This window comes from Pseudomonas sp. NPDC086251 (genome assembly GCF_044746405.1).
Lineage (GTDB): Bacteria > Pseudomonadota > Gammaproteobacteria > Pseudomonadales > Pseudomonadaceae > Aquipseudomonas.
Genome location: NZ_JBIVBY010000034.1, coordinates 1 through 57,671, shown reverse-complemented (window position 1 = coordinate 57,671; position 57,671 = coordinate 1). Strand labels below are relative to the sequence as shown.

Sequence of the window (57,671 nt, the reverse complement as noted above, 5' to 3'; positions counted from 1 at the left end):
GCGATGGCGATCTTCTGTTCTGGTGTGGCAGTAGAGAGCAGCCACAGCACCAGGAAGAACGCCATCATCGCCGTCGCGAAGTCGGCGAAGGCGATTTTCCAGGCGCCCCCGTGATGTCCGGCGGCGATGCGCTTGACGCGCTTGATGATTATCGGCTGGTTATTTTCCATGGCTTAGCGACCACGAACCGCTTGTTCCAGCTCAGCGAAGCTAGGACGGTGCGCCGGGTACAGGACCTTGCGGCCGAACTCCACCGCCAGCGATGGCGGCATGCCCGAAGCTGAAGCGACCAGCGAGGCCTTGATGGCTTCGTAGACGTTCAGTTCTTCCTTGGCATCGTGGGCCAGGGAATGGGCCAGCGGACCGAAGAAACCGTAGGCCGCGAGAATACCGAAGAAGGTACCCACGAGTGCCGCACCGACGTGCAGGCCGATGGATTTCTGGTCGCCTTCGCCCAGGGAAGCCATGGTCACCACGATCCCCAGTACCGCCGCGACAATACCGAAACCGGGCATGGCGTCAGCGATGCCGTTGACAGCGTGGGACGGGTGCTCCAGGTCTTCCTTGAGGCTGTAGAGCTCCATGTCGAACAGGCCTTCCAGCTCATGGGGAGCCATGTTGCCGGAGGACATGATGCGCAGGTAATCGCAGATGAATGCGGTCATGCGGTCATCTTTCAGAACCGTCGGGTACTTGGCGAAGATCGGGCTCGCCGCGGCATCTTCGATGTCGCCTTCAATCGCCATCATGCCTTCGCGGCGGCTCTTGTTGAGAATCTCGTAGATCAGGCCCAGCACTTCCAGATAGAACGTGTGGTTGAAGCGCGAACTGAACATGCCCAAGGACTTCTTGAGCACGTGCATCGTCATGTAACCGGGGTTGGCCTGCAGGAATGCGCCGAGCGCCGCGCCACCGATAATCAGCACCTCGAAGGGCTGGATCAGGGCGGCAATTTTGCCGTGGGAGAGCACGTATCCGCCGAGCACGCTCGCGAATACGACGATGATGCCGATTATTTTAGCCATAGGTAGGAGAGCACTTACTGAGTCGGGTTCAAGGTCATATTCGGAAGTTAAAAAATCTCTTCTTCTACTTATCGGCAAAACTGCGCCAGACTAAAGCCAGTTCAGGCGAAAAGCCAATTAAGCCCGCTCCGGGCACAGGTAATGCAGACGGTGATCGCGTCCAACCATGGCTAATGAAACGAACGTTCCAACTCCAAAACCGACCACGCTCGAAGGCTGGGTCAAGCTTCTCGATGGCGTGCGCCTGCCGGTTCCGCAAGTCAGTCATGACCGCGTCTGCAAGGCCCTCGCCAACAGTCGCAGTTCGTTGCGTGATATCGCCGAACTGATGCAGGACAGCCCGGCCCTGGCCTTGAGCGTGATTCGCGAAGCCAACCGGCACACCCATGGCAGCATGACCGAGCCGGCGGAAAACCTTGAGGTGGCGATCAATCGCCTCGGTTTGAAACGCACCGAAGAACTGCTTGCCCGCCTGCCCGCCCAGCCTCAGTCCGAGATCCCGCTGGCCCTGCGCCAACTGCAGCTGATCAGCCAGCACGCGACCCAACAGGCCAACGGTTTTTTTGCCAGTCGCCTGGCGCGGCTGTGGCAGGACATTCATTGGGGCAGCCTGCTGTTTCTTTCGCCGCTCTGGCCGTTGGCACTGACGCATCCGCAATTGCTCGAAGAATGGGAGCTGCGGGTCATCCATAAAGGCGAGTCGGCGCGCACAGTCGAAAAGCAATTGTTTGGCGTGCGCCTGCTGGAAATCGGCTTGGCGCTGGTGGACATCTGGCGCCTGCCGATCTGGGTCCAGCAAGGCTATCGACTGTTGCTCAACGAACAACGGGAGCTGGTCAAAGTCCTGCGCATCGCGCGTGACAGCGAACATCCGTTGCGTCAGCAAAACCGCCTCGATGACGATCCGTCCCTGCGCCGCTGGCTCAATCAACCGGCCAACACCGTGCTGCTGGCCAATGGTCTGGCGCTGTCGGCGCAACAGGCCTGGGACAGTCCGCACAGTGAGCGCTGGCAATACCTGACCAGCCTTTACCTGCAAATGCCGATGGACGAGGTGCAGCAGCAGTTGCACCAACAGGCCGCGAACAGTGCCCGTTATCACGCCATGCCCGACCTGTGGCACCCGGCGGTGTCGCTGATCTGGCCGTGGGGCGTGAACCGCATCCATGCCGGCTTGCTGCCGGCCCCGGCACCGACCGCCGAAGACCTGGCGAAGTGGCGCAAGCAATGTGCCGAGTTGCTGGTCGAGCCGAGTCGCTTCACCAATGCCATGCACTTGACCACTTCTGCGCGGGACGCATTAGTCGCGTGCGGCATGCGTCGGGTGATGATCCTGATGGCCGACCGCACGCACGCCAATCTGCGCGTGCACCAGATCGCCGGGCTGCCGAAAGACGCGGCGGGCCTGAATTTCCTGGTCAGCCAGAGCACCGTGCTGCAACGCTTGCTCTCGCAGCAAGCGCAGGTGCGACTGACACCGGCCAACAACGCGCAATTCTCGGCGCTGCTGCCGGCGAGCCTGCGTTCACAGTTCGGCGGCGAACACCTGCTGCTGCGCTCACTGGTCAATAATGGTCGGGTGATCATGATTGTGGTGGCGGATCAGGGCGGCGGGCCGTTCTCGGAAATCACCGTGCAAGCCTTCGGTAAAACCGCGCAATGCATAGAGAAAGCGCTGCATAGCTTTAGCACCCGCGGCCAATGAGGCTGCGCTACAATCCTCCCCTTTGTGCTCTGGAGACCTCACATGTCTGACTTCTCTGGCTTGCCGCTGGTCATCGAGCCGAGCGACTTGCTCCCGCGTCTCGACGCCCGCGAACTGATTCTGGTGGACCTGACCAGCAGCGCCCGCTATGCCGAAGGGCATCTTCCCGGTGCGCGCTTTGTTGATCCAAAGCGCACTCAGCTGGGTCAGGCGCCGGCGCCAGGCCTGCTGCCGACCCACGCCGCGCTTGAAGCATTGTTCGGCGAACTGGGGCACAACCCCGATGCGGTCTACGTCGTTTATGACGACGAAGGCGGCGGTTGGGCCGGGCGCTTTATCTGGCTGCTGGATGTCATCGGCCACAACAAGTACCACTATGTCGACGGTGGCCTGAAGGCCTGGCTGGCGGAAGGCTTGCCGATGTCGATCCAGATTCCGCCAGCGGTCGGTGGCCCGGTCGCCCTGACGTTGCACGATGAGCCCACCGCGACCCGCGAGTACCTGCAATGCCGTCTCGGCGCCGCCGACCTGGCGATCTGGGATGCACGCGGGCCGCTGGAGTACTCCGGCGAGAAAGTCCTGGCGGCCAAGGCCGGGCACATTCCGGGCGCGGTCAATTTCGAATGGACCGCCGGCATGGATCAAACGCGCAATCTGCGCATCCGCACCGACATGCCGCAAATCCTCGAACAACTCGGCATCACCAAAGACAAAGAAGTGATTACCCACTGCCAGACTCACCATCGATCTGGCTTCACCTATCTGGTGGCCAAATCCCTCGGTTATCCGCGGGTCAAAGGCTACGCCGGTTCCTGGGGCGAATGGGGCAACCATCCCGATACGCCCGTAGAGATTTAAGGTTTTTAAGGACAGTTAATGAATAAGCGTTTGTTTATCTTCAGCCAATACTTGCTGCCCCATCACCTGCTGTCGCGACTGGCCGGCTGCATTGCCGAATGCCGCGTGCGCTGGTTCAAGAATGCCTTTACCGCCTGGTTCGCCAAGCGCTATCAGGTGGACATGTCCCAGGCACTGGTCGAAGACCTGACGGCTTATGAGCACTTCAATGCGTTCTTCACTCGCGCATTGAAAGACGGCGCTCGCCCGCTGGACGAAACCCCGGGTGCGATCCTCAGCCCGGCCGACGGCGCCGTCAGCCAGCTCGGCCCGATCGAGCACGGCCGTGTGTTCCAGGCCAAGGGCCACAGCTTCAGTGTGTTGGAATTGCTGGGCGGTGATGCCGCGAATGCCGCGCCGTTCATGGGTGGCGACTTCGCGACTATTTACCTGTCGCCGAAGGACTATCACCGCGTGCACATGCCATTGGCCGGCACCTTGCGTGAAATGGTCTACATTCCGGGCCGGATCTTCTCGGTCAACCAGACCACCGCTGAAAACGTCCCGGAACTGTTCGCCCGCAACGAGCGCGTGGCGTGCATTTTCGACACCGAGCGCGGGCCGATGGCCGTGGTGCTGGTGGGCGCGATGATCGTTGCATCGATCGAAACGGTCTGGGCCGGCTTGGTGACACCGCCAAAGCGCGAGCTGAAAACCTTCCGTTACGACGAAGCAGCGCGCGCACCGATCCATCTGGAGAAAGGTGCAGAACTGGGTCGCTTCAAACTGGGCTCGACCGCTGTCGTGCTGTTCGGCCCGGATCAGGTCAAGTGGGCGGAAGAATTGGCGGCCGGTTCGCCAGTGCAGATGGGCCAGGGCATGGGCCTGCCAAACGCCTGATTCCCTGATTAACTCCGCGAAAAATTTTCGTGGGGTTGACCCCGCCCCTGTAGGAGCGAGGCTTGCCCGCGAAGGCGTCCTTAAGATCGCCTTCGCGAGCAAGCTTCGCTCCTACAGGGCCATTGCTGCTACAGTCAGGTCATTCACTGCCCATTTCCCGGTTGGAGTTTGTCCACGGCATGAATGAAACCAGTCCTCACCTGCTGCTACGCGCCCCGCTCCCGACGCAGTTACGCCTGTCGTTCTGTGAGCCCACCCCGCGCGACCTCAAGCGCTGGATCGCCGACCTGCCCAAAGCCAATATTGGCGAAACCGCTCGCCAGTTGTATCAAGGCTTGAGCGAACTCAATCAATTGCTCACACCCAGTGATAACCGCCTGCAACTGCTCGAACTGTTGCGGCCCGAGGTGTATTACGTCTGCAAACACCTGGAGCGGCATTTTTTGCATCAGGCGATTGTCCTCGACGAGCGCTCCCGCAAGATCGCCAACCTCTGCCAGGCGCTGCAAAGTCACTTGGCGATCGGCTATAAGCAGATTGTCGTGCGCATCACCCCGCGCTTCACCAAGGACCGTGCGCCGCTGCTGGCCCAAGCGCTGCAACGGGCGATCCATTGCCTTAACGGCCCGCTGATTCGCTCGACCCAACTCTATTGCCCGGTGCCGGAAGGCCTGTGGCTGGAGCTGCATCAGCTGTATCGGATCGCCTGCGCGTACCGGCTCCAGCACCTGAGCCTGCGCGATGAACTGGCCAGCCAGACGCCCAACCTGAGCGCCGAACAGACTTACGTGGTCGCTTTGCTGCTGGGCGCCTCGCGCTGTAATCAGCTGCGCCAGAACCAGATCGCCCGGCTGGCCGAGGTGCTGGAGCCCTGGAGCAAATGGATCAAGCTACAACCGGGCCAACCGGCTGATGGACTGTTTGCGATCGCACCCGACCTCGACAGCGGGCCGCGTTACCGCTCCAGGTTTGAGGCCGAGCAGCAGGCGAGTTTGCTCGGGATCGATCCGCAGCCGTTGGTCGCCGCCATCGAGGCGCACCTGCAAAAAACCGAAACCTCATCACCACTGCCGGTACCGACGGGATTGAGCCTGGACACCCTGCAACATCTGCAGGCCGCTTGGGGTCAGGCCGCCGAGCGCGGCTTCCAGCGCACCGCCAGCCAAGGCACCTTGACCCTGTGCGTGGGCATGAGCGCGCTGCATTATTATCTCGGCGGCCAACGCTCGTTCAGCGACATTTTGAAAACCCCCGGTGTGCGCCCCGCGCAGTTTTCGGTGACCGCGCCTGCGGGCCGGGAAAAAGATCAATGGCACCACGCTTTTGATGCGGCACCCCATGGCAACGCGAGCGCACTGCTGCCCTACGAAGAAATCGAGTACCCGCAGCTTCAGAACGATGACAGCCATGAGGCGGCCGATCGCAATCGACAATTTGTGACGTATGCCCTGCCGGTGATCAATCACAGTCCTGGCGGTTATTGCCTGGCCTGGCCTGGCGCGGTGCCTGCCGAGTTGCAGGCTGGCGAAATGATCGGCATCGAAGATTCCGCCGGTCAGGGCTGGAGCATTGCCGTGGTGCGGTGGATTCGCCAGGTGCGTGGCGGCGGTACGCAAATGGGCATCGAACAGGTCGCGCCTTACGCCGAGCCTTGCGGCCTGCAACTGATGCGCACCCGTGATGAGCACAGCCATTACCTGCGCGGCCTGTTGTTGCCCGCGATCAGCGCGATCGACCTGCCGGCCACCCTGCTCGCCCCTCGACTGCCCTTCGAGGAAGGCAACAAGGTGATCATCAATACCAATGGCGAGGAACGCCGGGCGGGGCTGGATCGGCGGCTGGCGAGCACCAACAGCTTCAATCAGTTTGCCTATCGGCCGCTGGAAAACGCCGCAGGGAGCGGCGCGGTCGGTGCTGAAGAGGATTTTGATTCGTTGTGGAAGTCGTTGTGAGTCTGTGAAACCGCAGCGCGGCCTTCGCGGGCAAGCCTCGCTCCTACACAATCACCGCGTACCTGTAGGAGCGAGGCTTGCCCGCAAAGGGTCCCTACCAATCAACACAAATCTCAGAGCTGCCCGTCACGATCCCGAAAGCCCAGCAGGTACAGCACGCCATCCAGACCAAGGGTGGAAATCGCCTGCTTCGCCGACTGTTTGACCAGCGGCTTGGCGCGGAACGCCACGCCCAGCCCGGCAATCGCCAGCATCGGCAAGTCGTTGGCGCCGTCGCCGACCGCGATGGTCTGCTCCAGACGCAAACCTTCCTTGTGCGCCAGCTCCTTCAGCAGATCGGCCTTGCGCTGCGCATCGACAATCGGCTCGACCGCTACGCCCGTCACCTTGCCGTCGACCACTTCCAGTTCGTTGGCGAACACGTAATCGATGCCCAACTTGGCCTGCAATTGCTTGGCGAAGTAGGTGAAGCCGCCCGACAGAATGGCGGTCTTGTAACCCAGGCGTTTGAGTTCGGCGAACAGGGTTTCGGCGCCTTCGGTCAGGCGCAGCGACGCGCCGATCGAATCCAGCACACTGACGTCCAGCCCTTTGAGCAAGGCCAGGCGCTCCTTGAAGCTGGCGCGGAAGTCCAGTTCACCGGCCATTGCCCGTTCGGTGATTGCAGACACCTGATCACCGACGCCGGCCGCTTTGGCCAGCTCGTCGATGACTTCGGCTTCGATCAGCGTCGAGTCCATGTCGAACACCGCCAGCCGGCGGTTACGGCGGAACAGCGAATCTTCCTGGAACGCGATGTCGACGTTCAGTTCCTGCGCGACGCTGAGGAATTCGGCGCGCAGCGCCTGCGGATCAGCCGCTTCGCCACGCACGGAAAACTCGATGCAGCCCTTGCCCTGATCGGCCGGGGTGTCCAGCGGCATGCGCCCGGACAGACGATCGATATGGTCGATGTTCAGGCCATATTTGGCGGTGATCGAGCTCACCGCCTGCAATTGCCCGGCAGTCACTTTGCGGGTCAGCAGGGTCACGATGTGGCGTTTTTTACCCTGATTGCCGACCCACTGCTGATAATCCTCTTCGGACACCGGCGTGAAACGCACCTGTTGATCGAGCTTGTACGCCGTGAACAGGATGTCCTTGAGCACCGACTTGCCTTGCTCGGTGTCAGGAATTTCAACCAGGATGCCGAACGACAGCGTGTCGTGGATGACCGCCTGACCGATGTCGAGAATGTTCACACCACCCTGGGCCAGAACGCCGGTAATGGCCGCAGTCAGACCCGGACGGTCGACTCCCGTGATGTTTATCAGGACGATTTCGCGCAAGGCGCACCCCCGCAGGTGGAAAAAAACCGCATTCTACCCACATTCAGTGACCATCGGGCACCGTGAGCGCTTTGCCGGCCTAGGGCCTGTCGCTATACTGCGCGTCAACTTCACGGACAAAAGAGCCGAGCTCAAGTGAACCGGCCCACGCCAGTAAAAACCGATAACTTCTTTCTGCTGATCTTCCGTGCACTGCGCCACCGCCGTGTACCGATTGCATTGCGCATTGCCAGCCATAACGTGATCCTGGTCGCTCTGGCCCTGGTGATTTATGCCTGTGTGATGGGTTTGCAGTTCAAGCAGGCCATGCACGAGCAGGCGGATGCCCTGGGCGAGAGCCTGACCACGCAGACCGCCACGTCGGCCACGGAGCTGTTGGTGTCCAACGACATCCTCAGCCTCAACGTACTGCTCAACAACCTGACCAAAAACAAGTTGGTGGCCCACGCCGCCATCTATAGCGTGGATAATCGCATCCTCGCCGAAGCCGGTCAGCGCCCCAAGCATAGCCTGCTGGGCGAAGCCGAAGGCATGTACCAGAGCAAGATCACCTTCCAGGACGTGACCGCCGGGCAACTGCGCATCAGCCTGGACATGGATCAGTTCCAGCAGCCGATGACCATCAGCCTGCAAAGCATGGGCATTCTCAGCGCGATTCTGTTGGCGCTGTCCCTGGCCTTGAGCTTGCGCCTGGGTCGGCACATCTCCACGCCGCTCCTGCAATTGCGCGTGTGGCTGCGCAATATCGACGAATACACCCCGGGCACCGAGCGTCAGGATGAAATCGGCGACCTGGCCCGCCAGCTTCACGCCAACTTCGCGCCTGAGCCGGCCGAGCCGGAGCCTGAACCCGAATTCGAAGACGTCGACGATACCGATCCGGCCTTCGAAGTGCGTAACCTGCGGGATCCGAGCTTCGATGAAAGCAAGCCTGTGGCCGGCCTCAAGCCTGCGCCCCGGCACATTGTCAGCACCGTTGAAGACGATGACGACGATGAAGATCCGTTTGCCGATCTTCGCGATGACTCGGCCGTTACCGTGCCGAAACCGGTCGCCAAACCCGTCGTCTCGAACGTGCCACAGCACAGCGCGGTCCTGGCCGTGCAACTGGGCGCTCAGGATCAGCTGCGTCGTCTGCCCCGCACGCGCCTGGAAGAACTGCTCAAACGCTATCGCGATTGCCTCGATCAGGCCGCCTCGCTCTACCAGAGTGAGCTGCACACCCTGAACGATGGCAGCACGCTGATGCTGTTCCACACCGAAGACAGCGGCGACGACTACCTGACCAACGCCATTTGCTGCGGCGAGTTGCTGCGGGCGCTGGGCCATCAGTTGCAGATCGAAGTCGCCGACAGCGGCATCACCCTGCAATTGCAGCTGGGCCTGACCCTGGGCGACGAGTTGTTCGGCCTGAGCCAGATCGATCTGCTGCTGACCGAGGCCGCTCAAGACGCCCTGGCCCTGTCGCAACACAGCCGCAACCTGCTGCTGGTGGAGCGCAAGATCGGTGACGACGCGCTGATCCGCCAACGTGCGCGGATCCGCCCGATCGCCAGCCCTGAAGGTGCTTGCTGCGTGGAGCGGCTGATGGAGCCTTACCCGTCGATGCTCGAGCGGCAACTGGCGCGGATGCACGAACGCCGGGCGTAATCGCCTCGATATGAAGAAGCCCGCAGATGAGTGATTGTCTGCGGGCTTTTTTGTGGCCTGTCCCGACGCCTTCGCGGGCAAGCCTCGCTCCTACAGGTATTCGCGAACGACTCTACCCCTGTAGGAGCGAGGCTTGCCCGCGAAGAGGCCATCAGCAGCGATAAAAGTCTAACCCGCAGAAACGACAAAGCCCGCATCACTGCGGGCTTTGCTTCGAATCAATCCAGGCTTAGAACCTGAAGACTTCCATATCGGTGCGGATCGGCGAGGCCATCGGGATCTTTGGCTGCTTTTCCTGTTCTGCCGCAGGCGCCACAGGCTTGGCAGCCGGCTTGCGTGGGGCTTCGGCGATCGGCGGCTGATTGGCCAGCGGCTTCAACGCCACCGACAGCTGCTGGGCCAGACGCTGCAGCAATACACCTTGCGCCTGAACCTGAGCCGCCGTGCCACCAGCGTGCTGTTCCTGCAAATGAATGATGCGGTTATCACGCACCTGGCCACGACGGTCGATCAAACGCCATTGCGCATCCAGGATCGCCGGTTGCGATTCACCCGAATCCAGACGCGTGATGGTCAGCAAGACCTGAACATCCGGTGTGAAACCCAATGTCGCTGGCGCCAGCACCACTCGCTGACTGTCCAGGTGACCCGCGACCTGACGCAGCAACAGCTGATCGATGTCCGAAGACAGGCTACCCGCCCAACGACCGTCCGTCGACGCTTGCAGGCTGCCATCCGGTTGCCGCTGCAACAGCGTTTCGCGTTGCAGGTAATCGGCCACCGTTACAGGGCCCAACAATACGGCCATGCCCGCGCTTTGCGCAGGCTGAACCGGACTTCCGCTGTCCAGTTGATACAGCGACACCGGCTGGTGAACGCTGCAACCCGCCAGGCCAAGTACGCCGGCGAGCATCAAAATAAAAGGAAGGCGCAGAGCAGTCATCGTCCCGTCCAGGTGGTTGCCACAAGGCTAACCACAGTGAAAATACTCAATAAATATGAAGAACGCTCGGCCACGCCGGCGCTTGAAAGGCCATATCATCCGTGAATATGCGTTCCGACTCCAGCGCCAAAGTGTCGATCTACGCGTTAAATCGTAGATCGAGCGCTCTGGGACGCCTAATTGAGGTTTTCGACGAGCAGCGCATCTACCCGCTGAAAGCCACGTGGCAGTTTGTTACCACGACGCCCGCGCTCACCTTTGTAGTGTTCGAGGTCGTCCGCTTTCAGTGACAAGGTACGTTTCCCGGCCTGTAGCACTAACGTGGCACCCTCCGGCAATACAGCGATGTCCGTGACATATTCTTCGCGACTGGCCACACGCTCACCGTTAATCCCGATGATTTTGTTGCCTTTGCCCTTACCTAATTGTGGCAGATCGCTGATCTTGAAGATCAGCAGGCGACCTTCGGTGGTCACCGAAGCCAGCCAATTGTTCTCGCGATCGCTCACCGGGCGCGGAAGAATCACTTTCGAGTTGTTCGGCAAGCTCAACAACGCCTTGCCCGCCTTGTTCTTGGCTTGCAGGTCTTCACCCTTGACCACAAAACCGTATCCGGCGTCGGAGGCGATCACGTACAGCGAATCGTCTTCCGGCATCAGCACGCATTCGAAGCTCGCCCCCGGTGGCGGCGTCAGACGACCGGTCAGCGGTTCGCCCTGGCCACGGGCCGATGGCAACGTGTGCGCGGCCACCGAATAACTGCGACCGGTGGAGTCGATAAACACCGCGAACTGGTTGGAGCGTCCCGCCGACAAGGCCTTGAAGCCATCCCCGGCCTTGTAGGACAGCCCGGTGGCGTCGATTTCGTGGCCCTTGGCCGAACGGACCCAGCCTTTTTCCGACAGTACGACAGTCACTTTCTCGTTCGGCAGCAGATCGTGTTCGGTCAAGGCCTTAGCCTCGGCGCGCTCGACGATTGGCGAACGACGGTCGTCGCCGTAGGTTTCGGCGTCCTTGATCAGCTCGGTGCGCACCAGTTTTTTCAGCTTGGCTTCGCTGCTCAGCAGCGCTTGCAGCTTGGCTTGTTCCTTGAGCAGTTCATCCTGCTCGGCCCGCAGCTTCATTTCTTCCAGTCGCGCCAACTGACGCAGACGGGTGTCGAGAATGTAGTCGGCCTGGATTTCGCTGAGGGCGAAACGCTCGATCAGCGCGGCTTTCGGGTGCTCCTCGGTACGGATGATGTGGATCACTTCATCCAGGTTGAGGTAGGCAATCAGCAAACCGTCCAACAGGTGCAGGCGACGCTCGACCTTGTCGAGGCGGAATTGCAGGCGACGACGCACGGTCTGGACCCGGAACTCCAGCCATTCCACCAGCAATGCCCGCAGGTTCTTCAGTTGCGGCTTGCCGTCGAGGCCGATGATGTTGATGTTGACCCGGTAGCTCGACTCCAGCTCAGTGCTGGCGAACAGGTGAGTCATCAACGCGTCGTGGTCGAAATTCTTCCGGACGCCCGGAATGATCACGATCCGGCACGGGTTTTCGTGGTCGGATTCGTCGCGCAGGTCAGCGATCTGCGGGGCTTTGGACGGCTTGGCCTGCATCATCGCGGCGATCTGCTCCAGCACCTTGGCGCCGGAGACTTGATGCGGCAGCGCGGTGACGATGATGTCGCCGTCTTCGATGTGGTACACGGCGCGCATGCGCACCGAGCCCTTGCCGGTCTCGTACATTTTCAGCAGGTCGGCGCGCGGCGTGATGATTTCCGCTTCGGTCGGGTAATCCGGGCCCTGGATGTGTTCACAGAGCTGTTCGACCGTGGCTTTCGGCTCGTCGAGCAAGCGCACGCACGCCGTCGCGACTTCGCGCAGGTTGTGCGGCGGCACGTCGGTGGCCATGCCCACGGCGATACCGGTGGTGCCGTTGAGCAAAATGTTCGGCAAACGCGCGGGCAACACCAGCGGCTCTTCGAGCGTACCGTCGAAGTTCGGGCCCCAGTCCGCGGTGCCCTGGCCCAGCTCGCTGAGCAGCACTTCGGAATAACGTGACAGCCGCGCTTCGGTGTAACGCATGGCGGCGAAGGACTTGGGATCGTCCGGCGCACCCCAGTTACCCTGGCCGTCGACCAGCGTGTAGCGATAGCTGAATGGCTGGGCCATCAGGACCATGGCTTCGTAGCAGGCCGAATCGCCGTGCGGGTGGAACTTGCCGAGCACGTCACCGACGGTACGCGCCGACTTCTTGTGCTTGGAATCAGCGTCCAGCCCCAACTCGCTCATCGCATAGATGATGCGCCGCTGTACCGGCTTCAGGCCGTCGCCGATATGCGGCAAGGCACGGTCCATGATCACGTACATGGAGTAGTTGAGGTAGGCATTTTCGGTGAAGTCAGCCAGTGACCGGCGCTCTACACCGTCCAGGCTGAGATCAAGGGAGTCGCTCATGCGGGCCTCATTGGTTCGTTGTCTGGCGCAGCAGCATGGTGCCACCGCGCTGGGTAAATTCAAGTTTGTTCAGCGCGCTCATCCCGAGCAGCACCTGATTGCCGTTCAAGCCTGGCGCGACGAGGGCGCGGACATCACGCAACACAATGTCGCCCAGTTGCAGCCGATCGATGCGGGTGCGATAGCCCTGGCTCAGGCCATTGGCCGTGCTCAGAGTCACCCCGAAACCTTTTTCCAGCTTCAGCCGTTCGGCCATTTCCGCCGGGACCGACACATCGGTCGCCCCGGTATCGAGCATGAAATCCACCGGCTGGCCGTTGATCTGGCCGCTGGCGACGAAGTGACCCTGCGAGTTGCTGGCCAGTTTCACTTCGATAAAACCTTCGCCCTGCTCCGAGCTGACGACGGTGTTGGGGTTCTGCTGACGCGCTTCCCACTGGCCGAAAAACCGCGTCGCCAGAAACAGTGCGGCGCACCAGGCCAGCACCAGGAATACGCGGCCGGCGCGCTTGCCCGGCGTTTGCTGACTCACGGCGTGGCACTCCAGCCACCTTCAGGCGCGGCGAAACGCCAGACGATTGGGCGGACCTCGCCATCGGCGCGGGCACCGGTGTTGTTGTCGATGCCGATCCAGGCGCCATCGGCGTCCACGATCAATGCTTCCGCCAGCCCAAAGGCCTGTGGATAACGACGATTTTCCTGCAATGCCTCGGCGGCAAACGACCAGCAGCGCTCAACCTTGGCCGTCACCGCATCACGGCGGCAAATCTCGAAGGCGTTGCGCTCCAGGGTAAACAACTTGCCGTTGAACAAGGCCAGATCGGCAAAATCCTTGGGCATCGCCCTGGCGCGGGGAAATTGTGCAGGCTGCATTTCCCTTCCGGCCTCGCTCAGCAGCACACAGCCGCCATCGCAGTCCCAGACGGTCTGCTTGCGCTTGATCAGCAACAATCCGCGGCTCTCGCGCTCGGCGGCCAGCCACAGTTGATCGCCTTCAGGGTTGACCGCCAGGCCTTCGAACAACGCATTGAAGTGCAGCAACAAGCCACTGGCCCGGGCTTCGCGAACCATGATCGGCGAGATTTTCAGCCAGGAGGCCGGCCCCGTGGTCGGCACTTGCAGCACCGCCGCATGGGCCTCGCTGACAATGTAGCGATTGCCGGCGCTGTCGCAGCTAATGCCTTCGAAATCCAGATCGCCACCGCGCACGAACGCCGCCGCCCAGGCCCGCGCACGCAAACCCCAGGGCAACCCGTTGTCCGGCACCGGCGGTACACCGATGCCCACGGTTTCGGCCTGCCAGACTGTGTCGCGGGTATCGAGGCGGTAGATCTGATCGTCATCGCGATCGGAAACCGTCCACAAATCCTTGCCACACTGGGCCAACCCCGACAGGTTGCCGCCGCGCATGCCATCGATGGGATGCTCGGACAACAGGCGCAATTCCGGCGCCGGTTCGGCAAACGCCGCAACCGAGGTCAGAAGAAACGCACACGCCAGGGCAAAGCCAACCCGCATCAGCCAAGAACCTCGGCCAGGTTGCCTTTGGATTCGAGCCAGGATTTACGATCGCCGGCGCGTTTCTTCGCCAGCAGCATGTCCATCATTTCCGAAGTCGCTTCGAAATCTTCCAGCGTCAACTGCACCAGGCGCCGAGTGTTCGGGTCCATGGTGGTTTCGCGCAGCTGCGGCGGGTTCATTTCACCCAGACCTTTAAATCGGGTGACTTGTGGCTTGCCGCGTTTCTTCTCGGCCACCAGACGATCGAGGATGCCATCGCGTTCGGCTTCGTCGAGGGCGTAGTAAATCTCTTTACCCAGGTCGATGCGGTACAGCGGCGGCATCGCGACGTAAACGTGACCGGCGTCCACCAATGGGCGGAAATGCTGGACGAACAATGCGCAGAGCAAGGTGGCGATGTGCAGGCCGTCGGAGTCGGCGTCGGCGAGGATGCAGATTTTGCCGTAGCGCAGCTGGGCGATGTCCGCCGAGCCCGGATCGACACCGATGGCCACGGCGATGTTGTGCACTTCCTGGCTGGCCAGCACTTCGCTGCCGTCGACTTCCCAGGTGTTCAGAATCTTGCCGCGCAACGGCAGGATCGCCTGGAATTCTTTGTCCCGCGCCTGCTTGGCCGAACCGCCGGCGGAATCACCTTCGACCAGGAACAGCTCGGAACGCATCGGATCCTGCCCGGCACAGTCGGCGAGCTTGCCCGGCAGCGCAGGACCTGCGGTGATGCGTTTGCGCTCGACCTTCTTGCTGGCTTTCAGACGACGGCCGGCGTTGTTGATCGCCAGTTCCGCCAGCAGCATGCCGGTTTCCGGGTTGGCGTTGAGCCACAGGCTGAACGCGTCCTTGACCACACCGGACACGAAGGCCGCCGCCTCGCGGGACGACAAGCGTTCCTTGGTCTGGCCGGAGAATTGCGGCTCCTGCATCTTCATCGACAGTACGAACGCAATGCGCTCCCAGACGTCTTCCGGGGCCAGCTTCACGCCGCGTGGCAGCAGGCTGCGGAATTCGCAGAACTCGCGCATCGCATCGAGCAAGCCCTGACGCAGACCGTTGACGTGGGTACCGCCCTGCGCGGTCGGGATCAGGTTGACGTAGCTTTCCTGAACACTGTCGCCGCCCTCGGGCAACCACAGCAGCGCCCAGTCGACGGCTTCTTTATTACCGGCCAGGCTGCCGCAGAACGGCTCGTCCGGCAGGCGCTCGAATTCGCTGACCGCGTCGACCAGGTAGGAGCGCAAACCGTCTTCGTAATGCCATTCGACTTTCTCGCCGGTGGCCTTGTCTTCAAAACTGACCAGCAACCCCGGGCACAGAACGGCCTTGGCCTTGAGCACGTGCTTGAGGCGGCTGATGGAGAATTTCGGTGAATCGAAGTACTTCGGGTCCGGCGCAAAGAACACGCTGGTGCCGGTGTTGCGCTTGCCGACGGTGCCGATCACTTCCAGCTCGGTTTTCTTGTAACCGTCACCGAAGGTCATCTGGTATTCGTTGCCGTCACGCTTGACGCGCACCCGGACTTCGGTCGACAAGGCGTTGACCACGGAAATACCCACCCCGTGCAAACCGCCGGAGAACTGGTAGTTCTTGTTGGAAAACTTGCCGCCCGCGTGGAGCTTGGTGAGGATCAGCTCGACGCCTGACACGCCCTCCTCCGGGTGAATGTCCACCGGCATGCCACGGCCGTCATCGCTGACTTCCAGGGAGTGATCGGCGTGCAGGATGACCTGCACCGACGTTGCATGCCCGGCCAAGGCTTCGTCGACGCTGTTGTCGATGACTTCCTGGGCGAGGTGGTTCGGCCGACTGGTGTCGGTGTACATGCCGGGGCGTTTGCGCACCGGGTCGAGGCCCGAGAGGACTTCGATGGCGTCTGCGTTATAAGAGCTAGCGCTGGGAGTGGCCATGGGGTCTCGTCGTCCGCCTGTAAAAAGAGTGTTCTATGAAAAAGGGGCGATGATTCACAGTGCCGTGAAATCAATCACCTGATACACATCTGCGCCGATGCCGGCAAAACTCAACATCGCCGGCAATTGCTCGGCAAAACCCTGGAAACTATGGTCGCCGCCGGCCTGGATGCGCAAGGCACAGGCACGGTAATACTGCTGGGCGAGGCGGTAGTCCAGTGTTTCATCGCCGGTCTGCAACCACACCTGATACCGCTGTGGATCCTGAGGCGCCGGCACTTCCAGCTCGGCCAGGGCCGTCACGTGGTCGTGGGTCAATTCCCAGGCCTCATCGGTGTACAGGTTTTTCTGCGTCCCCAAATACCCGTCGAACATCCGGTGCGGACTGACGGCAGGGTTGATCAACAGGGCCTTGAGGCCATGGCGCTCGGCCAAGTGAGTCGCATAGTAGCCGCCGAGTGAGCTGCCGACCAGCAGTGGCCGCCCCAGCTCCTCAATCGCCTGCTCCAGCTGACCGATGGCCTGCCGCGGATGGTGATGCAAGGCCGGAACGCGCAATTGATCGCCCAAACCCAGCTGCTCCATCACCTTCACCAACTGCGTGGCCTTCTTCGAGGCGGGCGCGCTGTTGAAGCCGTGGATATAAAGGATCGAACCGGACATTTGAACTCCCTGCACGTCGGGTAAAGAGACGGAGTTTACAGGGTGACGGGGAAATCGGGGATATCCGCGAAATTCATGTCGTCTGAGCGGACGCTATCGCCAGCAGGCTGGCTCCCACAGGGATTTGTGCGCGACGCAGATTCAATGTGGGAGCCAGCCTGCTGGCGATGGCAGCACCGCAGATACTCAGTAGCCGTTGGAGCCGTAATCGACCTGGAAATCGAAGCCTGTGACGCGTTCCACGCCGGTTTCAATCCGGCCATCAGGCAACAGCCGCAACCACCGATACCCCGGCGCCTGATCCCCAACCTTGAAGTCATCACTCCCCGGCTCGAATTGAATGCAAGTCGAAGGCGAAGCCATCAAGCGCACCCCGTTACGATCCTGATCAATCTCCTGATGCACATGCCCCCAAAGCACGGCACGCACCTGCGGAAACCGGTCCAGCACCGCAAACAACGCCTCCGGATTACGCAACCCGATCGGCTCCATCCACGCACACCCGATCGACACCGGATGATGATGGAAGCACACCAGATGATGCCGCTCCGGCGCCTCACTCAACGAGCGAACCAACACCTGCAATTGCTCATCCTGCAAATACCCCGGCACCGACCCCGGCACGGCCGAATCCAGCAACGTCACCCGCCAGTTACCGACATCCACCACCGACTCCAGCAACGCGCTCTGCACGGCAGCCTCCGCCATGATCTGCGGCTCATCATGATTGCCGGGAATCCAGCGCGCCGGCGCATCGAGCTGTCGCGTCAGGTCGCGAAAAAGTTGATAAGACTCTAACGACCCATCCTGAGAAATATCACCACTGGCAATGACCAAGTCGATCTGCGGCTGCTGCAGGCGCACCAGTTCGATGACCTTTTGCAGGCTGTCGCGCGTATTCATGCCCAACAACGTCCCGTCCGTTTCGGCAAACAGATGACTGTCGGACAGTTGCACCAGCAACGCCGAATCGGCGGTGGTCAATGTGGATACGCTCGGCAAGGCGTTCTCCCAGGGCTGAATCACGGGATGGATGAGTGCCGCAATTATGCTGGGGGACGATCAAAAGGGGAAACCTGTGAACCTGACGCAGTTCACAACTACTTCGTACTCGCCACAACTACCGTACGACTTCGTACTCGTGCCCCAACGCCAGACAATGGCTCAGCCATTCCCCCAGGAACATATTCAGCTGGGCTTTTTCATCCGGCTGATGCATCGAGGCGTTCGGGTAAGGATAGATGCCGCGAAAGCGTCGTGCATGTTCGGCACTGACCACTTCGGCCATGCAGGCGTCGTGATAGACCTGAACTTCCAGTTGCGGCACCGGCAGCCAGGGCAGACTGTGTTCCTGGCGCACTTGCAGGGTCGTGGTGTACGGACAGACCTGCAGCACTTCCAGGGCCAGGACGCCGAGCATCTGGTCGCCATGGGTCACGGCAATACGCCGCGCGGCCGGCTCATTGCGCATGTCCGGCAGCAGTCGCATCAGGCGCGCGTAGTTCGCCTCGCAGGACGCTTGCAGCCCCACCAGGTCCACCCGATAGCGATCGCGCAGCTTGTTTACGACCATAACCCCCTCACTTCAACGCGGTTCAACGCTAACCATTGCAAGGCAATGATGCTTGCCGCGTTGGCAATACGACCGTCGCGTACGGCTTGCAAGGCATCTTCAAACGCCCAGACCGTGACGCGGATATCTTCAGCCTCTTCCTCCAGCCCATGCAGGCCGCCCACCCCGGCGCTGTCACAGCGCCCAAGGTACAAATGCACGAACTCATTGCTGCCGCCCGGCGATGGAAAGTATTTGGTCATCGGCCAGAGTGCCCCGAACACAAGCCCAGCTTCCTCCTGCGCTTCGCGGTGAGCAACTTCTTCCGGTTGTTCGTCTTTGTCGATCAGACCAGCGACCAGTTCGATCAGCCACGGATTGTCGGTCTTGCCCATGGCGCCAACGCGAAACTGCTCGATCAGCACCACTTCGTCGCGCTGCGGATCGTAGGGCAGCACGCACACCGCGTCATGGCGAACGAACACTTCACGATGGATTTCGCGGCTCATGCCTCCGGCGAACAATTCGTGACGCAAGTGCACGCGATCGAGCTTGTAGAAGCCCTCGAAGCACTTTTCGCGCCGAACGATATCTACGGCGGTCGGAATGGCGTTGGCAAAATCAGTCATGACAATCCTCGTTCTACAAATCCTGTCCGAGGCTCCAGCCTCGACTTCGCGCCATCCTAACGCGCCCGTGACCTTTGATGCAGCCCCTTTACCGTCAGCGGGATGGACGGTGAGGGGGAAACCAACTCTAATTAGCTTAGTGGCGAACTGACTGCTTCGTTGAGAGTCGAAGCGGATAACTTTTCGCCTTTCCCTGTTTTATGAAGGACGCCCATGTCGCTTTTTAAAATCGCCTCCGTGGCCGCAATCGCCCTGACCCTGGGCGCGTGCCAGAGTCTGTTCCAGCCCAACTACCGGGCGCCGCTGGAAACTACCCGCGACGCGTCCGAACAGCTGAAGCCAGGTTGCACGACGCCTGATTGCCCGTTGGTGAACATCGATACGCTGCGCTTCCCGGCCGAACCCCAGCTGGACGGCATCATCGAAAAACGCCTGCTGCAAATGACCCGCACCTCGCCGGACGCCCCGGCGGCGCCGACGCTGGCGGCCTATCGCGATGAGTTTTTGCGCACCGCCGGCCCGCGCTACAGCAGCTACTTGCAAGCCAAGGTACGTGAGCAGCATGACGGCTTGGTGATCGTCGAATTTTCCAGCTACCTGGACACCGGCGGCGCACACGGCACGCCGGGCCGCAGCTTCATCAACTATTCGCGCCAGCAACATAAAGTGCTGACGTTGTCGGACATGTTGTTGCCGGGGCAGGAAGAAGCGTTCTGGAAAGCGGCGCAAGTGGCGCATAACAGCTGGTTAATCAGCACCAAGCTCGATCAGGAACCGGAGTTCGTCAAGAGCTGGCCGTTCCAGAAAACCCAGAACGTGGCGCTGACCTACGGCGGGGTGATCCTCAAGTACGAAGTGAGCACCATCGCGCCTTATGCGCTGGGCCACGTCGAACTGAAGATCCCCTACCCACGCCTGAACGGCATTCTCAAGCCCGAGCTGTTTCCGGGCCGTAACTGAAAGCCCGACCCAGCACCAGCTGCAGCAGCCCTGCCAGAATCAACGACGGCAGGGTTGCGCCGATGTCCGGGTACAGGTTGGCCAGCAAGTGATACGTGCTCACCCCGCCCAACCAGGCGAGTAACGCCGGCCAGCGCAATGCGGCTGACGCCACCTGAGCACTGCGTTTGCGCAGGATGAAGTGATCCACCAGCACCACGCCGAACAGCGGCGCAAACACCGAACCGATCAACAACAGGAAGTTCTGGTACTGGGCCAATGGCGCCAGGCAAGCGATCAGTGTGCAGATCACGCCGATGGCCAATGCCAGGTGCTCGACTTTCAAGCGCAACAGAATCCCGCTGGACACCGCTGCCGAGTGAATATCGGCGAACGCGTTTTCCGACTCATCCAGCAAAATCAGCAGCAGCGGAATCCCCAGGCCAGCACCGGCCAACGCCAAGAGCAAGGCATTCACTTCACCGCTCGGCGCGAACGCCAGGGTGTAGGCCACGCCCAGGCTCATCAGCCAGAAGTTACCGATAAAGAAGCCGATCGCGGTACCGCCGAAGACATTTTTCGTACGCTTGCCGAAACGCGAGTAGTCGGCAATCAGCGGCAGCCACGACAGCGGCATGGCGATGGCGATGTCGAAGCCCACGGCAAACGGCATCGAACCATCACCGGCCTGTGCCCACAACGCCGCCAGATCGGCTTTGGCGAACAGGTTCCAGGTCAGCCAGATGCACGCCGCCAGCAGCAGCCAGATGCCCCACTTGCGCAGGATCTGCCGCACGAACGTCAACGGGCCACTGACGGCCAGCAAGGTTGCCAGGCCGCCGAAGAAAAGGGTCCAGAGCAGCGGATTCGACAGCAGGCTGCCTTCGCTGAACGCACGCGCGCCCAACAGGCTGGCGGCGTCGCGCATGACGATGATTTCGAACGAGCCCCAACCGATCAGTTGCAGCAGGTTCAGCACGGCCGGCAGGCTCGCGCCGCGTTTGCCGAGGCTGAGCTTGAGCGCGGCCATCGACGACAGGCCGGTGTCGCTACCGATCACGCCGACGGCGGCCAGCAACAGCACGCCGACCAGAGTGCCAAGGAAAATCGCCAGCAACGAGCCGGACAGGCCCAGGCCAGGCGCGAGCAGAGCGCCGGTCTGCAGGACCATCAGGCCGATGCCGAGGGAGAACCACAGGGAAAACAGATCGCGGCCACCGAAGACACGTTTGTCGGTCGGCACCGCGACATCAGGGGAATATGTGCTGGGTTGAATGCTCAAGGGTGTTATCTCAGAGGGACATTTGTTGTTGTGTCGATCGCTATCGCCAGCAGGCTGGCTCCCACAGGGGACTTGTGAACACCACAAATCCAGTGTGGGAGCCAGCCTGCTGGCGATGGGGCCCTTTCAGGCCCCACCCTTTCGGATCAGATCAAACCTTCTTGTACAGCTGACTGCCTTCCTGCTTGAACCGCTCGGCCTGTTCCGCCAATCCCTGGGCGACTTCGGCATCGATCGTTTCGATCCGCTGGTTGGCCGCGTACTCGCGGACTTCCTGGGTGATTTTCATCGAGCAGAATTTCGGCCCGCACATGGAGCAGAAGTGCGCGACCTTGGCCGAATCCTTCGGCAGGGTTTCATCGTGATACGAACGCGCGGTGTCCGGATCGAGGCCCAGGTTGAACTGGTCTTCCCAACGGAATTCGAACCGCGCCTTGCTCAAGGCATTGTCGCGGATCTGCGCGCCCGGGTGCCCTTTCGCCAGATCGGCGGCATGCGCGGCGATCTTGTAAGTGATGATCCCGGTCTTCACGTCGTCCTTGTTCGGCAGGCCCAAGTGTTCCTTCGGCGTGACGTAGCAGAGCATCGCGCAACCGAACCAGCCGATCATCGCCGCACCGATACCCGAGGTGATGTGGTCGTAGCCCGGTGCGATGTCCGTGGTCAGCGGGCCGAGGGTGTAGAACGGCGCCTCGTCGCAGCATTCCAGCTGCTTGTCCATGTTCTCTTTGATCAACTGCATCGGCACGTGGCCCGGGCCTTCGATCATGCACTGCACATCGTGCTTCCAGGCGATCTTGGTCAGCTCGCCGAGGGTTTCCAGCTCGCCGAATTGTGCGGCGTCGTTGGCGTCGGCAATCGAGCCCGGACGCAGGCCATCGCCCAGCGAGAAGCTGACGTCGTAGGCCTTCATGATTTCGCAGATGTCTTCGAAATGGGTGTAGAGGAAGTTCTCTTTGTGGTGCGCCAGGCACCACTTGGCCATGATCGAACCGCCACGGGACACGATGCCGGTCACGCGCTTGGCGGTCAGCGGCACGTAGCGCAGCAGCACGCCGGCGTGGATGGTGAAGTAGTCGACGCCTTGCTCGGCCTGCTCGATCAGCGTGTCGCGGAACAGTTCCCAGGTCAGGTCTTCGGCAGCGCCGCCGACTTTTTCCAACGCTTGATAGATCGGCACGGTGCCGATCGGCACCGGCGAGTTACGGATGATCCACTCGCGGGTTTCGTGAATGTGCTTGCCGGTGGACAGGTCCATGACCGTGTCCGAACCCCAGCGAATGCCCCAGGTCAGTTTCGCCACTTCTTCTTCGATGGACGAACCCAGTGCGCTGTTGCCGATGTTGCCGTTGATCTTCACCAGGAAGTTACGGCCGATGATCATCGGTTCCAGTTCGGTGTGGTTGATGTTGGCCGGAATGATCGCGCGACCGCGAGCGATCTCGTCACGGACGAATTCTGGAGTGATGATTTTCGGTACGCTGGCGCCGAAGCTGTGACCGGCGTGTTGCTGGTCCAGCAGGCCCGCGGCACGCGCCACTTCCAGCTTCATGTTTTCGCGGATGGCGACGTATTCCATCTCCGCGGTGATGATGCCTTTGCGGGCATAGTGCATCTGGCTGACGTTGGCACCGGCCTTGGCGCGGCGCGGGTTGTTGACGTGGGCGAAACGCAACTTGGTCAGCTCGGCATCGGCGAGGCGTTCCTGGCCGAAGTTCGAGCTCAGGCCCGGCAGGCGTTCGGTGTCGCCACGGGATTCGATCCACGGCGAACGCACATCGCCAAGGCCTTTGCGCACGTCGATGATGACGTTGGGGTCGGTGTACGGACCCGAGGTGTCGTACACAACCACTGGCGCGTTGATCTCGCCGCCGAAGTCGGTCGGGGTCACGTCGAGGCTGATTTCGCGCATCGGCACGAGGATGTCCGGGCGGGAGCCCTGGACATAGATTTTTTGCGAGCGGGTAAACGGCTGAACCGACTGTTGATCGACTTGGGCCGAGTCACTCAGGTTCGTAGTGTTTTTTAGTTTTATCGTCATCACGGGCTCTCCAGACAGCATCCAGGCAGTGGAATTTTGTCGGAGCGAACCTGTAACGAATGGACGCACGTGAGCTGGGAAATCCAGCCGTGCTGTGCTCAGTGCTCGAGGGGTGTTCGATTGTCGAACAACATCCCGGACGAAGCACAAGAGGACTCGCCGGGTGACGAGAAATCTTGTTCCCTACGCAGGCGCTAACCTGATCAGGTTCAACGGGATCCGAAATTATTCGATCTCAGCCTCATAGCAAGGCACCCCGACAAGAACCCGGCCAGTCTAGACACAACTGACAAAGAACGCCAACACCGCGGTAAACACCATGATGAATGGCGCAATTACAGGATTGTTGCCACGCGTGGGCGCAACTACACTCGCCAAGCCATGCTGCGCCTTGACGCTATGCGGGTCGCGCCGTACCTTTGGCGCTCAAATTATCAGCGTAATTTTTTAGGGATCGCCTCATGCTGCGCAAACTCTCACTGGCCGTCGCCGTGTCTTGTGCGTCCAATGGAATGGCCTGGGCAGCAGAAGCGCCCTTATCGACCAAAACCGATCTGGTCAGCGTCTATCAGGAAGCGGTGGACAACAACGCCGACCTGGCTGCCGCCATCGCTCAATATGGCGCCCAGAAAGAAGTCGTGCCCCAGGCCCGCGCCGGGCTGCTGCCGAATCTTTCGGGCGGTGCTGAACTGGCCGCCGTGCGCACCGCGATCGATCAGCCTTCGGCGACCGCGAACCGTAACGCTCATTCCTATCAGGCGACCCTGGCGCAACCGCTGTTCCGCGCTGATCGCTGGTTCCAGTTCCAGGCCGCCAAAGACGTCAACGAACAGGCCGCCTTGCAGCTCTCGGCGACCCAGCAAAATCTGATCCTGCAGAGTGCCGAAAGCTACTTCAACGTGCTCCGCACCCAGGACAACCTGGCCTCGACCAAGGCTGAAGAAGCCGCGTTCAAACGCCAGCTCGATCAGTCCAACGAGCGCTTCGACGTCGGCCTGTCGGACAAGACTGACGTGCTGCAATCACAAGCCAGTTACGACACAGCGCGGGCCAACCGGATCGTCGCCCAGCGTCAGGTGGATGATGCGTTCGAAGCGTTGATCACCCTGACCAACCGTCAGTACAACTCGATCTGGGGGGTCGTCCACACGCTGCCGATCTTGCCGCCGGTGCCGAACGACGCCAAAGCCTGGGTCGATACGGCCGCCAGACAGAACCTGAATTTACTGGCCAGCAACTACGCCGTCAGCGCCGCCGAAGAAACCCTCAAGCAGCGCAAGGCCGGGCATGCGCCAACCGTGGATGCCGTGGCGAAATACGAAAAAGGTGACAACGACGCCCTCGGTTTCAGCAACCCGAACGCCTTCGGCCAGCCTTACGGTGGCAACGTCGAGCAAACCACGGTTGGCCTGCAACTGAACATCCCGATCTACAGCGGCGGCCTGATCAACTCCCAGGTGCGCCAATCGTATGCGCAACTGGACCAGTCCGAGCAGCAACGCGAATCCCTGCGTCGGCAAATCGTCGAAAGCACCCGCAACCTGCACCGCGCGGTCAACACCGACGTCGAGCAGGTGCAGGCGCGCAAGCAGTCGATCATCTCCAACCAGAGCGCGGTGGAAGCGACCGAAATCGGTTATCAGGTGGGCACGCGAAACATCGTCGACGTGCTGGATGCGCAGCGCCAGCTGTACACCTCGGTGCGCGACTACAACAACACGCGCTACGACTACATCCTCGACAACCTGCGCTTGAAGCAGGCGGCCGGCACGTTGAACCCGGGGGATCTGCAGGATCTGGGGCGTTATCTGAAGGCCGATTACAACCCGGACAAAGACTTTTTGCCGCCGGACCTGGCGAAGGCTGCGGCTGAGCAGTTGAAAGCCAGGCCTTAAACGCAAAAGCCCAAAAGCATTCGCGAGCAAGCCCGCTCCCACATTTGATCTGCGGCGTGCACACATTTTGTGTTCACCGGAGATCCAGTGTGGGAGCGGGCTTGCTCGCGAATGAAGGCGACGCGGTCTAACGGTCGATCAACCGCCCCAACCCATCCAGCAACCGCTGCAACGCGCCCTGATTGCTGCGCATCACCTTCAACCCGGCCTCCGCCATTCGCTGCGCATCGCGCGGCAATTCGAACAGCCGCTGCACCGCCAGCGCCAGACTTTCGGCATCCTCGACTTCCTGCAACGCCCCGGCGCTGCGCAATTGCGCGGCGATTTCGAGGAAGTTGAACAGGTGCGGTCCGCTCAACACCGGCTTGGCCAGCGCCGCCGGTTCCAGCAGGTTATGCCCACCGTTTGCCACCAGGCTGCCGCCGACGAAGGCGCTGTCGGCCAGCGCATACAGAAACAGCAACTCGCCCATCGTGTCGCCCAGCAACACTGCGGTCTGCGCAGTCACCGGCTCACCCGTGGAACGCCGCACCGTGGCAAAACCCTGCTGCCGGCACAACTCGAACACCGAGTTGAAACGCTCCGGATGACGCGGCACCAGAATCAGCAAGGCATCGGGATGGCTGGCGAGCAACTGACGATGCGCCGCCAGCACCACTTCGTCCTCACCTTCATGCGTGCTCGCGGCGATCCACACCGGGCGTTCCTGCGCCTGCCATTGGCCACGCAACTCGGCGGCGCGCTGGAGCAGTTGCGGGTCGATGGTCAGGTCGAACTTGATCGAACCGGTCACGTCGACGGTGTGCGCGCGCGCGCCGAGATCGCGGAAGCGCTGGGCCTCGGCTTCCGTCTGCACCGCAAACAGGCTCATCTCGGCGAGCATCGGCCCGGTCAGTTTGGCAAAGCGGCCATACCCCTTGGCCGAGCGCTCGGACAGTCGCGCATTGGCCAGCGCCACGGGAATCCCGCGTTGGGCGCATTGGTGAATGTGGTTCGGCCAGAGCTCGGTCTCCATGATCACCGCCAGTTTCGGCTGGACCCGATCAAGGAAACGCTTCGCCGCGCAAGGCAGGTCGTACGGCAAATAGCAGTGCTGGATGCGCGGCTCGTTGGCGAACAGGGCATGGATGCGCTCCGAACCGGTCGGCGTCATGCAGGTCACGGTGATGGGCAATGTTGGATAGCGTTGCAGCAAGGCGCGAATCATCGGCGCCGCCGCAATGCTCTCACCCACGGACACCGCGTGCACCCAGATGCCGCCTGGTTTCATCGCCGGCAGCCCGAGGGAAAAACGTTCGCCAACGCGTTTGGCATACGCCGGCGCCTTGCGCGAGCGCAGCCATAGCCGAATCGCTACCAATGGCAGCCCCAGGTAAAACAGCGCGGTGTAGAGAGTTCTATTCATGGCGGCGGAGTTTATCGGCTTTTCTCGCCGATCGCCTGCAAGTGCACGGCAAAACGTTCTGCCAACCAACGCGCGGCCGGGCCGAGTGGCTCGTCGCGGCGCCAGACCAGTTCCACCACCAGTGCCGGCGGGGTCCATTCGCTGTTCAGTTCGACCATCTGATCCTGATACGCCGGGTACTGCACCACGTGGCGCGGCAGCCAGGCCCAGCCGAGGCCGCGAATCAGCCATTCGGCCATCACGTAGAAACTGTCGGCCCGCCAGACTTGCGGGCTGGCCGGCTCACTGCCCGGATAGACACTGGACTGGGTGGACATCAGCAGCTGCCGATGTTGCGCCAGCTGCTGACAATCGACCTGAGTCTGCGTCGCCAATGGATGCCCGACGCCGCACACCGTGACCATTTCAACACTGCCCAGCACCCGACGCTCAAGCGCTTCGGGAATTTGGTCGTGATAAAACAGCAAACCCAAGTCGGCCCTACGTTCAACCAGTTTGCGCGCAACATCGCCTTGGGCGGCGCTGGTCAGTTGCACTTCCAGGCTGGGAAATTGCTCGGAAAGCGCTTCGAAGCTTTCGATGATCGGCTGATACGGCATTGCCTCGTCTTGCGCCACGCACAGGCGCGCTTCCTGACCGCGCATCATCGCCAGCGCCCGGCCATTGAGGCGCTCACACTGGCGCAGCACTTCCCGCGCCTCTTCCAGCAAGGCGTTGCCGGCCTCGGTGAGTTTCGGCTGACGGCCGCTGCTGCGATCGAACAGGCTGACGCCCAGGTCTTCTTCCAGCAGCGCAATCGAACTGCTCACCGCCGACTGCGCCTTGCGCTGATCCCGCGCCACGGCCGAGAACGATCGCTGCTCCGCGACGCTGACAAACAAGCGCAGCTGCTCCAGATTCCATTGCATGCTCATGGCTCAACCCATCTTCAAAACAGATAGGTAATGACTTTACCGCATCTGAGGAATCTCTAAAATGCCGACCTTAGAAAGCAACACTTCACACGAGGATTGACCCATGACCGCTTACTACTACCTGGCCATCGCCATCTGCGCCGAAGTGATTGCCACTGTTTCGATGAAAGCGGTCAAAGGCTTCAGCACGCCACTGCCACTGATTCTGGTGATCGTCGGCTACGGCATTGCCTTCTGGATGTTGACGTTGGTGGTGCGCAGCGTGCCGGTTGGCGTGGCTTACGCGGTGTGGGCCGGCATGGGGATTGTGATGGTCAGCGTCGCGGCGCTGTTCATTTACGGGCAGAAACTGGACGTGCCAGCAATGCTGGGGATGGCGCTGATTGTGCTGGGTGTCGTCGTCATCCAGCTCTTCTCGAAAACCGCCGGGCATTAAAACCCGAAGCGCGATCCATTGTGGGAGCGGGCTTGCTCGCAAAGAGGGCGTGTCAGTCGACATCTGTGTTGCCTGACACGCCGCTTTCGCGAGCAAGCCCGCTCCCACAGGTTTCGCATGCGCCCTGATGATCGCCAACAAAACCTCCGATCTTTGAGTCTGTATACTGCGCCCTCGTCTTGAACACTGAGGTCGCTGCATGCCATCCGTTATTTCCACCGACGTTCTGATTGTCGGCGCTGGTGTCGCCGGCCTCTGGCTGAATGCGCGCCTGCGCCGCCAAGGGTTTTCGACCGTGCTGGTGGAAAGCGCCAGCCTCGGTGGCGGGCAAAGTGTGAAGTCCCAAGGCATCATCCACGGCGGCGCCAAATACGCGCTGCACGGCGCCCTGACCGGCGCCTCGGAAGCCATTGCCGACATGCCGCGTCGCTGGCGTGAAGCCCTGGCCGGCGACGGCGAGCTGGACCTGTCCGGTGTACGCCTGCTGTCCGAAGCTCATTACCTCTGGTCCCCCGGCACAATCGCCGGCAACCTCACCAGTTTCTTCGCCAGCAAAGCGGTGCGCGGTCGCGTCGACCAGGTCAAGGGCGATCAGCTGCCGCCCGCCCTGCAAGACAAACGCTTCAAGGGCAAGGTTTACCGATTGGCGGAACTGGTGATCGACGTGCCGAGCCTGGTCCAGCGCCTGGCCGAACTGGCCGGTGATGGTTTGCTCGCCGGGCAGCAGATCGAACCGTTGCTGGAGGGTGGAAAACTCGTCGGCCTGAAAGTTGACGAGCGCGAGATCCGCGCCCAGCGCATCGTCCTCAGCGCCGGTGCCGGTACGGCGGCGTTGCTTGAAACGCTGGGGCTGAGCAAACCGGCCATGCAACGCCGGCCGTTGCACATGATCATCGCCAAAGGTCCGGGCCTCAAACCGCTGTATGCGCATTGCCTGGGCGGCGGCACCAAACCGCGCATTACCGTGACCACCCACCCAGCGGCCGACGGCCAATGGGTCTGGTACCTGGGCGGTGATATTGCCGAAGCCGAAGGGGTTGCCCGAGACCCGGCCGAACAAATCGCCACGGCGCAAAAAGAACTCGGCCAGTTACTGCCATGGATCGACCTGAGCACCGCGCAATGGGCGACCCTTCGCGTGGATCGCGCCGAGCCGCTGCAATCGGGCCTGACGCGCCCCGACAACGCGTTCCTGGCCGAAGAAGGTCGCTTGCTGGTCGGCTGGCCAACCAAACTGGCGCTGGCGCCGGACTTCGCCGATCGTGTCATCGCCTCCCTGCAACGCGACGGCATCCAGCCGAGTCATCCTGCCCCGTTGCCTGAATTGCCAAAACCACCGATGGGCGTTCCTGCCTGGGAGCAACTGTTGCCATGAGCCAACCGACCCTGCACGACCTGCATCGCCCCTTGGGCAGCACCGGCCTGCTGGTTTCGCCCCTGGGCCTGGGCACGGTGAAACTGGGCCGCGATCAAGGGGTGAAGTACCCCAGTGGCTTCCAGATCCCCGACGATGACGAAGCGCGCAGGCTGCTCAAACTCGCGCGCGACATGGGCATCAACCTGATCGACACCGCCCCGGCCTATGGCCGCAGCGAAGAGCGCCTCGGCCCGTTGTTGCGGGGTCAGCGTCAGGACTGGGTGATCGTCAGCAAGGTCGGCGAAGAGTTTGTCGACGGTCACTCAAGCCACGATTTCAGCGCCGCGCACACCCGGCTTTCGGTAGAACGCAGCCTGCAACGCCTGGAAACGGATGTCATCGACCTGGTGCTGGTGCACTCCGATGGCAACGACCTGGCGATCCTGAACGACAGCGAAGTCTATGCGACCCTCGCCGAGCTGAAGCGCGAAGGCAAGATTCGTGGCTTCGGCTTTTCCGGTAAAACCGTCGAAGGCGGTTTGAAGGCTCTGGAACAAGGCGATTGCGCGATGGTCACCTACAATCTGAACGAACAGAACGAGAAGCCCGTCATTGACTATGCTGCTGCTCACGGCAAAGCCATTCTGGTCAAAAAAGCCCTCGCCAGCGGTCACGTGTGCCTGAGCCCAGGTGTGGACCCTGTGCGCGCCAGCTTCGAGTTGTTGTTTGAACATCCGGGCGTAGCCAGTGCTATTGTCGGGACCATTAATCCGCTGCACCTCGCCCACAACGTCGCGACCGTTGCCCAGGTCCTACGTAGAAACTGATGCCGCCCACGCGGCCTTAAGCAGGAGCCGACATGCCGCGTACGCTCATAAGAAAGAACCCGAGCAACTTCAAGACCCTGCCGTTGTACGTCGAAGCGACTCCCGAAGGCTTGAGCTATCAGAGCGTCGGGATGCCGCTGAATTTCTCCCAGACTTTGCAACGTCGCCGCCCGGTGACGGTGGACGACACTGAGCGCTTTGCCCTGGAGCTGGCCAACCTCGGGGTCTCGGTGCGCCTGACCCTGCACTGGCAGAATCGCGACTACTGGGTGTTGGTGCGTCAGCGGCGCCAGGACCGTGGCGATGTGGTGCTCAAGCTGATCTCCGGTTACGTGCCGGCCCATGAGCTGAACCTGCCGCTGCACACGGCGATCCAGGAGATTGCCGAAGAGTGCCTGCTGGAAACCCCGGAAGGCTGGCTCGGCGGACGCTTCAACGACACCTGGCTGCCGGCGCCCTACTCGTCCGCCCTGCATTACCGTGAAGCGCTGCCCTTTCGCCTGACGCCGTTGTCCGGTTCGGCGCGGCCAGTGCGTTGCGCCAAGATGCAGTTGATCGAACGTCCTCGGGCCTACGTGCACTTACCCACAGCGTCGTTGCAGTTAATTTATGACTTGCGCCTGGACGTGCCCAAGGAAGCCAAATCCCTGAGTCTGTTTCATGTCGACGAGCGACTGGAAGGCGATCAACTGGTGGCCCGGCTCGATCGCAAACGCCCCGATTTGTATTTGATGCCGTTGCAGGACGGCCAGCCGTTGGCCGAGCTGTATACCTTGAAGAAGGATCAGCTGTACCCGGCGAGCACTCGCGGGCTGTACCTGGCCGAGAGTTTTGCCCGGCAGGAAGGCTGGCTGGTGCGCGATGAACGGATTCGCTGGAAGGATTGGGTGCGGCAGCAGGGCTTGAGCCCACCAGGAAAGGATTCGGGACTGGCGCGGCTACGCGGGAAAGCCAAGCAACTGCTCAAGAAAATCGTGCCGCGCAAGAAAGTCAGTTCTTAAAAGCAAAAGATCGCAGCCTCGTTTCACTCGACAGCTCCTACATTGAAATACGATTCCCTGTAGGAGCTGTCGAGTGAAACGAGGCTGCGATCTTTTTATGACGTCACTCGGACTGTCGGATCTTCTCGACAATCGCAGTCGTCGAGCTGTTTGCCACCAGCCCCAGCACTTTCACGGTTCCGCCATAAGCGGTCACGATGTCCGCGCCGACGACTTGCTCGATCCCGTAGTCCCCACCTTTGACCAACACGTCCGGCTTGACCTCGCGCAGCAGGTTTTCCGGGGTGCCTTCGGGGAAGCTGATCACCCAGTCGACAGCGCCTAAACCTGCCAGTACCGCCATGCGCCGGTCGACGCTGTTGATCGGACGACCCGGCCCTTTCAGGCGGCTCACCGAAGCATCGTCGTTGACCGCAACGATCAGGCGATCGCCCTGGGCCCGCGCCTGTTCGAGGTAGGTCACATGACCGGCATGCAGGATGTCGAAGCAGCCGTTGGTGAAGACGATTTTCTCTTTATGCGCACGCGCATCGTCAACCGCCAGCAACAGCTGTTCAAGGCCCAGCACACCACGCTCGGAACCTTCTTCACGCTGGATGGCACGACGCAGTTCCGGCGCGCTGATGGCCGCCGTACCGAGTTTGCCAACCACGATGCCCGCCGCCAGGTTGGCCAGGGCCACAGCGTGGGGCAGTTCTTCACCCGCGGCAATCGCTGCCGCCAGGGTGGAAATCACCGTGTCGCCGGCACCGGTCACGTCGAACACTTCGCGGGCACGGGCCGGCAAGTGCAGCGCCGGGTGATCCGGACGCAGCAAGGTCATGCCGTGTTCGCCACGGGTCACCAGCAACGCGCCGAGGTCGAGGTCGTGCATCAGCTTCGCGCCTTTGCTCACCAGCTCGTGCTCATCGGCGCAGCCGCCGACGATGGTTTCGAATTCGCTGAGGTTCGGCGTGATCACGCTCGCACCGCGGTAGATCGAGAAATCCTTGCCCTTGGGATCAGCCAGCACCGGAATGCCACGGGCGCGAGCGGCCTGGATCAGCACCTGATGGTTTTTCAGCGCGCCTTTGCCGTAGTCGGACAAAACCAGCACCTTGATGCCTTCGAGCAACTCGTCGACCTGTACGCCCAGCGCCAGGGCGTCGGTGGCGAACGGCTCTTCGAAGTCGATACGCAGCAGTTGCTGGTGACGGCTCATGACCCGCAGCTTGACGATGGTCGGCTGGTGCGCGATGCGCTGGAACATCGCCCGTACGCCAGCGCCCTTGAGGCTATTGGCCAGGCTGTCGGCGGCTTCATCGTCGCCGGTCACGCCAACCAGCGAGGCCGGGGCACCGAGGGCGGCAATGTTCAACGCAACGTTGGCGGCACCGCCCGGGCGGTCCTCGATTTGCTCGACCTTGACTACCGGTACCGGCGCCTCAGGGGAAATCCGTGAGGTACCACCATGCCAGTAACGGTCGAGCATGACATCGCCGACCACCAAGACAGGGGCTTGATCGAATCGCGGCATGGACAACTTCATGGAGCAACCCACATACAAAATGAACAGGGGCGCGATATTAACACAGGGTTGGCGTGGGCTTGTGTGACAGCTGCAATGGGATGATTCAACCGGGGTTTCTGCTCATTTATTGATCAGGAAAGCGGCTAACCGCTGGCAGGCCTCGCGCATTTCCAGCGCTTGCGTGTCAATTTCACACTCCGCACACAACGGCGCCTCATACGGACTGTCGATGCCGGTGAAATCCTTGAGGCGTCCTTCCCGGGCCGCCTGGTACAAGCCCTTGGGGTCGCGTTGCGCACACACCGCGAACGGCGTGCTCACATACACCTCGATGAAATCACCCTCGGCGAACAACCGACGCGCCACTTCACGTTCTGCGCGGAACGGCGAGATCGCCGCGACAATCACAATCAGCCCTGCATCGACCATCAGGCGCGCCACCTCGGCCATGCGCCGGATGTTCTCCTTGCGACTCTCATCGCCCATTCCCAGATCCCGGCAAAGGCCCGCACGCAAGTTGTCGCCATCGAGCACGAACGTGTGCAGCCCCAGCTGATTGAGTTGCAGCTCCAGGGCATTGGCCAGTGTCGACTTGCCCGCCCCGGATAACCCGGTCAGCCAGAGGCAACGCGGACGCTGCAACTTGAGCGCGGCCCGCTCGCGGCTCGACAGCGATAACTGATAAGGCCTGATTCCGGAGATCGGCATCGTCACTGCTTCATTCATAACCGAGCATCTCGTAATCGCGCTGATACACCCGCCGCACCAGCCGCCGGGTACGCGTCGAACAGAAATCACGCACGGGCATCGAGCTCCTGTGCTGGGTGCTGTTGATGCGCGGCAACAACACGGCGTGCCCCAATTGCTCGCACACCCAGCGGAAATCCCGCTCCAGGTGTTCCTGATAACCAATGAAGTCGAGTGCCAGGTGCCCAAAGGAGTCCGTGAGAAAATCCGTTTGCGCGGCGAAATGCAGTTGCCGGTGGATCGTTTCCGGGTGGAGCCAGCGACTCACGAAATCGTCGAAGTCGCGGTAGTGGCTGACCAGTTTCTGCGCAGCTTGATCACGCTGGCTCAAGTCATTGCCCCGCAGGAAGGCGTAGGCCGAGTACGCCCTTTCCAGAGGATCGCGGACAAAGGCGAACTTGAAACTGTCGGCAAACTGCTTGGGAAATTGCTGCTCGTACCAATACAACGGCACGTGCCCCGGGCTCCAGCCATCGAACAGCGCGGCACACACGCTGCTGCCGGCGCATTTGGGAACGTGAATGAACAGGCAGGAACGTTGCGCGAAGGGCGGCGGGAAATGCAGGTTGGCCGACATCGACTTGTTCACCACCTGACGGTCCACGACCGACAGCCGCCCCAGCAAGAATTGCCGTTGCGACTTGGGCAACAGCTTCCAGAGATAACGTTGCAACATTGCAGTACCCGCGCGAAGGGGATGGCCCCCTCGATTGAAGTCAAGGATTCGTTCAGGAACCTTAACAAGCGCGGTGCGGAGTTTTATTCAGGTTTGGTCAAGACGGGTAACGATATGGATACAAATCACCCAGCGCATTGCACGCCGGGTGTACGGAGGGCGAGCCAGGCTCGCCCACTCTCATCAGTGTCAGGCAATACCGGCGGTGACCGGTTCGTCCAGGCCCATCGCGTGCAGTCGCGAGTAGTAGCCGTTTTGCGCCAACAACTCAGCGTGGGTGCCACGCTCAACGATTTCGCCATGGTCCATGACCAGGATCAGGTCAGCCTTTTCGATGGTGGACAGGCGGTGAGCAATCACCAGGGTGGTGCGCCCTTTCATGACCTGATCCAGCGCCGCCTGGATATGCCGCTCGGATTCGGTATCGAGCGCCGAGGTGGCTTCGTCGAGAATCAGCAACGGTGCGTTCTTCAACAAGGCCCGGGCAATCGCCAGGCGCTGACGTTGACCACCGGAAAGCAGCACGCCGTTTTCGCCGACCTGGGTGTCCAGGCCTTCCGGCATTTCGGCGATGAAGTCCATCGCGTAGGCATCCTTGGCGGCTTTTTCAATGTCGGCACGCGGGGCGCCGGCAAGGTCACCGTAGGCGATGTTATTGGCAATGGTGTCGTTGAACAGCGTCACATGCTGTGTCACCTGCGCCACATGCCGGCGCAGATTGCGCAGGCGATAGTCTTCGATTTCCACGTCATCGAGCATGATTTCGCCAATGTCGTGGTGATAGAAACGTGGGATCAGGCTGGCCAGCGTCGACTTGCCGCTGCCGGAACGACCGACCAGGGCGATCATCTGCCCCGGCGCCGCCGTAAAGCTGATGTTCTTCAGCACTTCACGCTCGGTGCCCGGGTACGAGAAGCTCAGGTTACGCACCTCAAGGTGGCCGCTGACGCGATCGCGCTCGACGGTGCCGTTATCGACTTCAGGCTCGACGTCCAATTGTTCGAAAATGCTTTCGGCACCGGCGACGCCTTTCTGGATGGTCGAGCTGACTTCCGACAACTGTCGAATTGGCTTGGGCAGCAGGCCTGCCGCAGTGATGTACGCCACCAAGTCACCGGCGGTGGCGTCGCCACGCAGGAACAACACCAGGAACATCAGCACGGCCATGGCGGTGTAGATCACCAGTTGCAGCATCGGCGTGTAGACCGCGCCGGTCTTGGTCATGCGCAATTGCTTGTCGGTGTTGCCCTGGCTGGCGGCGGCAAAGCGCTGCTCTTCGTAGCTTTCGCCACCGAAGCTGCGCACCACGCGATAGCCCTGGATGGTTTCCGAAGCCACGTGAGTCACGTCGCCCATCGCCACCTGGATTTTCTTGCTCTGCTTGCGGAATTTCTTGCTGGTGCTGCTGACCATGATTGCGATGAGCGGCAGGATCGCCAGCATCACCAGGGTGAGTTTCCAGTTCATCCACAGCAGGTAGGCAAACAGGAACACCACCGTCAGGCCTTCACGAATCACCACTTTGATGGCGTCCGTGGCGGCACCGGTGACCATGGTCACGTTGAAGGTGATGCGCGAAATCAGGTGCCCGGAGTTGTGGGTGTCGAAATAACGGTTGGGCAATACCAGCAGCTTGTTGAACAGCTCGACGCGCAGGTCATGCACCAGCCCCAGCGACACCTTCGCCAGGTAGTAGTTACCGAGGAAAGAACCCAGGCCTTGCCATGCGGCGATCAGGATGATCAGCAACGGCACGGCCATCAGCAACTGCAAGTCTTTGAGATAAGGAACTGTGGGGAAGAGCACCGCTTCGGGATTGCTCAAACCGTCGACGAAATACTTGAGGATCCCGGCCAGCATGGGCTGCGTCGAGGCAAAAATCACAAAGCCGACAATACTGAGGGCAAACATGCCCCAGTACGGACGCACATACGTCAGCAGGCGCAGGTAAATCTTCAAGCTCGACGGCGCAGGCGATTCAGGGCTGGTCATGAGAACCCGTTGTATGAGAAAAGAGCCCGCGAGTGTAACACAGGCCATTTTAGTCGCTGAGCTGCGGTAACATGGCCGGCTATCCATGCCTCACGGCGTCCCAACCCGGAGTATTGATGCAAGCGCTTGATCACACCCGATATCTCGCCCTGCGCGAGGGAGCACAAGTCCTTGAAGCGGATGGTTCGGGGGACAAGGTTCTGCGGTTGACGGACGGTTCGATACTCAAACTGTTTCGCCGCAAGCGCCTGCTGACGTCGGCCGCCTGGTACCCGTACGCCAAACGCTTTGCCGACAACTGCGATGCGTTGCGTGAACGGCACATTCCCTGCCCGTCGATTCGCCAGGTCTACCGCATCCCGAGCATCGAGCGCGATGCCGTGCATTACGACCCGCTCCCGGGCCAGACCTTGCGTCAGTTGCTGGATGTGCAGGGCGATGCCGATCAGCTGCGCGGTCAGCTGGGGGCCTTCATGGCCACATTGCATGAGCGGGGGATTTATTTTCGTTCAGCGCACCTGGGCAACATCGTGCTCACGCCCGAGCACCAGCTGGGCTTGATCGACATTGCCGATATGCGGGTGTATCGCCGTCCGTTGCGCAAGACGCTGCGCCTTCGCAACTTCAAGCATATGGTGCGCTACCCGCAGGATCGGCAATGGCTGCTCGACAGCAGCGGCAAAGTCTTCATGCAGAATTATGGCCAGACCCAGAACATCTGCTCCCCGGAAGAACTGAGCACAGCCCTGCAAAAGTAATCGGACCGCCTTCGCCTCCGGGGAGGAGGCGAAGGCCAGGCATTACGCCAGTGCAGTGCGCTGCGCCTTCCGCACCCGCCCCAGGATCATCGCCGCGGGCAGCAACACCAGCGGCCATAGCTCGTCAGGGTTGCCGATCAGCAAACTGCCATCGAAGTTCAGCATCACCAGCGCACACGCCAGGTACAGGCCCCAGACATCGCGCAAACGCCAGGCCTGCCAAAGTGTGGCCGCCATCAGCGCGATAAACAGCACCAGCGCCACCCCGCCGCTGTACAACCCCAGCGCCACGTAAATATTGTGCGGATGCTGGATCGGCATCCAGCCGTCGAGCAGCTGTGCGGTATGGAAATTGATGCCGCAGCCCAGCAGCCAGCCGCAGTGACGCCACTCACCGACCATGATCTCGAAGATTTCGATGCGGTAAGAATCGCCTCGCGTCCAGAGCGACTGGTACCAGGCTTCGTTGTGCACGAGCAAGAACAGCACGCCCAGGACCACCAGGCTAATCGCCACGGCGCCGCCCACCAGCCGTGGCTTATGGTAGATCCCGTAAAGCACCCAGAGGCCCAGCAGGAATACGACGCCGACCAATGCCGTGCGCGTCTGCAGCACGAAGACCACCGCAAACACCGACAGGACGATGGCCAGGCCACCTTCGATTAACCGCCGCTCCCTGAACCAGATTGGCAACGCCATTGCCATCGCGCAGAGCAGCCAGATGCTCGCATAAATGACGTTCTGCAAGCGCCCCGGAAGAAGGTCGACCCGGCTGCCAACGGCGTATTGGCCGGTTATCCAGCTGTAGAGTGCGCAGCAGAAGATGTACAGCGCCAACACCCAGAACTGCGCCCGGACAAACGCCGGGCTGCGGAAAAACCGAGGATTGGTGAAGGCGCCGATCACCATGACGAACATCAGCACATAGAAGACGTGTTTGAAGAACTGCAGATGCCCGGCAATCGATGCCGGCACCAGAAACCACACAATGAACGCCAGCCAGCCCCACGCCAGGGGTTGCTTGAGCAGGCCCGCGCCACGTTCCTTGATCAGGAAAAACAGGCCCGGCAATACCATCAGGCCGTAGAACAGGTTGTTGGTCCATTTCGACGACCAACCCACCACAAAGCTCAACAGAAACAGGCAGAGTACCGTTCCGAAATACGACGCGACGGTGACCTTCCCGGGCTTCATGCCGCTAGATTCCATGGAGTACCCAACCTAATGCCAGACCGAGAATAAGAGCCGCTACCAGTTTTATCCGATCGAGACGTTTACGCCGCAACTTGTTTTCACGCTCCTTGGGCACCACCACGTGCTCACCGAAACCGGTGTGCAGCACCGCATCGTTTTCCAGAATCAACGCGTAGCGGTTTTCACCGGCATACACGCGCGACAGCTCTTTCTCTCCGGAAAACGCGGAATACGGTGCATGCAACAGGTAATCCGCACGGCGGCGCAGCCCCGGGTTAAAGGAAAACCCCTGCCACTCGGCCTTGTGCGAGCCCAGCATATAGAAAGGAATGCCATGGCTGACCTTGCGTTCGTTCAGGAACACATAAGGGCTGTGAACCATCAGGTCGTGATTGAAGCTGCGCAGCCACACCTGAAGTGCCTGCGGATCTTCTTCCAGCAGGCACTGGGACTCTTCGATAAAGCCTTCGCGGTAAAAATCCCAGTCGTCTTCACAGTGGAAAATCCACGACGTCTGCACCTCAGCATAGGCGGCATCGATGGAGCGCAACTGACCCAAACGCGGTTTATTGATGAAAAACCGGGTATGCGCTCGCCAGTGTTCTGGAATACAGGCCTCGACGGCACTGTCGCCGGAGTCCTCGGTAATGAACACATGACGGATGGGAGCCGTATTGAACCGGTCAAATGTCTTCAGGGTTCGCGTCAACAGATCGAAGCGACCGCAACTGGTGATGACAACCGAAATGTCGCTAGTCTCGCTGAACAGCATCTAATTACACCGCACCATTAGTGATTTGATCGCCTGGCCTCACAGCCCAAGCGACAAGCGTAGTTTTTCTTTCCAGCCCAGCGGGACATGCTCGCGCAGCGGCGCACGCATCGCGTCGACAATCGCATGCCCTACGGCCCGGAAGGTGTAACGCTGCTCGACCAGAGCCTGCCCGGCCAACGAAATGGCCTCGGTCAGCTGCTGGGATCCGCGTAACACGGCCAGTTTTTCGCTGAGTTCCTCGCGCGTTCGATAGAGCACGATGTTGTGCATATCGACGAAGCCTAGCGCGCGATTTTCTTCTACCCCTTGATCGTAAGCAAACAACACACAACCACAGGCCATGGCCTCGAAATTCTTGATCATGTATTCGCCCATGCCGACGTCGGCACTCACGAAATAGCGGATCCGGCTCAACGTCTCGCAGTATTCCTCACCCGACTTGGTGCGTGTGATCAGCAGGTTCTCGACTTCGGCCACCGACTCAAGCATGGCCTTGCGCCCGGCATACGCCACGCTGTTGAGACTGCCGACAAAACCCAACTCGATATCCCGCTCGCGCTGGCGGTTTTGCAACAGCGCCTGATCGTAGCCCTTGGGCACGAAATGCGCGTCAAAACCTTCATCGCTCAAACGCTGACTGACCATGTAACCCGAGCTGATCACCCGCGCCCACGGCAGCTTGCGGTAATGGGCGCTGAATTTTCCCGTGTATTTGCACGGGATGTAATTCTGGTACGCATCGTGTTCGAGAATAACCAGATTGGGCAGGGTCTGTATGAACCGCACCTGTCTGATTTCTTTTTTGAAGCGCAGGAAGAAAACGATCCGGTCGTAGCGGCTCACATCGACATGCTTGCGAAAGTACCCACGCAAGTTGTCCTGCTCCTCACTGGTCAATTCGCGCTTGTCGCAGTCGCACTGCTCGGCGATACCGTCATAGAGTCGGTCGAGGATCGCTCGCTGCTCTTTCTGCACCAGAAACAGAACTTTCAATTGGTCTCTCTCTTTCCAGACAGCTCTTGAACCCAGAACAGCTCGTGGCGTCGCACCGTTTTACGGAAGAACTCGTTTTCGCCGTACGCCGGCCAGCGTCGGGACGCCAGGCAACGCTGAATCATCCGGCGCAGCAGGCGCTTGAGGGGAAGTCGGGGCTGAAGGTCGTGCATCATGCCCAACGACATAGCCTTGTGCCACTGCTTTTCCGGCGACACACCCAGTGCCCAGGGCCGCAACGGTTCATGGGCGCCGAGCTGTGGCGGCAGGGCCACGCCCGTGCCGGCATCACCCATTGGCCAGCGATCGTTGTCGTGCAGATGGTTGGCGTAATGCAATAAGGTGTCCGGCTGCCAAGTGGTAAAACTCAGCGCCTGCATCACCGCCTGCTGAGAGCATAGATGGTCTGGGTGCGGGTCGAAGCGTGGATGTGGCAAAACAATGATCTGGGGCTGAATGCGCTCGATCAGCTCGACCAGGTCGGCGAGCAGATTATTCCACGACGGCACGCCATCAACGTCACTGCCCAAGGCAAACGGGTTGAAGCGTCGGAAATAGCGGGTATCGGCCAGCTGTGCTTCGCGGGATGCAACCGCCTCGGCGGGCGCGCTCTGCATGGCGGGCAATTGCAGGCAGAAGTAGCCCAACTGAACACAGCGCTCCTGAGGCACACCGCCCCACAACGGCACGCTGACGCTGTCCCAGGCGCGGAGTGAACCTTTCAACCGAGACGCTTCGACACCCTTGAGCCCCATCTGCTGATAGTGCTCGGCCTCGATTTCACCGGCGGTCAGTGTCACGATCCAGCTTTGCTCGGCGCTGCTGTACAAGCCGAATGCGGCCAGTTCGGCATCGTCGGCGTGGGGCGCGATCACCATCACCCGCTGACGGCTGTAGTCCGGATGCTCGAAGGCCCACAGCACCGGCTCGCCGAGCAATCGGCAGAAATGCCCGCGCAGGCGCAATTCACCTTTGGACAGTACCTGCGCCTGTCCACTGAGGTTGAGATAACGCAGGCCGTCGGTACCCCGTTCGAAGGTTTGTCGGTCAGGATTATCGCCGCCTGACAACTCGACAACCGGGTCGAAAAAGCGTCCCAGCCACGTGCTTTTAATGCGCAACGCCAGGATCAGTGTGGCGTCATCGACCAGCATCACGCCGTCGTCCAGGCGCAAACGCTCGCCGTCCAGGTGCACCTTGGGCTGCTGGGTGTACGGCGGAAAGCTGTACTGGTAATCGTCTTTCGGGGAATAAAACAAATGGTCGGCGAACCAGGCCTCATGGGCAATCCAGCCCAGCACCGCCAACACCAGCGGCAACCACCAGGCCACCAGCACGCCAGTGGCAATCAACAGCACCAGCGCGATCAGCAGGCCGATGCGTTTGTTGCGCCGGTGGCGCTTGAGCAGTTGCTGTTTGCGGCTCATGGGCTGACTCATACGGTGAAGACCGGCACGGGGTTGCACCAGCGATCCTTGTATTCCCGGTCGGCGCGACCGAAGGAGAAGCGCAACGGTTTGTCCAACGCCCGGGCATGTTCCCAGGCGCTTTGGGTATTGAGAAAGCTCAGCACGCTGCCAGGACTGAAATCGCGGGTTTCAGGATCGACGCCGCCATTGATGTACTCGACGCTGATCCATTCCGGCGTTTCGACGCGGTACACCAGTTGAGTCGCGATCGGCGCATCATTGAGGAAAATCACCGAGCCGATCAACAACTCGCGCAGCAACTCAATGACCTCAGCCATACGCTCGGCGCCCGTCGCCGGGAAACCCCAGCGGCGCTGGAACAGGTCGCAATAGATCGCCGCCAGCTCACGGCTGGAGAACTCGGTGACCGGCCGCACGACGCCGCCCGCCTCTTCCAGCAAACGCAATTCGCGGCGCTGGTTGTAGCGAAATTTCTTCGACAGTTCTTCGGGCGTACGGGCCATGGCCAGTTGTTCGGCCTGCAACTTGATGCCGGTAAACCGGCCTTCATTCAGGGCCGACAGATAGCGTGCGTGATGACGCAACGGTGCTTGTGCATCGGCAGCGGCCGGCAGGATGAGCTCGGCATTACCCAGATCAAACAGGCCTTTTTTACCGCGACGCTTGAGCACATCCTTGGACAACGCAAGGTCGCGGCCCCAGGTCGGGATCGCGGCTTTGACGTCACCGTTCTGCTCCCAGGCCAGGTAGCGCACCGGGATGTCGGCCAATTGCGCCAGGCGCTCGACCACCATCGGATGAGTCGCGACGCTGCCGCCATAACGTTGCCAGGCCTCGGCATAGGTCGAGGCGTCGGTTACCGCCCAGCCACGTTCGCGCCAGCCTTGTAATCGGTTGAGCATCAGCCCCTCGACGCCAGTTCGGTAACGTGTGGCAAACGCCAGAAAGCTTCGCGTACCGCACGGTCGGAGAAGCGCTCACGCAAGCGGTCAAGCATCAGCTCGGCACACTGGTGACGTTGCTGCTCGTCCATCGCGGCCAGGTGTTGCAGCCCTTGAGCCAAATGTTCGACATCGCCCAGCGGGAACAGAATGCCCACGCCTTCGACCACTTCCCGGGCCCCGCCACACGCGGTGGCGAGCAACGGCACACCGGCGGCCATGGCCTCCAGCAGCACCATGCCGAACGGTTCGTGGTCGGAACTCAGGGCAAACACATCGAACGCCCGGAAGTAACGTCGAGCGTCGGGAACCTGGCCGAGAAACAGCACACGATCACCGATACCCAGCTCACGTGCCTGGGCCTTGAGGTCCTGCTCCAGCCGCCCCGAACCCAGAATCACCAATTGGCTGTTGACCGGCAACCCCGGTAACGCCGCGGCAAAACCGAGCAGCAAAGTGGACTGGTCCTTATCCGGATGCAGCCGGCCGACGTTGCCGACAACCCAGGCATCCATCGACAAGCCGAGGGTTTCCCGGGCTTCGCGTACCGACACCTGACTGTCTTGCAAGCCTTGCACGTCGATACGGTTATACAGCGTCTGGATGCGTGCGGCCGGCCACTTCGGCAGGCAACGACGCATGTCGTCGCGCACCGCATCGGACACCCCGAGCAGGCTCAGGCGCTTGCGGAAGATATTAGCGAAGAGTTTGCGCGTGCCGCGCTGGTAATCGCCAAAGGCGTGATGCACCCCAATCACCGGCAGCGACGTGCCGAGCAAGGCGATGTAGATCGGCTTGAAACGGTGAGCAATGCAGAAACTGAAATTGCGTGAAGCGGCGATCTTGCGCAGATCGCCGATGGCGCCCAGCTTCAGGCCACGAATGGCCTTGGAGCTGTATTCCATGAACAGCACTTCATCGGACGCGCAGTTGGCGGCAACACCGGCATCGGCGGCCCCGGTCAGAAACACCGTGGTCACGCGATAACCGGTCCCCGCAAACAGGCTGGCGTACTGCCGGGCGCAGTCCAGAAACGGCCCGTCATAGCCGTGGCAGAACTGCAACACATGGCGTTCAGCCGAGCGTGTCATATGCGTCCGCGCCCTCTTTGACCACCAGGATGTCTTCCATGATCAGGTACTGTAGATCGGAACCGAAGAACATGTTCAGGGCATCCGTCGGCGAGCAGATCATCGGCTCGCCACGACGGTTGAGCGAGGTGTTCAGCGACACGCCGTTGCCGGTCAACACTTCCAGCGCCTTCATCATGTCGTAGTAGCGCGGGTTGTATTCGCGCTTGAGCACCTGGGCCCGGGACGTGCCGTCTTCGTGGACGACTTCCGGCACGCGGGTCTTCCATTCTTCCGCCACTTCAAAGGTGAACGTCATGAACGGCGCCGGGTGATCGATCTTGATCATCTGCGGAGCAACAGTGTCGAGCATCGACGGGCAGAAAGGCCTCCAGCGCTCGCGGAACTTGATCTGGTGGTTGATCCGGTCAGCCACGCCCGTGGCGCTCGGGCAACCAATGATCGAACGACCGCCCAGTGCGCGCGGACCAAACTCCATGCGCCCCTGGAACCAGGCCACCGGGTTGCCATCGACCATGATCCTGGCGATGTTTTCCGGCATGTTTTCAAGCTTGCGCCATACCGGTTTGCTCGGGTGACGAGCGCACGCTGCCAGCACATCTTCGTTGGTGTACGACGGACCGAGGTAGACGTGTTCCATCTTCTCGACCGGTACGCCACGGGCGTGAGACACGTAAGCCGCTGCGCCGACCGCAGTGCCGGCATCGCCGGACGCCGGCTGGACGAACAGCTCCTTGACGTCATCGCGCGCGATGATTTTCTGGTTGAGCTTGACGTTCAACGCACAGCCGCCGGCGTAAGCCAGCTTGCCGGTTTCCTTGAGCACGTCGCCCAGGTAGAAGTCGATCATTTGCAGCGCGATCTTTTCGAACAGCGCTTGCATGCTCGCGGCGTAATGGATGTAAGGCTCGTCGGCGATGTCGCCTTCGCGCTTCGGACCCAGCCACTCGATCAGCTTCGGCGAGAAGTAGAAACCCTTGCCCTTCTCTTTATAACGACGCAGGCCGATGACGTTGGCGTAATCGGTGTTGATCACCAGTTCGCCGTTCTCGAACGAGGCCAGGCGCGAGAAATCGTATTTGCTGGCATCGCCGTACGGCGCCATGCCCATGACCTTGAACTCACCGTCGAGCATCTCGAAACCGAGAAACTCGGTGATTGCGCCGTACAGGCCGCCGAGGGAGTCAGGATCGAAGAATTCCTTGATCTTGTGGATCTTGCCGTTTTCGCCGTAACCGAAGAAGGTCGTGGCGTACTCACCCTTGCCATCGATCCCGAGGATCGCGGTTTTCTCTTTGAAACCGGAGCAGTGGTAAGCACTGGAGGCGTGGGCCAGGTGATGCTCGACGGGTTCGATCTTGATTTTCTTCGGATCGAAACCAAGCTGCTCGAGGCACCAGACAATCTTGTTGCGATAGCGCTTGTAGCGACGGTTGCCCATCAGGATCGCGTCGAGGGCGCGGTCCGGGGCGTACCAGTAACGCTTGGCGTAGTGCCAGCGAGCCTTGCCGAACAGGCTGATCGGGGCAAATGGAATGGCCACGACGTCAACGTCGGACGGCTTGATGCCTGCCTGCTCAAGGCAGAACTTCGCCGACTCGTAAGGCATGCGGTTCTTTGCGTGTTTATCGCGCACAAAGCGCTCTTCTTCAGCCGCCGCGACCAGCTTGCCGTCGATGTATAAGGCTGCGGAAGGATCATGGCTAAGGGCGCCGGACAGGCCAAGAATCGTCAATGCCACAGGGGTCTAGCCTCTTTAGTCTGCATGCAGGCGCAGGGCGCCTCAAAAATTAATGTGCCCTCGCAAGTGGCGAGAGACAGCTAAAGGGCGGGATTATAGCTTAAAAGCTCCGGCAAACCTCTAGCGGGAAGTGGCGAGGTTGCGCGTTGACAGTCGAAGATCCTCGACATAGACTCCTGCGCAAATGGACTGGGGGATCCCGGTCGGCGTTGTAGCCTCGGTGAGTTTCACCGGGGCTTTTCGCTTTCTGAGAGAGGGAAAATCTTTACACCCCAATTTTCGAAACCCTCTCCCACATTATTACGTCCACCACTGCAATAAAACTTACGCTTGAGTACGTCAAAGGCACGATTTTCTTGCCCTGACCGCAAAACGCTCATACCGATGGGTCTTGCAACAAGATCCGCTAGCTGTAACCCCGTGGAATTCACTTGTTTGGTTGCAAAGACGATGTCGAACGGCAATTAAATGCCCAATCGGTTCGCGCCATCGCACATGCGACGAAACTCCAGCTCTAGCTCATTATCCTCACGCTTCCCTCGACGCTCGAAGATCACATGAGTCAAAGCACTCTGTTGATTCTTTTCCTGTAAATACTCATGAAGAGTTTCCAGACAGAAGCCGAGGGCGACGTGATAAGGATTGTGAACGGGACCTTGTTTTTCGCGAAGAGCGGCTTTGTCGATCACACAACTAATCAGGACGAAATTGCTGGCTTCGATGATGCCCGTCAACTCATCGAGGAAGGCATGTTTGTGTTGTCTGGACACGAATAGACTAGAGAACGCTCCCTTTTCTTTTCGGATCTCCAACTCATGCAGACCAATCAGGTCATGCCCCATATGATTGAATTTAAACTTCTGAAGGGCAGGAATAACCTTCTCGCAGTAATGCCTTTTATGGAATACACAAAAGGCCAGCACAAACACTGGATAGTGTTGATCTAACGTTTGCATTCCATGATCGCCGCTCTCATCGACATAAATTATAAAGTCGCTGTACTTCCCGCTCGGAGGCAAAGGCTTTTTTGCCTCGACATCAGGGTCAGCTTCGCTTTCGTTTTCAAAAAGAAAAAACTGCTGCGAGGGGAAAATCGGGATCGACACGACCTATTCATCCTTTGCTATTCGAGACAGGTACTTGGGTGTCACTGACACGCCTGAATACAAAAGAGTTACCCGCGGCCTGCACGCCAGTAGATGCCGATATTGCCATCGACCCCCTGCCGATAAAGGGTGTACGGCAAAACAGCCGTGTCCAGAACGCCCGACAAGGCCAGGTCCAGTAGAACGAACGGCACGAGTATGCCGGTGGGGTCCGGCGGCGCATTCAATACGCAGAAGTCGTAGGCCAAACCGCTGTAAACGCGCGGGATGGACTGACAATAGGTTTTTTGTTTTCGCAGCCCCTGGGCCGCAGAGGCGTCATCCTGCAACACCGTAGAGACGGTTCCGCAGCCTGCCAGAACCAGTGATAAAGCGCCCAACGACATTGCCATTTTTATAGTCAAGACCAGCCCTCCGAGAACGTCTCGGCAAGCTAGCATCGTGGTTATTCAGGGCACAGTTCATGGCTTCTCAAGATCGTGTAGGACGGTTCATAAGAACGTGTCCCTAATCTTCATTGGCTGTTCTGGCCTCTTCGCGAGCAAGCCCGCTCCCACATTTAACCGAGTTGCTTGATAAGTACACGGTCAAAATGTGGGAGCGGGCTTGCTCGCGAAAGCGATTCAGGCGGCGCTAGAAATGTCTTTGGGAAGTCGCTGATCGATGACTTGATAGAGAGCGCTGCCTTCCGGCCAGTTACGCATGAATCGCGCCCGATCCCGTGCAAACGCCGGGGCGAAGCTGCTGAGTGAGCCGTGCTGACACATCGAATCGAGGTCGATCAGCGCCCAGCGATCGTCCTGCCAGAACAGGTTGTGGCCCTTGAAATCGCCGTGGCTGATCCGTTCGCGAATCAGTTCGGCAAACAAATGATCCAGCGCCAGCAATTCAGCCTCGGGCGCGGCGCCGTTCTCAACGTACGGCGCAAAGCGCTCGATGATGTCCGGGCCCGACAGGTGCTCGGTGATCAGGTAAGCCCGGCTGCGCAGCCACAGAAAACGCTTCTCTAGCAACGCCAGGGGTTTGGGCGTGGCGATACCGAGGAACGCCAGGCGATTGCCTTCGCGCCAGGAATGCCAGGCACGGCTCGGGCGCCAGAAGCGTTTGAGCCAGTGGGCAAACCCTTTGATGTTGTAGCGCTTGATCACCAGCGTACGGCCGTCTACCTCGACCTTGCCGACGCTCGCCGCGCCGCCGGTCTTGTACAGATGGCCCTGATCGAGCAAGGCATCGGCCTGCTCCAGCACCGGCAGCATTGCCGCTTCTTCCTCGCGACGAATCGCGCGCAAACCGAACGCGCCGCGCTGGACGCTGAACAGCGTGCATTCGCGGCCGATCTTGATCAGGTAGTCCTTGAGCCGCCAGCTGCGCACCTTGTCGATCTGCTTCTGCAACGCTTCCATCGGCAACGCATGTTCGCCGTTGCTCAGCAGGTAATACACCAGCAATTCTTCGGTGAACGGTTCCAGCGACTTGGGCAACTGGGCAAAAAACACCCCGAGGTTTTCCAGGACTTTCTGCCGCGACAGCGGCTGGCCTGGGGTTTCGGAGCAGACGCCGCCGCCATCGATCAAATACAACCGACCGCGCTGGCGCAGGAGGTTGTCCAGGTGCAGGTCTTCCTGCCAGAGCCCCTTGCGATGCATTTGGCCGATAGCGCCCAGTGCCTCGGCCAGCACAGCCCCTTGCATATCCGCCAGCACCGGCAAATGCTCGACCCGTTTCCAGGTTTCGCCAAGGCTTTCGGCGCCCTCGATGAATTCGAACAGCAGCCAGCCGCCCTCGCCGTCCTTCAGGCCGTCGGCCAACAGTTGCGGCGTGGTCAGGCCCTGGGTGGCGAGCAAATGCACACCGTTGCGCTCGCGCTGGAAATGCCGCGCCGCTTTGCTGCCGACCAGCAACTTGGCCAGCACCGGCCGGCCACGCCAGACGCCGGCACCGACGTAACGCTGGCCGGGCAACACCCGCAGCAGACTGAGCAGCTGCAACTCGGCAGGCCCGGCGGCATCGGCCAAGGAAATATTCAGTGGCAGGTTCGGGCTGCGGCCCGCGTTCTTGAGTTCCGACAAACGCATCAGCGCGTCTCCTTGTGACTGCGCCGCGCGGTCAGTCGCACCAGCCAGCTATCGATCAGCGAACTGTCCAGCGATTGATCCAGGTAGGTAGCCAACAATTCGCGCAGCTGCGCTTCGCTCCACTCGGGTGAGCGACGCAGCAGCGGCTCCAGGTCCTTGACCCGGTCACGCTGACCGAACAGCAATGGCCGGGTCTTTTCCAGGTCGATCAGTTGGGCCAGGTAACCGTCGCCGGTGGCCTGGAGAAAAATGTGTTTGGGGTAGAAGCAGCCATGGACCTGTCGCGCGCCGTGCAGGCGTCGAGCCAATTGGCCACAGGCTTTGAGAATCGCCGAATGCTGCGCCGCGCTCAGTTCCGACCAGCGCTGCAACAGCGAATCGAGGTCATCCCAGCCATCCAGAGCACGGGTCAGCAGAATCGCCCGGACTTCGCCGTCGACCTTGCGCTCGCCAAAGAAGGCGGCCTTCAACGCTGGAATACCGAGTTTTTCATAGCGGCTGATGTTGCGGAATTCGCGGGCAAAACTGGGCTCGCCAAACGGCGCATGCAAGGTGCGCATCTGGTAATTGCTCTGGCGCTTGAGGTAGTAGCCATGACCTTCCAGCACCAGCCGGAACACGCTGCTCCAGCCACCGCGACCCGTGTTGGGTTCATCCACAGCCTCAAGCTGCTTGGCCCAGAGTGCGTCGAAAGTGCCGAGGCCGTGACGCTCAAGGAGCGCACGGTCTTCGGCCGCCAGAAAATCAGTCATTCACGTCCCTCGAAAAATCTCACCACGTGCCGAATGCGTTTTTTGTCGGCCGCATTGAGCCGAGGCCGTTGGCAGTATTGCAGGTAGAAGCGCAACCGCTGGGTGGCCGACAGGTGATACTTGGCGACCTTGTCGAGGCACGCCAGGTCCTTGGTGATGCGGTACTTGAGCCAGAAGCCACGCCAGAAATCGCCGTTCGGGCAGTCGATCAGGAACAATCGGGCCTGATCGTCGATCAGCAGGTTGCGCCACTTCAAATCGTTATGGGTAAAGCGGTGGTCGTGCATGGTCCGGGTGTAGCCGGCCAGTTGCCGACTGATGTTGTCGACCCAGGCGCGGTCCGCCAGTTTCGGATCATGCCGTTCGGCCAGGACCGCCAAGTCTTCGGTACGCGGCAGTTCACGGGTGATCATCGCCCCGCGATCGTAAGCCGCGCCGCGCCGCTCCAGGCCCCAGGCCACCACTTCGGCGGTGGGAATGCCCCACTTGGCAAAACGCTTGAGGTTCTGCCATTCCATTTTCACCCGCGGCTTGCCGAGGTAGCGGCGCAGGCCTTTGCCGGCGCCGACGTAGCGTTTGACGTAATAGTTGACGCCATTGCGCTCGACGCGAATGACCTCGGACAGCGGGTCTCGGGTCAGGCGTTCGCCTTGAAGCGCAAACACCGCTTCAAGGCTGCCGAAATCTTCTGCCAGCTCGCTGTAAGCAGGCTCAAGTCTCCAACCCGGCATTAGAGCGCGTCCCCGTATCGCTGTTTACGGTCATACAGCTTGTTGGCCTTGCCTTCGAGCCAGGCGAGCAACCCGGCTTCTTCGCCGAGGATCTCGCGCAGGGGCTTTTGAAAATAGCCCTTGAGGAAACGCAGTTTGTCGCGACGGGTCAGGCCAATGTCCAGCGCCGAAAAATACAGCGCCGCCAGGTCCTTGTTGCGCCAGCGCTGGGTGATCGCCGGGCGGGTCTGGGCGCGGTGCAGGTCGATCACCGAGAGCTTGAAGTCATCGGCCGTCACCGGTTTGTCGGTGTGCAGCAGGAAGTGGCAGATGTAGCAGTCGCGATGGTTGACCCCGGCGCGGTGCATCATGCCGGTCATGCGCGCGACTTCGGCAATCAAGGCGCGCTTGAGTTTTGGCTCGGGCGGTTGCTTGACCCAGTCGATGCTGAAGTCTTCGAGGCTGACGGTAGGCGCCAGTTCTTCGGTGACGATGAACGAGTGCTGGTCCGCCGGGTTACTGCCCTTTTCACCGTAAGCCACGGCGGTCATGGTGGGCACGCCGACTTCTTGCAGGCGCTGAATGGCCTTCCACTCTTGGCCAGCACCGAGTACCGGCAGTTTGGCGGTGAGCAGGTTCTTGAAGATCTCGCCCCAGCCGATGCCGCGGTGGATCTTCACGAAGAAACCATTGCCGTTCACTTCAGTGCGCAACGTACGGCGCGCTTCCAGTTCGCGGTACACCTCGCCCTGCAAGCCCTCGACTTCGGCGAACGGGTCGCGTCCGGCCCACAGGCTCTTGAACGGTTCAGCCAGCATCAACTTCATTAAGCGTGCTCCGCCAGAATCACATCGGCCGCGTGCTGCGGCATGCTATAGAGGTCGGCCGTCTCGGCAAAAGCCAGACCGTTGCGGCTCCAGGCCGCCCGTGCTTGAGCGTCGTTCAACATGCCGGTCAGGTATTGCGTCAGTTGCGCCTGATCGAACGGTTCGTCCAGCACCAGGCCGGCGTCGGCCTCGGCAATGTAATGGGCATAACCACACACCGCGCTCACCAGCACCGGCAAGCCGGCCACCAGGGCTTCGAGCAACACGGTCCCGGTGTTTTCGTTGTACGCCGGGTGGATCAACAGATCGGCCCCGAGCAGAAAACGCGGGATATCGCTGCGGCCCTTGAGGAACGTCACGTTGTCGCCAAGCCCCAGTGTGGCGCTCTGCATCTGGAATAATTTGGGGTCGTCCTGGCCAATTACAAACAGCCGGGTGCGGTTCTTCAGATCGGCGGGCAGTGCGGCCAATGCCTTGAGGCTGCGATCCACGCCCTTGGTCTTGAACCCGGAGCCGATTTGCACCAGCAACAGCTCATCGTCCTTCAGCTTGAATTCACGGCGGAATTCGGCGCGAATCTCGGCGGCATTCGGCGGCGCGCGACGGTCCTGAGAGATGCCCGGCGGCAACAGATGAAAGCGCTCCAGCGGGGTGTCGTAATGCTTGATGAACAGCGGCTGCTGGACTTCGGAAATCATCAGCACTTCGGTCTTGGCGTCCTTGGCGAACACCGCGCGCTCGTACTCGGCGAAGTGCCGGTAGCGGCCCCAACGCCGGTACAGCGAATTGCGCAGGTTCTGCGCCTTGTCTTCGAAGCAGCCATCCGCGGCGTAGTAGACGTCCAGGCCCGGCATCTTGTTGAAACCGATCAAGCGGTCCACCGGACGCTTGGCCAGATCAGCCTCCATCCACTCGCTGAGTTTCTCGTTGCGTCGATGGTTGAAGAACGCTTTGACCGGCGCCACCAACACTTCGAAACCCGGTGGAATATCGCCTTCCCAGATCAGCGTGTAGACGCGAATCTGGTGGCCGCGCGCCTGGCATTCCAGGGCGATGCGCATGAAGTCGCGCTGCAAGCCCCCGAAGGGAAAGTACTTGTACAAGACGAATGCCAATTGCATCAGCGCAGCTCCTCAGCCAGTAACAACGTGCTCAGTCGGGTCGCGACACGCTCGGGATTCAGACGCGTGAAGCACAGGGGCCACTCGCGTTTAAGGTCGAACCGACGGGCATCTTCGGCCGTCGGTTGATAGGTACATTTCTTTTGCATACACGGCGCGCAGGGGAAATCGCTGGCGATGTGAATCTGCGATTTGCCATAGGCGCCGGTCAGGCCCGGGTTGGTCGGGCCGAACAGCGACAGCGTCGGCACGTCGAGTGCCGCGGCCAGATGACCGAGGCCAGTGTCCACCGCCACGCAGGCTTGCGCGCCGGCCAGCACTTTGCCGACGCCGGCCAGGTTCAGCTTGGGCAGCACTTCGACGTGCTTCATGTCTTGGGCGATGCGCTCGGCACGGGCCTTCTCGACCGCGTTGCCCCACGGCAGTTTGACCCCGACGCCCAGATAACCGACGCGCTCGGCCAGTTCACGCCAATAGGCTTCGGGCCAGTGCTTGGTGTCCCACGTGGTGCCGTGCAGAAACAGCACGTAAGGGTTCTTGCGTGGCAGTTCCACCAGTCGATCGACGCTCAGGCCGTAGTCGCCCAAGCCTTTGGGCAGGTCGTAGCCCAGCGCGATGGCGAACAATTGGCGCACGCGTTCGACGGCGTGCTGACCACGAGCCACCGCCAGACGTCGATCGTAGAAGCGTGCGGCGATCGGCTCGCGAGCAGAACTTTTATCGAGACCAGCCACCGGGGCTTTGACATAGCGGGTCAGCAGGGCGCTTTTCAGCAGGCCCTGGGCGTCGATCACCAGATCGTATTTCGTGGCACGAACGCTCTGCTTGAAGCGCTTCCACTCGCCACTCTTGATGGTTTGCCAGATGTTCTTGCGCCAGCGACGGATCGCCACCGGAATCACCTTGCCCACGGCCGGGTGCCAGGTCGGGATTTCGGCGAAGCCTTCTTCCACCACCCAGTCGAACGTGATGCCGGGGATTGCCCGCGCCGCGTCGGTCAACGCCGGCAATGCGTGAATCACATCGCCCAGCGAAGAAGTCTTGATCAGCAGAACCCGCAAACTATTTGACCTCGACCACAGTGCCCTGCAACCGCTGCAAGGCTTCGTTCACCGCTTGCGGCATGAGTTGGCGCAGGCAATTGTAATGACCGAAGCGGCACGTGCGGTCGAAGCACGGGCTGCATTCGATGCCCAGGCGCACGATCTCGACGTGCTCGGCCAACGGTGGCGTGAAGCCCGGCGACGTCGAGCCGTAAACCGCCACCAATGGGCGATTCAGCGCCGCAGCGACGTGCATCAGGCCCGAGTCGTTGGACACCACGGAGTCGGCGCAGGACATCAGGTCGATGGCTTCGGCCAGGGACGTGCCGCCGCTGAGGTTCACCGACTCTTCGCGCAAACCGGGAATCAACCGCGAGCGGATGTCTTCGCCGACGGCGTGATCGTTTTTCGAACCGAACAGCCAGACCTGCCAGCCTTCGCGGATTTTCGCTTCGGCGACCTTGGCGTAATGCTCGGACGGCCAGCGCTTTGATTCGCCGAACTCGGCACCGGGGCACAGCGTCAACACCGGACGATCGAGGGTCAGATCAAATTTGGCCAGTGCCGCCTCGCGGGTCACCGGATCGATCTGCAGGCTCGGCCGTGGGTACGGTTGCGGCAGATCAACGCCTGGCTCATAAGCCAGGGCCATGAAGCGTTCGATCATCAGCGGGTAACGTTCTTTATCCAGCGTGCGCACGTCGTTGAGCAGGCCGTAGCGGAATTCGCCGCGCCAGCCGGTGCGCTTCGGGATGCCGGCGAAGAACGGCACCAGCGCTGACTTCAGCGAGTTGGGCAACAGGATCGCCTGGTCGTACTGACCGGCCAGGGATTTGCCGATGCGCCGACGGGTCGCCAGCTCGAGAACGCCATGGCCGAGCGGAAAGCTCAAGGCCTGGCGCACTTCGGGCATGCGTTCAAGAATCGGCCGGCTCCACTCGGGGGCCAGCACGTCGATTTCGCATTGCGGGTGGCGTTGTTTCAGGCACTGAAACAGTGTCTGCGCCATCACCATGTCACCGACCCAACTGGGCCCAACGATCAGAATTTTCATGTGGTTTCCAAAAACGAACCGGGGAGGCATACGCCTCCCCGCCTCGAGAATTCTACAAAACACTGCAGATCTACTGTGGGAGCGAGCCTGCTCGCGATAGCTGCGTGACAGTCACCATAAAGGTTGAATGTGACGGCCTCATCGCGAGCAGGCTCGCTCCCACACTGGGTATTGGTGCAACCTAACCTGCTGCCTTAAATCTACAAAACACTGCAATGCTGCTGTAGGAGCGAGCTTGCTCGCGATGAACCGCAGAACGCCGCGGGGTGTCAGGCTTGCCGCGTTATCGTTGACGACCATCGCGAGCAAGCTCGCTCCTACAGTGGGTCTTGGGTGTTTCAATTTCCAGTTCAGCTTAGCCCCAGTTCGCGCCAGATCCGCAGTACCTGCCGTCGTTCGTCCGCGAACTGGTCGCCCGGTATCACCCCGGCGTCCTTCTGCAAGGCCTGCCGGTGCGCGGCGGAGCGGTAGGCTTTATAGGCCTCGCGCAACAGGCTGGCGTCTTCGGCGGGCATCAGCCCTTCCTGTTCCAGCCCTTCCAGAATGCGGATATTGTCCGTCCAGCGCAGCAGTGACGGGTGCGTTTGCGACCACGCCAGGGCCGCGTATTGCACCATAAATTCAATATCGACGATACCTCCGGCGTCCTGCTTGAGATCGAACGGCGCCGTGGCCTCGAAGGCATTTGCCGCGGTGCCGGCCGCGGTGCTCTTGCTGCCAAGGTTATCGCGCATCTTGGCGCGCATCTCGCTGACCTCCTGGCGCAAGGTCGGCAGGTCGCGCGGCTTGCCCAATATCGCCGCGCGCACTTTCTCGAACGCCTGGCCGACATCCTGACTGCCCACCAGCACCCGCGCCCGCACCAAGGCCTGATGTTCCCAGGTCCAGGCTTCGTTTTCCTGATACCGGGCAAACGCGCCCACCGAACTCACCAGCAAGCCCGACGCACCGGACGGCCGCAGGCGCATGTCGACTTCATACAGCTGACCGGAGTTGGTCTGGGTGGTGATCAAATGAATGATCCGCTGCCCGAGCCGGGTGAAAAATTGCGCGCCATCGATCGGTTTCGCCCCGTCGGTTTCGGCCTGCGGGTCGCCGTCGTGGATGAACACCAGGTCCAGGTCCGAACCATGCCCGAGTTCCAGGCCGCCGACTTTCCCATAACCGACAATGATGAAGCCCGGATCGCACAAGGTGCCATCGGTGCGCAGCGGCGTGCCGTATTTGGCCACGGTCTGGCGCCAGGCCAGGGCCAGGACTTGCTCGAGGATTGCTTCAGCCAGCCAGGTCAGGTAATCGCTGACTTTCATCAACGGCAGGCTGCCGGCGATTTCCGAGGCGGCGACCCGCAAACGGTGCGCCAGTTTGAAATGGCGCAGGGCTTCCATTTGCTGCTCAAGGTCGTCCTCCGGAATCCGCGTCAAACGCTCGCGCAATTCGGCGGCCAGTTCTGGCGCCAACGGCGGCTTGAACAACCGACCTTCATTGAGCAATTCGTCGAGCAGCAGCGGGAAGCGGGTGATCTGCTCAGCGATCCACGGACTGGCGGCGCACAAGGTCAGCAAGCGTCGCAGCGCGCCGGGGTTCTCGGTCAGCAACACCAGATACGCAGAACGACGGGCCACCGCTTCAACCAGCGGCAGCACACGCTCCAGCACCAGATCAGGATTGGCGTGCTCCACGGCTTGCGCCAGCAAGCGCGGAATAAAGGCATCGAGGCGTTCGCGGCCCAGTCGCTGCATCGCCCGCAACTGTGGACTGCCGCGCAAACTCGCCAAGGCTTTCAGCGCTTTGCTGGCATCGGCGAAACCGCCCTCCTCCAACTGACGACACGCGGCCTCTTCGTCCTGCGCCTCTTCCCACAGCGGCAGCCATTCACCGCCCACCACCACTTCGCTTTCGGTGCCTTCCTCTTCATCGGGGTCGGCAATCACCTGGCCAAAGTGCCACGCCACGCGACCGCGCCAATACATCAGCCGCTCATGGAACGCCGCCCAATCGTCGAAACCCAACATAAAGGCAATGCGCGCCTGATCCTGCGCGCCGTCCGGCAGCATCTGCGTCTGACGGTCGGCAATCGCCTGGATGGCGTGTTCGGTGTAACGCAGGAATTCGTAACCTTCGCGCAACTCGCTGACCACCGCCGGCGGCAGGTAGCCCTGGCCTTCGAGCGTGCTCAGTACTTTTAATAGAGGACGTTGCTGCAAACTCAGGTCGCGACCGCCGTGAATCAGCTGGAAGGCCTGGGCGATAAACTCCACCTCACGAATGCCACCGGAGCCAAGCTTGATGTTGTCGGCCATGCCCTTGCGCCGGACTTCCTGCTGGATCAGCTGCTTCATCGTGCGCAGCGCTTCGATGGCCGAGAAGTCCAGGTAACGCCGGTAAACGAAGGGGCGCAGCATTTCCTGCAATTGCGCGCCGGCCACTTGGTCGCCGGCCACCACCCGCGACTTGATCATCGCGTAGCGTTCCCAGTCCCGGCCCTGATCCTGGTAATACTGCTCCAGCGCATTGAAGCTCAACACCAATGCACCGGCCGAACCGTAGGGCCGCAGGCGCATGTCGACGCGGAACACAAAACCATCGACGGTCATCGGGTCCAGTGCCTTGATCAGGCGCTGACCGAGACGAATGAAAAATTCCTGGTTATCCAGCGAGCGTTTTACGCCGACGGTTTCGCCACCTTCGGGGTAAGCGAAAATCAGGTCGATGTCCGACGACAGATTGAGCTCGACCGCGCCGAGCTTGCCCATGCCGAGGATGACCATTTGCTGCGGCTCGCCGCTGCGCCGGCCAGTGGGCACGCCGAACTGCTGGCAATGCCGCGCGTACAACCACTGATAGGCCTGATCGATGCTCGCATCGGCCATGTCCGAGAGGTCGCGGCAGGTCTGCACCAGATCGGCCTGGCGGTTCAGGTCGCGCCAGATGATCCGCACCTGGTGGCGTGCGCGCTGGCGACGCAAGGCCCGACCGAGTTCGTCGTCGGTTTCAGCCGCGCTCACTGCGGCGGCAATCTGTGCGCACAGTTCGCCGGGGGCAAAATTGCGGTCCAGTTCGCCGGACTGCACCAGCTCCAGCAACATCAACGGGTCACGCACACTTTGTTCAATCACGAAGTCGCTGGCGGCGGTGACGCGGGCGAATTGCGCCCAGCGTTCAGGCGTCCAGCTAGCCAGGCCATGGTCATCCTCAAGCGCCGCGACCGCTGCGCGCAACGACTGCTCGGCACGGGTGACAAACGGCAGGAGAATGCCGGGCAGTTGGGCAAGCGAAGGGAGGCTCATGGTCTATCCTTGATCGGCGTGTAGAGGGCTGCATGTAGTGATTCTGCAAAAAGCACTACGTGATCGACTGTCGAACAAAGGTTAGAAATAGCTGAAATTTCTTTATTTTTGGCAGACAGCATCAAGCTTTCACCTTTTCTGGTTGGCAAAAGACCAACCTTAACGATTATTCTCACAACGCAGCTGGAGACCACAAGCCGCTCATCTGTAGTTTTACTACTCGTATATACATTCGAAAGGCTGAAATGCCCGAAGATTTGTAGTAAAACTACACGCCGCCGGAACAACCTCTCGGCAATCCAAGAATTTATATCGTCTGCCCACAAGGCCAGTCGCAAACTCAGGCAACCGATTCTGGAAGCCTTTCCGCCCTGGAGCAAGCCATGCAAGACCTCGATCCCGTCGAAACCCAGGAATGGCTGGACGCCCTGGAATCGGTTCTCGACAAAGAAGGCGAAGACCGTGCTCACTATCTGATGACCCGTATGGGCGAACTCGCAACCCGTAGCGGTTCGCAATTGCCTTACGCCATCACCACGCCATACCGCAACACCATTCCCGTTACCCACGAAGCACGCATGCCTGGCGACCTGTTCATGGAACGCCGCATTCGCTCGTTGGTACGCTGGAACGCGATGGCCATGGTGATGCGTACGAACCTGAAAGATTCTGACCTGGGCGGTCACATCTCCAGCTTC

The 57,671-nt window shown here is 60.8% G+C and carries 48 protein-coding genes, 2 pseudogenes and 1 riboswitch (1 of these 51 running past the window's edge); of the genes and pseudogenes, 13 read left to right on the top strand and 37 right to left on the bottom strand.

Going from position 1 to position 57,671, the window contains the following annotated elements; genetic code table 11:
• Nucleotides 1–170, bottom strand: partial view of a flagellar motor protein MotB gene (gene motB / locus ACIPL2_RS29110; protein WP_401362510.1) — the start only. Its footprint begins 844 nt before the window's first position; 170 of the gene's 1,014 nt are visible here — the first part of the coding sequence; its start codon is at nt 168–170; its stop codon lies off the left edge, out of view.
• 3 nt (nt 171–173) lie between these two features.
• On the bottom strand, nt 174–1,025 hold the full coding sequence (motA, locus tag ACIPL2_RS29105) for a flagellar motor stator protein MotA (RefSeq protein ID WP_401362508.1): 852 nt from the start codon (nt 1,023–1,025) through the stop codon (nt 174–176).
• Nucleotides 1,026–1,191: 166 nt separating this feature from the next.
• Between motA and ACIPL2_RS29100 the strand changes: the two genes are divergently transcribed.
• From ACIPL2_RS29100 to ACIPL2_RS29085, 4 genes are all read left to right on the top strand, one after another.
• Nucleotides 1,192–2,730: an HDOD domain-containing protein gene (locus tag ACIPL2_RS29100; RefSeq protein WP_401362505.1), complete on the top strand. Its 1,539-nt coding sequence runs from the start codon at nt 1,192–1,194 to the stop codon at nt 2,728–2,730.
• Between the two features lie 42 nt (nt 2,731–2,772).
• Complete coding sequence (locus ACIPL2_RS29095) at nt 2,773–3,588, top strand: rhodanese-like domain-containing protein (RefSeq protein WP_401362502.1); 816 nt, start codon at nt 2,773–2,775, stop codon at nt 3,586–3,588.
• 18 nt (nt 3,589–3,606) lie between these two features.
• Entirely contained in the window at nt 3,607–4,467 is an 861-nt protein-coding gene (asd, locus tag ACIPL2_RS29090; RefSeq protein ID WP_401362499.1) for an archaetidylserine decarboxylase, read from the top strand.
• Between the two features lie 179 nt (nt 4,468–4,646).
• The gene (locus ACIPL2_RS29085) at nt 4,647–6,419 is read left to right on the top strand and encodes a molecular chaperone (RefSeq protein ID WP_401362497.1); all 1,773 of its coding nucleotides are present in this window, start codon (nt 4,647–4,649) and stop codon (nt 6,417–6,419) included.
• A 113-nt stretch (nt 6,420–6,532) separates the two neighbouring features.
• Here the strand turns inward: ACIPL2_RS29085 and serB are convergent, their stop codons facing one another.
• Nucleotides 6,533–7,747 carry a phosphoserine phosphatase SerB gene (gene serB, locus ACIPL2_RS29080; protein ID WP_008153333.1) on the bottom strand — a complete coding sequence of 405 codons (1,215 nt, stop codon included), beginning with the start codon at nt 7,745–7,747 and terminating at the stop codon, nt 6,533–6,535.
• 135 nt (nt 7,748–7,882) lie between these two features.
• On the opposite strand from serB, the gene ACIPL2_RS29075 reads away from it, so the two are divergent.
• Nucleotides 7,883–9,397: an AhpA/YtjB family protein gene (locus tag ACIPL2_RS29075; protein WP_401362493.1), complete on the top strand. Its 1,515-nt coding sequence runs from the start codon at nt 7,883–7,885 to the stop codon at nt 9,395–9,397.
• A gap of 229 nt (nt 9,398–9,626) precedes the next feature.
• Here ACIPL2_RS29075 and ACIPL2_RS29070 read toward each other — a convergent pair whose 3' ends face one another.
• From ACIPL2_RS29070 to ACIPL2_RS29030, 9 genes are all read right to left on the bottom strand, one after another.
• Nucleotides 9,627–10,340 (bottom strand): membrane integrity-associated transporter subunit PqiC, encoded by a 714-nt coding sequence (locus tag ACIPL2_RS29070; protein WP_401362490.1) that lies wholly within the window; start codon nt 10,338–10,340, stop codon nt 9,627–9,629.
• A gap of 176 nt (nt 10,341–10,516) precedes the next feature.
• On the bottom strand, nt 10,517–12,784 hold the full coding sequence (parC, locus tag ACIPL2_RS29065) for a DNA topoisomerase IV subunit A (protein ID WP_401362487.1): 2,268 nt from the start codon (nt 12,782–12,784) through the stop codon (nt 10,517–10,519).
• A 7-nt stretch (nt 12,785–12,791) separates the two neighbouring features.
• Nucleotides 12,792–13,316: a TIGR02281 family clan AA aspartic protease gene (locus tag ACIPL2_RS29060; protein ID WP_401362484.1), complete on the bottom strand. Its 525-nt coding sequence runs from the start codon at nt 13,314–13,316 to the stop codon at nt 12,792–12,794.
• Nucleotides 13,313–14,302 (bottom strand): esterase-like activity of phytase family protein, encoded by a 990-nt coding sequence (locus tag ACIPL2_RS29055; RefSeq protein ID WP_401362481.1) that lies wholly within the window; start codon nt 14,300–14,302, stop codon nt 13,313–13,315. Before ACIPL2_RS29055 ends, ACIPL2_RS29060 begins: the two co-directional genes overlap by 4 nt.
• Nucleotides 14,302–16,206: a DNA topoisomerase IV subunit B gene (parE, locus tag ACIPL2_RS29050; protein ID WP_401362478.1), complete on the bottom strand. Its 1,905-nt coding sequence runs from the start codon at nt 16,204–16,206 to the stop codon at nt 14,302–14,304. The genes ACIPL2_RS29055 and parE overlap by 1 nt, the downstream gene beginning before the upstream one ends.
• A 54-nt stretch (nt 16,207–16,260) precedes the next feature.
• Nucleotides 16,261–16,869, bottom strand: coding sequence for a YqiA/YcfP family alpha/beta fold hydrolase (locus ACIPL2_RS29045; RefSeq protein ID WP_401362475.1), 609 nt, complete (start codon nt 16,867–16,869; stop codon nt 16,261–16,263).
• Between the two features lie 186 nt (nt 16,870–17,055).
• Entirely contained in the window at nt 17,056–17,871 is an 816-nt protein-coding gene (gene cpdA / locus ACIPL2_RS29040; protein ID WP_401362473.1) for a 3',5'-cyclic-AMP phosphodiesterase, read from the bottom strand.
• 118 nt (nt 17,872–17,989) lie between these two features.
• Nucleotides 17,990–18,442, bottom strand: a complete 453-nt coding sequence (locus ACIPL2_RS29035) for a DUF1249 domain-containing protein (RefSeq protein WP_046819863.1) — start codon at nt 18,440–18,442, stop codon at nt 17,990–17,992.
• Nucleotides 18,433–19,050: an NUDIX domain-containing protein gene (locus ACIPL2_RS29030; RefSeq protein WP_401362471.1), complete on the bottom strand. Its 618-nt coding sequence runs from the start codon at nt 19,048–19,050 to the stop codon at nt 18,433–18,435. The genes ACIPL2_RS29035 and ACIPL2_RS29030 overlap by 10 nt, the downstream gene beginning before the upstream one ends.
• Before the next feature lie 213 nt (nt 19,051–19,263).
• On the opposite strand from ACIPL2_RS29030, the gene ACIPL2_RS29025 reads away from it, so the two are divergent.
• On the top strand, nt 19,264–20,010 hold the full coding sequence (locus ACIPL2_RS29025; protein ID WP_401362468.1) for an RsiV family protein: 747 nt from the start codon (nt 19,264–19,266) through the stop codon (nt 20,008–20,010).
• On the opposite strand, the gene cytX is transcribed toward ACIPL2_RS29025, so the two are convergent.
• Nucleotides 19,979–21,271 carry a putative hydroxymethylpyrimidine transporter CytX gene (gene cytX / locus ACIPL2_RS29020; protein ID WP_401362466.1) on the bottom strand — a complete coding sequence of 431 codons (1,293 nt, stop codon included), beginning with the start codon at nt 21,269–21,271 and terminating at the stop codon, nt 19,979–19,981. The two genes, ACIPL2_RS29025 and cytX, sit on opposite strands and share 32 nt — an antisense overlap.
• A gap of 151 nt (nt 21,272–21,422) precedes the next feature.
• Nucleotides 21,423–23,312, bottom strand: coding sequence for a phosphomethylpyrimidine synthase ThiC (gene thiC / locus ACIPL2_RS29015; RefSeq protein ID WP_401362463.1), 1,890 nt, complete (start codon nt 23,310–23,312; stop codon nt 21,423–21,425).
• A 163-nt stretch (nt 23,313–23,475) separates the two neighbouring features.
• Nucleotides 23,476–23,581, bottom strand: a riboswitch (TPP riboswitch).
• Nucleotides 23,582–23,773: 192 nt separating this feature from the next.
• Between thiC and ACIPL2_RS29010 the strand changes: the two genes are divergently transcribed.
• A complete protein-coding gene (locus ACIPL2_RS29010; RefSeq protein ID WP_401362460.1) occupies nt 23,774–25,207 on the top strand; it encodes a TolC family outer membrane protein in 1,434 nt (477 codons plus the stop codon).
• Nucleotides 25,208–25,334: 127 nt separating this feature from the next.
• Here the strand turns inward: ACIPL2_RS29010 and waaA are convergent, their stop codons facing one another.
• Together waaA and ACIPL2_RS29000 are read right to left on the bottom strand one after the other, a co-directional pair.
• A complete protein-coding gene (gene waaA / locus ACIPL2_RS29005; RefSeq protein WP_401362456.1) occupies nt 25,335–26,612 on the bottom strand; it encodes a lipid IV(A) 3-deoxy-D-manno-octulosonic acid transferase in 1,278 nt (425 codons plus the stop codon).
• A gap of 11 nt (nt 26,613–26,623) precedes the next feature.
• Nucleotides 26,624–27,526, bottom strand: coding sequence for a LysR family transcriptional regulator (locus tag ACIPL2_RS29000; protein WP_401362454.1), 903 nt, complete (start codon nt 27,524–27,526; stop codon nt 26,624–26,626).
• Between the two features lie 103 nt (nt 27,527–27,629).
• Here ACIPL2_RS29000 and ACIPL2_RS28995 point away from each other — a divergent pair, with 103 nt between their 5' ends.
• The 4 genes from ACIPL2_RS28995 to ACIPL2_RS28980 all read left to right on the top strand — a co-directional run bounded on the left by ACIPL2_RS28995 (nt 27,630) and on the right by ACIPL2_RS28980 (nt 31,147).
• Entirely contained in the window at nt 27,630–27,962 is a 333-nt protein-coding gene (locus ACIPL2_RS28995; RefSeq protein WP_008027887.1) for a multidrug efflux SMR transporter, read from the top strand.
• A gap of 199 nt (nt 27,963–28,161) precedes the next feature.
• Nucleotides 28,162–29,337 (top strand): NAD(P)/FAD-dependent oxidoreductase, encoded by a 1,176-nt coding sequence (locus tag ACIPL2_RS28990; protein ID WP_401362451.1) that lies wholly within the window; start codon nt 28,162–28,164, stop codon nt 29,335–29,337.
• A complete protein-coding gene (locus ACIPL2_RS28985; RefSeq protein ID WP_401362448.1) occupies nt 29,334–30,146 on the top strand; it encodes an aldo/keto reductase in 813 nt (270 codons plus the stop codon). The genes ACIPL2_RS28990 and ACIPL2_RS28985 overlap by 4 nt, the downstream gene beginning before the upstream one ends.
• 32 nt (nt 30,147–30,178) lie before the next feature.
• The gene (locus ACIPL2_RS28980) at nt 30,179–31,147 is read left to right on the top strand and encodes a metal ABC transporter ATPase (protein ID WP_401362445.1); all 969 of its coding nucleotides are present in this window, start codon (nt 30,179–30,181) and stop codon (nt 31,145–31,147) included.
• A gap of 103 nt (nt 31,148–31,250) precedes the next feature.
• On the opposite strand, the gene hldE is transcribed toward ACIPL2_RS28980, so the two are convergent.
• From hldE to msbA, 4 genes are all read right to left on the bottom strand, one after another.
• Nucleotides 31,251–32,675 carry a bifunctional D-glycero-beta-D-manno-heptose-7-phosphate kinase/D-glycero-beta-D-manno-heptose 1-phosphate adenylyltransferase HldE gene (gene hldE, locus ACIPL2_RS28975; protein ID WP_401362442.1) on the bottom strand — a complete coding sequence of 475 codons (1,425 nt, stop codon included), beginning with the start codon at nt 32,673–32,675 and terminating at the stop codon, nt 31,251–31,253.
• A gap of 102 nt (nt 32,676–32,777) precedes the next feature.
• Nucleotides 32,778–33,383, bottom strand: coding sequence for an adenylyl-sulfate kinase (gene cysC / locus ACIPL2_RS28970; protein ID WP_401362439.1), 606 nt, complete (start codon nt 33,381–33,383; stop codon nt 32,778–32,780).
• On the bottom strand, nt 33,376–34,080 hold the full coding sequence (locus tag ACIPL2_RS28965) for a sulfotransferase family 2 domain-containing protein (RefSeq protein WP_401362436.1): 705 nt from the start codon (nt 34,078–34,080) through the stop codon (nt 33,376–33,378). Before ACIPL2_RS28965 ends, cysC begins: the two co-directional genes overlap by 8 nt.
• A 189-nt stretch (nt 34,081–34,269) precedes the next feature.
• Nucleotides 34,270–36,072 (bottom strand): lipid A export permease/ATP-binding protein MsbA, encoded by a 1,803-nt coding sequence (msbA, locus tag ACIPL2_RS28960; protein WP_401362433.1) that lies wholly within the window; start codon nt 36,070–36,072, stop codon nt 34,270–34,272.
• A 116-nt stretch (nt 36,073–36,188) separates the two neighbouring features.
• Between msbA and ACIPL2_RS28955 the strand changes: the two genes are divergently transcribed.
• Nucleotides 36,189–36,830 (top strand): toluene tolerance protein, encoded by a 642-nt coding sequence (locus tag ACIPL2_RS28955; protein WP_401362431.1) that lies wholly within the window; start codon nt 36,189–36,191, stop codon nt 36,828–36,830.
• Nucleotides 36,831–36,872: 42 nt separating this feature from the next.
• On the opposite strand, the gene ACIPL2_RS28950 is transcribed toward ACIPL2_RS28955, so the two are convergent.
• The 17 genes and pseudogenes from ACIPL2_RS28950 to glnE all read right to left on the bottom strand — a co-directional run bounded on the left by ACIPL2_RS28950 (nt 36,873) and on the right by glnE (nt 56,973).
• Entirely contained in the window at nt 36,873–38,024 is a 1,152-nt protein-coding gene (locus ACIPL2_RS28950; protein WP_401362428.1) for an O-antigen ligase domain-containing protein, read from the bottom strand.
• A gap of 4 nt (nt 38,025–38,028) precedes the next feature.
• Nucleotides 38,029–38,796: a glycosyltransferase family 2 protein gene (locus ACIPL2_RS28945; RefSeq protein WP_401362425.1), complete on the bottom strand. Its 768-nt coding sequence runs from the start codon at nt 38,794–38,796 to the stop codon at nt 38,029–38,031.
• A 39-nt stretch (nt 38,797–38,835) separates the two neighbouring features.
• Nucleotides 38,836–39,792 carry a glycosyltransferase gene (locus tag ACIPL2_RS28940; RefSeq protein ID WP_401362423.1) on the bottom strand — a complete coding sequence of 319 codons (957 nt, stop codon included), beginning with the start codon at nt 39,790–39,792 and terminating at the stop codon, nt 38,836–38,838.
• Entirely contained in the window at nt 39,789–41,219 is a 1,431-nt protein-coding gene (locus tag ACIPL2_RS28935) for a PIG-L deacetylase family protein (protein WP_401362420.1), read from the bottom strand. Before ACIPL2_RS28935 ends, ACIPL2_RS28940 begins: the two co-directional genes overlap by 4 nt.
• 8 nt (nt 41,220–41,227) lie before the next feature.
• A complete protein-coding gene (locus ACIPL2_RS28930) occupies nt 41,228–42,124 on the bottom strand; it encodes an antimicrobial resistance protein Mig-14 (protein WP_401362417.1) in 897 nt (298 codons plus the stop codon).
• Nucleotides 42,124–43,254: a glycosyltransferase gene (locus tag ACIPL2_RS28925; protein WP_401362414.1), complete on the bottom strand. Its 1,131-nt coding sequence runs from the start codon at nt 43,252–43,254 to the stop codon at nt 42,124–42,126. Before ACIPL2_RS28925 ends, ACIPL2_RS28930 begins: the two co-directional genes overlap by 1 nt.
• Nucleotides 43,238–44,995: a carbamoyltransferase gene (locus ACIPL2_RS28920; RefSeq protein WP_401362411.1), complete on the bottom strand. Its 1,758-nt coding sequence runs from the start codon at nt 44,993–44,995 to the stop codon at nt 43,238–43,240. Before ACIPL2_RS28920 ends, ACIPL2_RS28925 begins: the two co-directional genes overlap by 17 nt.
• A gap of 227 nt (nt 44,996–45,222) precedes the next feature.
• A pseudogene (locus tag ACIPL2_RS28915) lies at nt 45,223–46,101 on the bottom strand (DUF3800 domain-containing protein).
• A 68-nt stretch (nt 46,102–46,169) separates the two neighbouring features.
• On the bottom strand, nt 46,170–46,505 hold the full coding sequence (locus tag ACIPL2_RS28910) for a YceK/YidQ family lipoprotein (protein WP_401362408.1): 336 nt from the start codon (nt 46,503–46,505) through the stop codon (nt 46,170–46,172).
• Nucleotides 46,506–46,724: 219 nt separating this feature from the next.
• The gene (locus ACIPL2_RS28905; RefSeq protein ID WP_401362405.1) at nt 46,725–48,176 is read right to left on the bottom strand and encodes a lipopolysaccharide kinase InaA family protein; all 1,452 of its coding nucleotides are present in this window, start codon (nt 48,174–48,176) and stop codon (nt 46,725–46,727) included.
• On the bottom strand, nt 48,176–48,928 hold the full coding sequence (locus ACIPL2_RS28900; protein WP_401362402.1) for a lipopolysaccharide kinase InaA family protein: 753 nt from the start codon (nt 48,926–48,928) through the stop codon (nt 48,176–48,178). Before ACIPL2_RS28900 ends, ACIPL2_RS28905 begins: the two co-directional genes overlap by 1 nt.
• A complete protein-coding gene (locus tag ACIPL2_RS28895; RefSeq protein ID WP_401362399.1) occupies nt 48,925–49,659 on the bottom strand; it encodes a lipopolysaccharide kinase InaA family protein in 735 nt (244 codons plus the stop codon). Before ACIPL2_RS28895 ends, ACIPL2_RS28900 begins: the two co-directional genes overlap by 4 nt.
• The gene (rfaP, locus tag ACIPL2_RS28890; protein WP_401362396.1) at nt 49,659–50,465 is read right to left on the bottom strand and encodes a lipopolysaccharide core heptose(I) kinase RfaP; all 807 of its coding nucleotides are present in this window, start codon (nt 50,463–50,465) and stop codon (nt 49,659–49,661) included. The genes ACIPL2_RS28895 and rfaP overlap by 1 nt, the downstream gene beginning before the upstream one ends.
• Complete coding sequence (locus ACIPL2_RS28885) at nt 50,465–51,586, bottom strand: glycosyltransferase family 4 protein (RefSeq protein WP_401362393.1); 1,122 nt, start codon at nt 51,584–51,586, stop codon at nt 50,465–50,467. Before ACIPL2_RS28885 ends, rfaP begins: the two co-directional genes overlap by 1 nt.
• Nucleotides 51,586–52,647 carry a lipopolysaccharide heptosyltransferase I gene (gene waaC, locus ACIPL2_RS28880; protein ID WP_401362390.1) on the bottom strand — a complete coding sequence of 354 codons (1,062 nt, stop codon included), beginning with the start codon at nt 52,645–52,647 and terminating at the stop codon, nt 51,586–51,588. Before waaC ends, ACIPL2_RS28885 begins: the two co-directional genes overlap by 1 nt.
• Before the next feature lies 1 nt (nt 52,648).
• Entirely contained in the window at nt 52,649–53,683 is a 1,035-nt protein-coding gene (gene waaF, locus ACIPL2_RS28875) for a lipopolysaccharide heptosyltransferase II (protein WP_401362388.1), read from the bottom strand.
• 350 nt (nt 53,684–54,033) lie between these two features.
• On the bottom strand, nt 54,034–56,973 hold the full coding sequence (glnE, locus tag ACIPL2_RS28870) for a bifunctional [glutamate--ammonia ligase]-adenylyl-L-tyrosine phosphorylase/[glutamate--ammonia-ligase] adenylyltransferase (RefSeq protein WP_401362385.1): 2,940 nt from the start codon (nt 56,971–56,973) through the stop codon (nt 54,034–54,036).
• Between the two features lie 383 nt (nt 56,974–57,356).
• Here glnE and ACIPL2_RS28865 point away from each other — a divergent pair.
• A pseudogene (locus tag ACIPL2_RS28865) lies at nt 57,357–57,671 on the top strand (pyruvate dehydrogenase (acetyl-transferring), homodimeric type); the annotation flags it as partial.

Coding starts and splice junctions, on each gene's coding strand:
- motA (WP_401362508.1), bottom strand. CDS start 1,025: ATGGCTAAAATAATCGGCATCATCGTCGTATTCGCGAGCGTGCTCGGC.
- ACIPL2_RS28930 (WP_401362417.1), bottom strand. CDS start 42,124: ATGCTCAACCGATTACAAGGCTGGCGCGAACGTGGCTGGGCGGTAACC.
- ACIPL2_RS29085 (WP_401362497.1), top strand. CDS start 4,647: ATGAATGAAACCAGTCCTCACCTGCTGCTACGCGCCCCGCTCCCGACG.
- ACIPL2_RS28905 (WP_401362405.1), bottom strand. CDS start 48,176: ATGCGTTTGTCGGAACTCAAGAACGCGGGCCGCAGCCCGAACCTGCCA.
- ACIPL2_RS28925 (WP_401362414.1), bottom strand. CDS start 43,254: ATGACACGCTCGGCTGAACGCCATGTGTTGCAGTTCTGCCACGGCTAT.
- ACIPL2_RS28985 (WP_401362448.1), top strand. CDS start 29,334: ATGAGCCAACCGACCCTGCACGACCTGCATCGCCCCTTGGGCAGCACC.
- thiC (WP_401362463.1), bottom strand. CDS start 23,312: ATGACGATAAAACTAAAAAACACTACGAACCTGAGTGACTCGGCCCAA.
- ACIPL2_RS29070 (WP_401362490.1), bottom strand. CDS start 10,340: ATGACTGCTCTGCGCCTTCCTTTTATTTTGATGCTCGCCGGCGTACTT.
- ACIPL2_RS29055 (WP_401362481.1), bottom strand. CDS start 14,302: ATGCGGGTTGGCTTTGCCCTGGCGTGTGCGTTTCTTCTGACCTCGGTT.
- parC (WP_401362487.1), bottom strand. CDS start 12,784: ATGAGCGACTCCCTTGATCTCAGCCTGGACGGTGTAGAGCGCCGGTCA.
- ACIPL2_RS28945 (WP_401362425.1), bottom strand. CDS start 38,796: ATGCTGTTCAGCGAGACTAGCGACATTTCGGTTGTCATCACCAGTTGC.
- ACIPL2_RS28955 (WP_401362431.1), top strand. CDS start 36,189: ATGCAAGCGCTTGATCACACCCGATATCTCGCCCTGCGCGAGGGAGCA.
- ACIPL2_RS28990 (WP_401362451.1), top strand. CDS start 28,162: ATGCCATCCGTTATTTCCACCGACGTTCTGATTGTCGGCGCTGGTGTC.
- ACIPL2_RS29100 (WP_401362505.1), top strand. CDS start 1,192: ATGGCTAATGAAACGAACGTTCCAACTCCAAAACCGACCACGCTCGAA.
- ACIPL2_RS28980 (WP_401362445.1), top strand. CDS start 30,179: ATGCCGCGTACGCTCATAAGAAAGAACCCGAGCAACTTCAAGACCCTG.
- ACIPL2_RS28895 (WP_401362399.1), bottom strand. CDS start 49,659: ATGCCGGGTTGGAGACTTGAGCCTGCTTACAGCGAGCTGGCAGAAGAT.
- ACIPL2_RS28885 (WP_401362393.1), bottom strand. CDS start 51,586: ATGCAATTGGCATTCGTCTTGTACAAGTACTTTCCCTTCGGGGGCTTG.
- hldE (WP_401362442.1), bottom strand. CDS start 32,675: ATGAAGTTGTCCATGCCGCGATTCGATCAAGCCCCTGTCTTGGTGGTC.
- ACIPL2_RS28965 (WP_401362436.1), bottom strand. CDS start 34,080: ATGTTGCAACGTTATCTCTGGAAGCTGTTGCCCAAGTCGCAACGGCAA.
- glnE (WP_401362385.1), bottom strand. CDS start 56,973: ATGAGCCTCCCTTCGCTTGCCCAACTGCCCGGCATTCTCCTGCCGTTT.
- waaF (WP_401362388.1), bottom strand. CDS start 53,683: ATGAAAATTCTGATCGTTGGGCCCAGTTGGGTCGGTGACATGGTGATG.
- ACIPL2_RS28900 (WP_401362402.1), bottom strand. CDS start 48,928: ATGACTGATTTTCTGGCGGCCGAAGACCGTGCGCTCCTTGAGCGTCAC.
- ACIPL2_RS28950 (WP_401362428.1), bottom strand. CDS start 38,024: ATGAAGCCCGGGAAGGTCACCGTCGCGTCGTATTTCGGAACGGTACTC.
- msbA (WP_401362433.1), bottom strand. CDS start 36,072: ATGACCAGCCCTGAATCGCCTGCGCCGTCGAGCTTGAAGATTTACCTG.
- rfaP (WP_401362396.1), bottom strand. CDS start 50,465: ATGAAGTTGATGCTGGCTGAACCGTTCAAGAGCCTGTGGGCCGGACGC.
- waaA (WP_401362456.1), bottom strand. CDS start 26,612: ATGAATAGAACTCTCTACACCGCGCTGTTTTACCTGGGGCTGCCATTG.
- cysC (WP_401362439.1), bottom strand. CDS start 33,383: ATGAATGAAGCAGTGACGATGCCGATCTCCGGAATCAGGCCTTATCAG.
- ACIPL2_RS29035 (WP_046819863.1), bottom strand. CDS start 18,442: ATGGTCGTAAACAAGCTGCGCGATCGCTATCGGGTGGACCTGGTGGGG.
- ACIPL2_RS29030 (WP_401362471.1), bottom strand. CDS start 19,050: ATGACTGATTTTGCCAACGCCATTCCGACCGCCGTAGATATCGTTCGG.
- parE (WP_401362478.1), bottom strand. CDS start 16,206: ATGGCCACTCCCAGCGCTAGCTCTTATAACGCAGACGCCATCGAAGTC.
- ACIPL2_RS29045 (WP_401362475.1), bottom strand. CDS start 16,869: ATGTCCGGTTCGATCCTTTATATCCACGGCTTCAACAGCGCGCCCGCC.
- ACIPL2_RS29095 (WP_401362502.1), top strand. CDS start 2,773: ATGTCTGACTTCTCTGGCTTGCCGCTGGTCATCGAGCCGAGCGACTTG.
- asd (WP_401362499.1), top strand. CDS start 3,607: ATGAATAAGCGTTTGTTTATCTTCAGCCAATACTTGCTGCCCCATCAC.
- ACIPL2_RS29025 (WP_401362468.1), top strand. CDS start 19,264: ATGTCGCTTTTTAAAATCGCCTCCGTGGCCGCAATCGCCCTGACCCTG.
- ACIPL2_RS28935 (WP_401362420.1), bottom strand. CDS start 41,219: ATGAGCCGCAAACAGCAACTGCTCAAGCGCCACCGGCGCAACAAACGC.
- ACIPL2_RS29000 (WP_401362454.1), bottom strand. CDS start 27,526: ATGAGCATGCAATGGAATCTGGAGCAGCTGCGCTTGTTTGTCAGCGTC.
- ACIPL2_RS29010 (WP_401362460.1), top strand. CDS start 23,774: ATGCTGCGCAAACTCTCACTGGCCGTCGCCGTGTCTTGTGCGTCCAAT.
- ACIPL2_RS28995 (WP_008027887.1), top strand. CDS start 27,630: ATGACCGCTTACTACTACCTGGCCATCGCCATCTGCGCCGAAGTGATT.